This is a genomic window from Streptomyces sp. NPDC058620 (assembly GCF_042717135.1).
GTDB lineage: Bacteria > Actinomycetota > Actinomycetes > Streptomycetales > Streptomycetaceae > Streptomyces.
This window is the reverse complement of record NZ_JBHXQO010000008.1, coordinates 1-55078: the sequence shown is the minus strand read 5'-3', so window position 1 is coordinate 55078 and position 55078 is coordinate 1. Positions and strand designations below refer to the sequence as shown.

The window sequence follows — 55078 nt, the reverse complement described above, 5'->3', positions numbered from 1 at the left end:
CGTGCTCACCGTAGATCCCGAACCGCTCGGCGGTCGGCGCGGCGAGCACCGGGTCCTTGGCGGCGAGGGCCCACCAGTCGGCCCAGTCGAGGACACCCGCAGCCTTGGCGCGGTCCATCCCGGCATGGCGGTGGGCACGCTCGGCCGCGTTGATACGCGGGGTCTCGCCGTCGATCATCCGGTCCGCGTTCATGAACAGCCCCCCGTCCCGCACGAGTTGGCCGATGCGCCCGTACAGTGCGGCCAGCGGCTCGCTGTGCAGCCAGTGCAGCGCGGTGGCGGTCAGGACGGCATCGTAGGCATCGAAGGGGAGCCGCTCCGCCCAGGAGGGGTCCTTGAGGTCGGCGGTGACGAAGGTGACCCGGTCGTCGCCCTCGAAGGTGCCGCGGGCGATCGCGAGCAAGGCCGGGTCGAGGTCGACACCCGTACTGGTCGCCTTCGGGAACCGCTTGAGGAGCCGGTCCGTGATACTTCCCGTACCGCACGCCAGGTCGAGCACGCGCGGTTCGGGCCCCACCACGGCCTCGACCATGTCCAGCATCACCCGGAACCGCTCCTCGCGGTCCGGCATGTACCACTCCTGCTGCCGGTCCCAGCTCGCCTGCCACGCCGGCCAGTCAGCACCGGTCACTGTGTCCGTCACCCGAACCTCCACGTCCTACCCGTAATACCCAATTGCGACGACCACCTATTACACTGGTCGACGCATCGACCTTAGACCGACGCCGTAAGGACTACAAGTGGAACTGGCCTATTACTCGGACTACGCCGTGCGCCTGGTCAACACCGAGGAGCCGGCCCGCAACAAGGACGCCCTCACCTCGGTCGACTCCGTCCGCGAGCTCTTCGGCGCCAACGCGCAGGCCGCGCGGCGGGCCACGGACGCGGACGTGACGCGGTTCCGGTCGGTACGGGCGAGGCTGCGCGCGGTCTTCGAGGCGGCCGACGGCGGCGACGAGACCCTCGCGGTCGACCTGCTCAACTCACTGCTGCTGGAATTCCCGGTGAGCCCGCAGATCTCCGGCCACGACACCCGGGACGAGGACGGCAAGCCGGACTGGCACATGCACCTGGCGGACCACCCCTCGAACGCGACGGCCGGTTACGCCGCGATCGCGGTGATGGGCCTCGCCTTCCACCTCACCTCGCACGGAGTGGACCGGCTCGGCCTGTGCGAGGCCGCGCCCTGCCGCAACGCCTACCTCGACACCTCGACCAACCGCTCACGGCGCTACTGCTCGGACCGCTGCGCCACCCGGGCCAACGTGGCCGCCTACCGGGCCCGCAAGCGCCTGGAGACCGAGCGGTCGGCGGATACGGGCCTCAGCGCGGACGCCGCCCAGCCCAGCACGCCGAACACCGACCTCTGATCCTTCTTCAGCGGCCGGTAACGGGCCCGCACCCGGGCCAGCACCAGTTCCTCGGGCACCGTCCCGTAGTCCGTGCTGTCCCCGCCCGCGAACGTGTTGTCACCGAGCACCCACCAGCCGGCCCCGCGGCGCTCGGCGGCACGCTTCACGACCAGCAGATCCTGCTGGAAGGGATGCCGCAGGATCACCACGTCCCCCGGGCGCACGGGCGCCCCGAACTGCACCAGCAGCCAGTCCCCGTGGTAGAGCGTGGGCACCATCGAAGGCCCCGTCACCTCCACCACCTGAAACCGCACCCGCGCCGCCCTTCCTCGCCCCGGCCCCTGTGTCAGCCCCGGCATCTCCCTGGCACCTCCCGGTCCGTCCTCCAGTACACGCCACCCACGCGCTCCGTACATTCGGCCACTGGTCCCATCCTCACCCCGGACTTTTGGCCTAAGCCCATGGGGGCACCCGCAAAAACCCGGGTCCCACGGAGTAATGTCCCACCTGAGAAGACGATCACGAGGAAGGACAGCTCCATGCTTTCCCGCCTGTTTGCCCCCAAGGTGAAGGTCAGCGCACACTGCGACCTGCCCTGCGGTGTGTACGACCCGGCCCAGGCCCGCATCGAGGCGGAGTCCGTCAAGGCCGTCCAGGAGAAGTACCAGGCCAACGAGGACGCGGACTTCCGCACGCGCGCCGTTCTGATCAAGGAACAGCGTGCCGAGCTCGCGAAGCACCACGTCTCGGTGCTCTGGAGCGACTACTTCAAGCCCCCGCACTTCGAGAAGTACCCGGAGCTGCACCAGCTGGTCAACGACACCCTGAAGGCGCTCTCCGCGGCCAAGGGCTCGAACGACCCGGCGACGGGCCAGAAGGCTCTGGACCTGATTGCCCAGATCGACGCCATCTTCAAGGAGACCAAGAAGGCTTGATCACCGGTCAGGCGGCCCGCCCCGCGGTTTCGCGGGGCGAATCGCCTGCTGTGTCCGCACCCGGTCCGCAGGCCGCCGAGAACGGCGACCATGGCGGACCGGGTGCGGTCGTTTCCGGGCATCCCTCAAGGCCCTCGCCGTGCACCTCACCGCGTCCACGACGGCGGCGCTCACGCTCGCCCACCGGCGTCTGGCGCGCACGCTGCGGGACGCCCCCGGGACGTGGCGCACCGGCAGCACGCCCCGGGGTCCCTCAGCTGCCCGCCGGCAAGTGCCGGTAACTGTCCGGGTTCTCGTCCAGATAGGTGGCGAAGCTCTTGGCGGGGTGGCCGGTGAGGACCGGTACGGCGTCCGAGACGGTGTCCATCTCACCCGCCGCGATCGCCTCGTACGAGGTCACCCAGCCTGCCACTTCCCAGTCCTCGGCGCCGTACGAGGCACGGGAGGCGTACGCCTCCTCCGTGGTCTCGGGGACGTAGCGGACGGGGCGGCCGGTGCGGCGGGCGAGTTCCTCGGCCGCCTCTGCGAGCGTGAACGCCTCCGGCCCCGTGAGGTCGTACGTGGCGTCGTCATGCGTGGTGCCCTCGTCGAGCAGGACGGCCGCGGCGGCGTCCGCGATGTCCTCGTGCGCTACCGCGGCCACCCGGCCGTCGCCGCCCGGCCCCCGCAGAACACCGTCCGCGCCCGTCATCGCCGGAAGCGCGGCGAGATACCAGCTGTCGCGCAGGAAGGTGCGGCGCACATCGGCCACCCGGATGTGCGCCTCGGTGTGCCAGTGGTCGCGCGCGAAGGTGAACGTCGCGTCGGGGGCCGCGCCGAGGAACGACACGTACACGATCCTCTCCACGCCCACGGCCACCGCCGCGTCCACGGCCGTGGTGTGCTCGCGCACCCGGTCCCGGCTCTCGTGCGCGGAGACGAGGAAGAGCGTGTGCGCGCCGTCGAGGGCGCGGCGCATCGCCTCGCCGTCACCGTACGAGGCGGGCGGGGCCGCGTCGGCGCCGGGCAGGTCGGGCAGCTTGGACGGGTCGCGGCCGAGGAGCCGTACGGGGACGCCGGTCCGGACGAGCCGCCGGGCGACCCGTCCGCCGACCGCGCCGCTCGCACCGGTCACCGCGATGAGGGGGCCGTTCACTGGAGGTCGTTGTCCTTTCGTTGCCACGGGAGCACGTCCACGACCGCGTCCACCGGGACCGGCCCGTAGATGTGCGGGAACTCCTCGCCGCCTGGTGCCATCACCTCGTACCGCACGGGCGCCGTGAGCCGGCCGGTGTCGATGACCAGCACCACCAGGCCCTCGTCGTCGTCCCCGTACAGCATCTTGGCCACGCCGGGGAGCTGGTGGGGCAACGAGCAGTGGATGAAGCCCTCCTCGTGGAGGGTCCGGCCGCGGGTGGACATCTCGTACGTCCCGGTTTCGCGGGCCGCCTCCCAGAGAGGGGCTTCGGTGAGGTGCAGCAGGTGCTGAGACGGTGAGGCCATCGGACCACGCTAACGGCCCGCCCCCGCCCGGGCCGCGACGCGGCCTGCGCGCCGCGGCGAATGCCGCCCCGTCGGCCCCTCGGCGGGCCCGTCCGTTCAGCCGGCCAGCAGCTTCGCCTCCAGCTGCGGGTCCAGACCGACCTGGGGACGGTCCGGCCGCTGCGGTGCCACGCCGCCCCGCTCGACGAGCCACGTCCAGGTGTCGGCGACCGTCTCGCCCACCGGCCGGCAGCGCAGTCCTGCCGCGTGCGCCTTGGTGACGTCGCCCTGGTGCAGGGTGTCGTACAGCTCCCCGGCGGGCAGCCAGACCGGCAGGTCGCTCCAGGGCTCGACGCCCGCCGCGAGCAGCGTGTCCGGGTCGGTCCAGCGCAGACCGGCGTCGGAGCCGGTGACCCTCACACAGGCGTCGAGCAGCTCCCCCATGGTGGTGTGACCGGGGTGACTGACGGTGTTGTACGCCCCGTGGCGCCCGTCGGCCGCGGCGTCCAGGAGCCACCTCGCCAGGTCGCGGGCGTCGATGTACTGGAGGCCGGCGTCCCGCGGGCCCGGTGCGATCACCGGACCGCCGCGGGCGATCCGTCCCAGCCACCAGGGCAGCCGGCCGATGTTCTCCCCCGGGCCGATGATGAGACCCGCCCGGCCAAGAAGGACGCGGTCGTCGCCGAAGGCGTCGAGTGCGGCCAGTTCGCCGCCGCGCTTGGCCAGGGCGTACGAGACGTCCCCGCCGGCGTCGGGCGAGGCACCCTCCACCAGGGGGCCGTCCTCCGCCAGACCGGCCGGCGTGGGGTAGTCGTACACCGAACGGCTGGACACGTACGTGTAGTGCCCCGCCCGGCCGGAGAGCAGCCGGGCGGCGTCCCGGACGGCCGAGGGCGCGCCGCTCCAGGTGTCGACGACCAGGTCCCAGCTCCCCTCGGCCAGGGCGGCGAGGCCGCCCTCGGCGGTGCGGTCGCCGGTCAGGGCGGTGGTCCCGGGGGGCGGCGCGTGGTGGCCCCGGTGGAACACCGTGACCTCCCAGCCCCGGGCCTGCGCGTCTTCGGTGACGGCACGTCCGACGAATTCCGTCCCACCCAGCATCAAGATCTTCATACGGGCGACTGTGCATGGGGGGTGGCCGGTTGGGAACGGCTCCTCGCTACGGGCAGAATCCGCCTCCCGTACGGCGGTGTGTGCTGTACGGAACCGGAGAACGCCCGGGCCGGCGTGCTCGGGCCGCGGCGGGGGGCGCTCGGCGGGCGCGGCGGCCGGCAGCGTGTCAGGGCGTGCGGGCGAGCGGGCTGCGGTGGCGCACCAGCCACTGGTGGTAGGAGGCCGCCCCCAGGGCCGCCTCGCGGTATGCCGCCTCCAGTTCCCCGTACACCACGGCCGTGTCGGTCCCCGGCCGGGAGACCAGGAGCAGTCGTACGGCGAGGGGGTCGTCGCGCAGCGGGCGGATCGCCATGTCCTCGCGCGGGCCGGAGGTGGGCTGGCAGGGGGCGACCACCTCGCCGAGGACGACCAGGGAGGCCGCGGTGAGGTAGTCGCCGTGCAGGACGGGCGGGTCGAGCCCGGCGGCACCGAGGACCCTGCGTACGCCGTCCCACTCGCCGTCCACCGTGGGGTCGACCATCCACCGGTCGGTGGCCAGGTCACCGAGGTCCACCACGGGGCAGGCGGCCGCCGGGTGGTCCCGGGCCAGCGAGATGAACTGCGGTTCCCGGTCCAGGAGTACGCGCTGGCGCAGACCGTCGGGGATGGCGAGCGGGGAGCCCTCCACCTCATGGACGAAGGCGACGTCGAGGCGGCCCGCCTCGACGCTGCGGAGCAGGGCGTGGGCCGACACGTCGACGCGCAGCGAGATGTCGGTCCCGGGCAGTCCGACCCGGAGTCTGCGCAGCCAGCCGCCGATGACCCGGCTCGCGGTGGCGCCGATGCGCAGGAGCGGGCCGCCGTCCCTGGCCGCCTCGGCCTCCGCCAGGGCCTCGCTGACGAGTTCACTCATGCCGTCGACGAGGGGGCGGGCCCGGCTGAGGACGGACGCGCCCAGCAGGGTGGGCCGGCAGCCGGTACGTTCGCGGCGGAACAGTTCGGCGCCCAGGGCATTCTCGATCCGCCGCAACTGAGTCGTCAGCGAGGGCTGGCTGACGCCGAGCTGCCGGGCCGCGCGGTGCAGGCTACCCGTGTCCGCGATGGCGCAGAGCGCCCTGAGGTGCCTCACCTCAAGCTCCATGCTGCGAGGGTAGGGCGGCCGTACCGGCTCGCACCAGACGTCCCAACCGCACCAAAGGGCGGCAATTCAGCGGCTGTTGGGGCAGCCGCCGTGTGGTGGTCGCGTGCGGCCCGTATTCCGGCGATAGGGCGGCGCTATCGCCCGTTGGCATCATCCGCGGCGGCCCCGCGCGCCCCCACACTCTCTCCGTACCGCACCCGTACCGAGTCCGCACACCGGACAGGTTCGCCCTCCTGGCCGGCCTGAAGGTGCGTCGGACGCCGATCAGCGGACGGGTTCATCGGACAGCTAGGAGAGCCCCCCATGAGACATCTCCGTACCTCCTTCGTGTCGGCTGCCGTCGGCCTCGGCCTCGGCCTCGTCGCCGCTCTGGGCACGACCGCGACCGCCGCCGACCCAGCATCCGCCACCTCCCCCACCACCTCGTCGACGGCGTCGCAGGGCTATGCCGCCTACGCCGGATCGAGTGAGAACGCCGCCGCGAACCGGGCGTTCCACCAGGCCGTCATGAAGTCCGTCGCCGAGAAGCGGGCGGCCAACCCCGGCGCCGCCGCCGTCACGGTCGTCTACAACGCCGCCAACGCGCCGACCTTCCGCAGCCAGATAGCCAGCAGCACCCGCATCTGGAACGGCTCGGTCTCCAACGTCAGGCTCCAGGAGGGCTCGAACGCCGACTTCACGTACTACGAGGGCAATGACTCCCGCGGTTCGTACGCGAGCACCGACGGGCACGGCCGCGGCTACATCTTCCTGGACTACCGGCAGAACCAGCAGTACAACTCGACGCGCGTCACGTCCCACGAGACCGGGCACGTGCTCGGCCTCCCGGACCACTACACCGGGCCGTGCAGCGAGCTGATGTCCGGCGGCGGTCCCGGCACGTCCTGCACCAACGCCTACCCGAACGCGGCGGAGCGCTCGCGGGTGAACTACCTCTGGCAGAACGGCTTCGCGGCCGCCCTGGCCCGCGCCACTTCCTGACGGACTGCCCCGCAGTCCTGACGCGAGGGGCCGCTCCCGATCGGGAGTGGCCCCTTGTCGGGCAGCGGGTCCGGCGCTGTCGCCGCGGGCGGCGGGGGTGGCGGAGGCCGGTGCCTCTCGTGCGGGTCAGGCGTGTTCCAGGGGGAACGCACCCCGGTGCCCGGTGCCCGCGCCTTCCGCCGGCCGCGCCTCGAACTCCTGGCAGCTCCATATCTCCTGGACGAAACCGGTGCGCCGGTCCCACAGTTCGGCGACGTCGCCGCCGTCAGCGGCGCCCCGGTATGCCTCCTTGGCGCCGCGGAAGCAGGCAAGGGCGCCGGAGAGCCCGCGGACCGGAACCGGGAAGTAGTCGGAGAACGCGCAGGCGATACAGGTCTGCAGACGGATCCCCTCCGGGAGGATGCGCTGGATGGTGGCCAGAGCCGCCGCGAAGTCACCTGCCGCGCGGGCCGATTCGTACACGGCGCCGTCCAGGTGCAGTGCGAGCGCCAGATCCGGGTCGGAGCGGCGCAACGACAGCAGGCAGCTGAGCGTCGCCTGGCGGACCGTGCCGGCCACGCGAACCGGGAGCGGGAGGTCCCACTCCAGTACGCAGTCGTCGAGTACCCCGTCCACCAGGGTGAACTCCGCACCTTCCGGCGGGACGCCGGCCACGGGGCCCAGACCGTCGAAGCTCTCGCCCTCGAAGTCGACACCTCTGATCCGGATGCGGAGTTGCTGTCCGTCCGTGGTGAGAATGACGGCATCGGCACCGTGACGGTCCCGGTACCAGCCTGCCCACGACTCATCTGTCATGAGCAGGGACTGTAGCCCGTGTCCTTGGACGCCTCGGTGGCACCCTCCGGTTCCTCCCCGGCCGCACCTGTCCGCGGTCCGGCCGGACCGCCGTCAGGAGGACCGGGGTTCACGCCACATGGGCCACATCGAAGGCCCATGTGGCAGATCGACCGTCCGGCCCGTGAACGTGAACCCCAGCCGCTCGTAGAGCCCGCGGCTCCGCTCGCTGCTCGCCTCCAGATACGCCGGTACCCCCTCGCGGTCGCACCGCTGAAGGACCTCGTCGATCAGGGCGGCCCCGAGGCCCTCCCCCTGGCGCTCGGGAGACACCCCGATCATGAGCAGATACTCGTGGGCGCGGTCGTGCGGATGGACGGTGCCCGTCAGCCTCCCCACCAGTTCGGCCCGTTCGTTGTCCGGGTCGGCGGTCTCCCTCATCAGCGCGGGGGTGGGGTCCTCCTCCTCGGGCGCCCCCGCGGGCACCGGAAGCCACAGGGCCGTGGCTGTACCGTCCTCCAGCAGGTCGATGCGGCCCTCGTCGAGCGTGACGTCGACGAAGACGCCGAGGAACCTGCCGTGCACCGCACGGCGGTGCTCCTCGTCCGGGAAGACCCAGCTGCTCACCGGGTCGTTGTGGAACGCCTCCTCCAGAATCGCCACCACCTGGTCCCGGTCCCGCTCGTCCGCCTGCCGTATGCGTACACCCATGCCCGGCTCCCGCCCAGTTCCGTCCGACCTCAACCGTCCTGCGGAATCCTAGAGTTGGGCGGGGCGGCCGGTCACGGGAGGTCAGTGGCTCCGGCGGGTGACGAACTCCGCGAGAGCCAGCAGGTCCCCCGCCGACGCCAGATCGGGGACGGCCCGGGAGAGATGGTGCACCGCCCGCGCCATCCTGTCCCCCGCACAGATCTGCGCCCAGTCCCGCCCCCCGGCCCGGTCCACCGCGTCGGCGGCCCGGCTCACCTCACCCGGGGTCGTCATGGGTCCCCGGTAGAGCGCGGCCAGCTCGGCGGCGGCCGGGGTACCGGAGGTGAGCGCGGCCACCACCGGCAGGGACTTCTTGTGGGCGGCCAGGTCCGCGCCGACCGGCTTCCCCGTACGCGCCGTATCGCCCCAGATGCCGATCAGATCGTCGATGAGCTGGAAGGCGAGACCCGCCTCGCGGCCGAAGCCGTCCATGGCCCCCACCGCCCGCTCGTCCGCTCCCGCGTACAGGGCGCCGAGAGCACAGGCGCACCCGAGCAGGGCACCGGTCTTGGCCGTCGCCATGGTGAGGCACTCGTCCAGCGAGATGTCGTCCGGTCCGCGCTCCTCGAAGGCGCAGTCGGCCTGCTGGCCGGCACAGAGCTCGATGACGCAGGTGGAGAGCCGTGCCGACGCTCTCGCGGCGGACGGGTGCGGGTCGTCGGCGAGCAGTCGCTGGGCGAGGGCGAGCATGGCGTCACCCGTGATCACGGCGTCCGGGACACCGAAGACCGCCCAGGCCGTGGGCCGGTGCCGCCGGGTGGCGTCCTCGTCGATCACGTCGTCGTGGAGCAGGGTGAAGTTGTGCGCCAGCTCCACGGCGACAGCGGCCCTCACCGCTCGGTCCGGGTCCCCTCCCACCGCGCGGGCGGCGGCGAGGACGAGCGCGGGCCTGATGGCCTTGCCCGCCTGCCCCGAGGCGGGGCTGCCGTCCGCGTTCTCCCAGCCGAAGTGGTACATCGCGACCCGCCGTATCCCTCCGGGCAACGACTCCACGGCTGAGCGCAGATGCGGATCGACGGCGCTCCGGGTGCGCTCCAGGAGAACTGCGGCCTCGTGGCCTTCCGTCGCGGCGTCCGTACTCGTCATGGTCACGGTCTCTCCTCTTGAGGTCGCCCATCGGGCTCCACCGGGGTGCCCGGCCGCCGCCGCGGCCGGCCACCCCGGTGGATGTGTGCGGTGTGACGGGGCGGAGGGCCCGGACGCCCCCGTCCGGGCCCTCCGAAGGATCACCGCCAGCGGCTGACCTCTACGTTCTCCAGCACGCCGAGGGCGTCCGGCACGAGGATGGCCGCGGAGTAGTAGGCCGTCACCAGGTACGAGATGATCGCCTGCTCGTCGATGCCCATGAAGCGGACCGACAGGCTCGGCTCGATCTCGTCCGGGATGCCGCTCTGCTGGAGTCCGACGACGCCCTGGTCGGCCTCACCGGTCCTCATGCAGATGATCGACGTGGTGCGGGCGTCGGTGACGGGGATCTTGTTGCACGGGAAGATCGGCACCCCGCGCCAGGCGGGCACGTGGTGACCGCCGACCTCCACGCTCTCCGGCACCAGGCCGCGCTTGTTGCATTCGCGCCCGAAGGCGGCGATGGCCCGCGGATGGGCGAGGAAGAGCTTCGAACCCCGCCGGCGGGACAGCAACTCGTCCATGTCGTCGGGGCCGGGAGCCCCGTCGTGCGGCTGGATGCGCTGGCCGTAGTCGCAGTTGTTGAGCAGTCCGAACTCCCGGTTGTTGATGAGCTCGTGCTCCTGGCGCTCGCGCAGCGCCTCGACCGTAAGCCGCAACTGCTGCTCGGTCTGGTTCATCGGCTGGTTGTAGAGGTCGGCGACCCGGCTGTGGACCTTCAGCACGGTCTGCGCGACGCTCAGTTCGTACTCACGCGGCGCCGACTCGTAGTCGACGAACGTGTGCGGGACGACGGACTCCCCGACATGGCCGGCGGAGAGATCGATCGCCGCCTCGCCGTAGTTGTTGGTGCGCTGGTGCGGGATGGAGAGCAGCCCCGCCAGGTGATCGCGCAGCGAGTCCGCGCGGGCCGCGAGGTTGAGCACGTCCGAACGCCGCAGGGTGAGCAAGGTGCAGGCGGTGACCGCGCGGGCCGTGTACTCCCAGTTGGCGTCGCCGTCGATCAGGGAATGGTCACCGAAATACGCACCGTCCGCGAGGACTCCGAGCACCGTCTCGTCCCCGTAGAGCCCGGTGCCGATCTTCTCGACCTTGCCGTGCGCGAGCAGGAAGACCCGGTCCGCCGCGTCCCCGGACGCCGCCAGCACCTCCCCCGGCTCGACATCACGCTGTTCGCAGCGCCGTGCCAGCTCGGCCAGTACCTCCTCGTCGCCGAAGTCCCGCAGCGCGGGCAGTTCGCCGAGCTCGGCGGGGATCACACCGACCCGGTCGCCGGTCTGCACGAAGGTCACACGGCCGTCGCCGACCGAGTAGCTCAGCCTGCGGTTCACCCTGTATGTGCCGCCCTGGACCTGCACCCACGGCAGCATGCGCAGCAGCCACCGAGAGGTGATCTCCTGCATCTGCGGCGCGGACTTGGTAGTCGTTGCGAGGTTCCGCGCGGCCGCCGTGCCCAGACTCTGCTGCGGCGGAACCTGCGTGTCGCGAACCTCTTCACCAACGGACATCTGACGGTCCTCTCGATAAGGGCTGACCTGTGCGAAAAAGCCTTTCAGCAAGGGGAGTCGACGCGCCATTACACAAAAGAGTGCGACTAATCCACCTTTCGGTGGGGCAGGTTGCGTACCGTCGCCGCGCGTACCTCTTAATTTGCATCTCAGATGCAGATTATCTAGCGTGAGCCTCATGCGGCTGACGAGATTCACCGATGTGGCCCTGCGCGTACTCATGCGCCTGGCCGTCGCGGAGAACGAGGACCCTCCGACCACCCGGGAGGTGGCGGACACCATGCGGGTCCCCTACACCCACGCCACCAAGGTGGTCGCCAGGCTCCAGCACCTCGGCCTCGTCGACGCGCGGCGCGGCAGGGGCGGCGGCCTCACCCTCACGGAAGCCGGGAGCAGGGCGTCGATCGGCGCGGTCGTACGGGAGCTGGAAGGTGCCGACGACGTCGTCGAGTGCGAGGGCAGCGCCCCCTGCCCGCTCCGCTCGGCCTGCGTCCTGCGTGGCGCCCTTCGCCGGGCTCAGGAGGCGTTCTACGCCTCGCTCGACCCACTCACCGTGACCGAACTCGTCGCCTCGCCCACCGGCCCGCTGCTGATCGGCATCAGCAGCGGTCCCGCCCCGGACTGACGGCCGCCCTCCCTCCCCGCTCCACACCCCGACACCCAGGAGTTCACCGATGCTCTCCGCGACCTCGACCGCCACCGTCCGCGCCACACTGCCCGCTGTCGGAGCGGCCGTCGGAGACATCGCGGACCTCTTCTACCGGAAGCTGTTCGACGCCCACCCCGAGCTGCTCCGTGACCTCTTCAACCGGGGCAACCAGGCGTCCGGTGCGCAGCGACAGGCGCTCGCCGGTTCGATCGCCGCCTTCGCCACCCACCTGGTCGAGCACCCGGACACCCGCCCGGACGTGATGCTGAACCGCATCGCCCACAAGCACGCCTCGCTCGGCGTGACGGCGGCGCAGTACAAGGTCGTGCACACCCACCTCTTCGCCGCCATCGCCGAGGTGCTCGGCGACGCGGTCACCCCGGAGGTCGCCGCCGCATGGGACGAGGTCTACTGGCTGATGGCCAACGCCCTGGTCGCCATCGAGGAACGGTTGTACGCCCAGCAGGGTGTCGTGGCCGGTGACGTCTGGCGCGAGTGGGAGGTGACCGGCCGGACCGAGGAGACCGAGGACGTCGTCACCCTCCGGATCGGCCCCGCCGACGGCGCTCCGGCACCCGCCTTCCGTCCCGGTCAGTACGTCTCCGTACAGGTGGAACTCCCCGACGGCGCCCGCCAGATACGCCAGTACAGCCTGTCGTGCGCCCCGGGTTCACCGCTGCGCTCGATCACCGTCAAGCGGGTGCGGGGCGCCGGCTCCCCCGACGGCGAGGTCTCCCGGTACCTGCACGCCCACACGCGCCCCGGTGACCGGCTGCGCGTCTCCGCCCCCTACGGGGACCTGGTGCTCGACGCCGTCGACGCCCCACTTCTCCTCGCCTCCGCCGGCATCGGCTGCACCCCGATGCTGTCGATGCTGGACCACCTGGCGGCCACCGGTCACCGCTCGCCCGTCACCGTCGTGCACGGCGACCGGTCCCCAGCCGACCACGCCCTGCGGTCCGAGCACGCCGCCCTCACCGGCCGGCTCCCCGACGCCGCCGCGCACTTCTGGTACGAGAACCCCGAGCCCGGCCACCCCGCCGACCGGACAGGACTGGTCGACCTGACCGGCCTCCGGATACCCTCCGGCGCCCACGCCTACCTCTGCGGGCCGCTGCCGTTCATGCGCACGGTCCGCGCCCAGCTGCTCGCCAAAGGGCTCCCCGCGGCGGACATCCACTACGAGGTGTTCGGCCCCGACCTGTGGCTCGCCCAGGACTGAGCACGGGCAGGGCCGGTCCGGCAGGGTGATCGCGGATTTTGTCCGGATCAGCTCGCACACTGTCCGAACGGATGGTCCGATGGGCCCGGTTCGGGTACAAGCGCTGTACGACGCTCTCCCCCCATGCACACAAGGAGTCGGCCATGTCCTCTCCCATGTCCGCGAGCAGTTTCCTCGACGCCCTCAAGGACGAGGGGCTCACCGTCGTCCAGGTCGGCGACTGGCGTACCCACAACCGCAACCACAAGGGCCCCTGGGGGCCGGTGCACGGCGTGATGATCCATCACACCGTGACCAGGGGCACCGCCCGCACCGTCGAACTCTGCCGTGACGGCCACTCGACCCTCCCGGGCCCGCTCTGCCACGGTGTGATCGCCAAGGACGGCCGGGTCCACCTGGTCGGGTACGGCCGTACCAACCACGCCGGGCTCGGCGACGACGAGGTGCTGCGGGCGGTCATCGCAGAGAAACGTCTCCCCTCGGACAACGAGGCCAACACCGACGGGAACCGGTACTTCTACGGATTCGAGTGCGAGAACCTCGGCGACGGGAAGGACCCCTGGCCCGCCGTCCAGCTCGAAGCCATCGAGCGGGCGGCGGCAGCCGTGTGCCGCTACCACCACTGGGGAGCCCCGTCGGTGATCGGTCACCGGGAGTGGCAGCCCGGCAAGGTCGACCCGCGCGGATTCTCGATGACCTCCATGCGGGCCCGTATCCACGAACGCCTGAAGTGATCCGCTGCGGGACAATGCGTGTGTGCACCATGAAACATCCGGTACGCCCCGGCTGCGGCCCGCCCTCCCCTCGCCGCTCCAGCCCGCCGAGGACGAGCGCTTCGAGCGCCGGGGCGTACGGCTGCTGCTCAAGCGCGACGATCTGATCCACCCGGACCTGCCGGGCAACAAATGGCGGAAACTCTCTCTGAACCTCGCCTCCGCCGAGGGTCGCACCGTGCTGACCTTCGGGGGCGCCTACTCCAACCATCTGCGCGCCACGGCCGCCGCCGGGCGGCTGCTCGGCTTCCCCACTGTCGGAGTCGTGCGCGGCGACGAGCTGGCGCACCGGCCGCTCAACCCCTCGCTCGCGCAGTGCGCGGCCGACGGCATGCGACTGCACTTCGTGGACCGCGCCACGTACCGCTCGAAGACCGATCCTGACGTCCTGAGCGGGCTGCTGAGCCTCTTCGGGGAGTGCAACGTCATCCCGGAGGGTGGCAGCAACGCGCTGGCCGCACAGGGCTGCACAGCGCTCGGGCGCGAGCTGCGCGGTCTGGCCGACGTGGCCGCGGTCGCCTGCGGGACCGGCGGGACCCTCGCCGGCCTCGCCGCCGGGCTCGGGCCGGGCCGGCTTGCCCTGGGCGTCCCGGCCCTTCGCGGCGGTTTCCTCGGGGACGCGGTACGGGAGTTGCAGCAGGAGGCGTTCGGCGGCCCGGCAGGGTGGTGGTCTCTGGACGAGCGGTTCCACTTCGGCGGCTACGCCCGTACGCCCCCGGAGCTGCACGCCTTCGCCGACGACTTCGAGGACCGGCACGGGCTGCGCGTCGAGCGGCTCTACGTGGCCAAGCTCCTGTACGCGCTGACCACGCTCACCGAGGAGGGCGCGTTCGCCCCGGGGACGCGCCTCGCAGCCGTCGTCACCGGTACGCCCTTCCAGCCCGCCCTTCAGCCTGAGGTACCGACGGGCGACTGCGCCACGTAGCCGGCGAGAGTGCCGCGGGTGCGCCGGAGGCTGTCGATGCGCTCGTCCATGGCCGTCATCTCCCCCTGGAGGATGCCCCGCAGGTCGGCACACCAGTCGAACTCCGGCACCTCCTGCGCCTCACCCCGGACGCAGGGCAGCACCGAACGGATCACGTCCGTGGACAGGCCCGCGTCCAGCAGGGCGCGCACGCGCCGCACGGTGACGACCGCGTCCTCGTCGTAGTCCCGGTAGCCGTTAGGCGCGCGTCCGGCGTCCAGGAGGCCCTGCGCCTCGTAGTACCGCAGCAACCGCGCCTTGACCCCGGTACGCCGGGACAACTCCCCGATCAGCATGGTGCCCCGCCTGTCGTATCCGGCCTTCGCCGCTTGACCTTCGCATCGATGTCAAGCCTTAACGTCGCCCCACCGAGCGGGCATTCCGCACAGGAGCCCCACCGATACTGGCTGATGCTGGAGTGATGCACGATGTCCTTCGTCGTTCAACGTAACGGCCTGGCGGCGACCGCCGAGGAGCTGGCGCCCCTCGCCTTCGCGGGCTACGCCCACTTCACCGCACTACAGGTCAGGGACGGCCGGGTCCGGGGCCTCGACCTCCACCTGGAGCGCCTGCGGTCCGCCTCCCTGGAGATGTTCGGGCGGGCACTGCCCGACGACCGGGTCCGTTCCTGCCTGCGGACGGCGTTGCGGGCCGGCCCGGCCGATCTCTCGCTGACGGCCACGGTGTACTCCCCGGCAGGCGAGTTCACCGTGGCCGGCCCCGAGGTGGAGCCTGAGCTGCTGGTCCGTACGGGACCGGCCGCGACCGGCCCCGAGGGCCCGCTGTCGCTGGCGGCGGTCGAGCACGAACGGGAGCTCCCGGCCGTGAAGCACGTCGGCGAGGTGGCCAAGACGTACCGCCTCCGCCAGGCCGTCGGGCAGGGATTCGACGACGCCGTCTTCGTCGACCGGCGGGGCCGGCTGAGCGAGGCCACGATCTGGAACCTGGCCTTCTGGGACGGCCGGAGCGTGGTGTGGCCGTCCGCCGAGATGCTCACGGGCACGACGATGGGCATCATCCGCCGCCGGCTGGACGACCTCGGTGTCCCCCAGCGCACCGAGGAGATTTCCCTCGGCGACCTGCCCGGGCTGGCCGGAGCCGTCGTCATGAACTCCTGGACCCCGGGCGTCCCGGTACGCCGCATCGGCTCGGCCGCCCTGCCGGACGCGCCCCTCTTCCTGAAGCAGCTGCACCGGGCCTACGAGACGGAGCCTCCCGTGCCGCTGTGACGGTCGCGGCAGAGCGCGCCCGGCGAGAGGCCCTGGCGACAGGCCCTAGGCGTCGTCCGTCTCGCGGTAGGCCGCCGCCTCCTCCAGGTCGAGCCGGCGCAGCAGTGTCCGCATCATCTCGTCGTCGATGCGCCGCTCGTCCCGCAGCCGGACGAAGACCTCGCGCTCGGCGTCGATCATCTCGCGTGCGAGCCGCCGGTAGGTGTCGTCCGCCGACTCCCCGGTGACCGGGTTGGCCGCACCGAGCCGCTCCCAGACGGCGTTGCGGCGGCGCTCCAGGACCGTCCGCAGCCGGTCGGCGAGCGGCTCGGGCAGACAGTTGCTCCGGTCGGCGAGCAGCTCCTCCAGGCGGGCCTCCGCGGCTGTGGACGCCTGGCTCTGGGCCTGGGCCTCGGCGAGCGTCTCCGCGCGCAGGTCCCGCCCCGGGAGCTTCAGTACGCGGACCAGGAGCGGCAGGGTCAGGCCCTGGACCACCAGGGTGCCGATGACGGTCGTGAAGGTCAGGAACAGCACCAGGTTGCGGGCCGGGAAGTCCTCCCCGTCGTCCATGGCCATCGGGATCGAGAAGGCGATGGCGAGCGAGACGACGCCTCGCATCCCGGCCCAGCCGACGATCAGGGGCGCGGTCCAGTTGGTCCCGGGCTCCCGCTCCCTGATGCGTCTGAACAGCCATCGCGGCAGATAGGTCGCCGGATAGACCCAGACGAACCGCACCACCACGACCGCGACGAACACGGCGAACGCGTACCAGAGCGCCTCTCCCACGCTGTACGTTCCGAGGCCCTCCAGCACGAAGGGCAGTTGCAGCCCGATGAGGGCGAAGACGGCGGACTCCAGGACGAAGGCGACCATCTTCCAGACCGCCGCCTCCTGGAGCCGCGTGGCGAAGTCGACCTGCCAGGAGCGGTGTCCCAGGTACAGCGCGACGACGACCACCGCGAGCACTCCGGATGCGTGCACCCGTTCCGCGGCCGCGTAGGCCACGAAGGGGATCAGCAGGGACAGGGTGTTCTGGAGGAGTGCTTCCTTCAGATGCGTACGGAGCCAGTGCAGCGGCACCATCAGCAGCAGACCGACAGCCACACCGCCGACCGCGGCCAGCAGGAACTCACCGATCCCGGCGCCCCAGCTGACGCCTTCGCCGACCGCCGCCGCGAGGGCGACCTTGAAGGCGGTGATCGCGGTGGCGTCGTTCACCAGGGACTCGCCCTGGAGGATCGTGGTCACCCTGGGGGGCAGCCCCACCCTCCGCGCGATCGCCGCGGCCGTGACGGCGTCCGGCGGAGCGATCACCGCTCCCAGCACCAGGGCGGCGGTCAGCGGCAGACCGGGCACCAGCAGATAGGCCAGCCACCCGACCGCCAGCGTCGCGAAGAGCACGTACCCGACCGACAGCAGGGCGATCGGCCGGATGTTGGCCCGCAGGTCGAGGTACGAGCTGTCCACGGCCGCCGTGTAGAGCAGCGGCGGCAGGAGCAGCGGCAGCACGATGTGCGCGTCGAGGGTGTACGTCGGTACACCGGGCAGGTACGAGGCCAGCAGCCCCACGGTGACCAGCAGCAGCGGGGCGGGCACCGGGGTCCGGCGCGCGGCCCCCGCTACCGCCGCACTGGCCGCGACCAGTGCCACCAGCGGCAATGCGTCCATCTCACGGTCCTCACATCCGTCGTAACCTGCACATCATGAGTGAGTGCCCGCATCTTCAGGAACTTCCGCACCCCGAGCCCGCCCCGCTCAGTGAGACCTGCACGGATGCCGGGCGGTCGGCAGCCACCCCGTGCAACTGCGTCTCTGCCTCGACTGCGGGCATATCGGATGCTGCGATTCCTCGCCCCTGCGGCACGGAACGGCGCACTTCAAGGAGACCGGTCATCCGGTGATGCGGAGCTTCGAAGCGGGCGAGAGCTGGCGTTGGTGCTTCGAGGACGGTTCGATCGTCTGACGTCTGGGTACGTCAAACCGGCGCCGGTTCTTCGTAATTGGCCGACGCAGACCCCTAGCCACTGTGCGTACTCATGGGCTTACCATGAGTGACGGCCATCGGGTGGGGTCTTGGCGACACGGCATCATGGATCGCGATAGCGTCGCCGAACCAAGAACCGACGACGGACCGCATGGCTTCGGGCCACCCTCCCGGAGCCTCGAAAGAGTTTGTGCCACCTTGGAGGTGAGGGTGTCCCAGATCGCAGGCGAGCCCGGGAATCAGGACTTCGTAGAAGTCCGGCTGCCCGCTGCGGGTGCCTACCTGTCGGTGCTGCGAACGGCCACGGCCGGTCTCGCAGCGCGTTTGGACTTCACTCTCGACGAGATCGAGGATCTTCGCATCGCGGTCGACGAGGCCTGCGCGATCCTGCTTCAGCAGGCCGTGCCGGGCTCCGTCCTCAGCTGCGTGTTCCGGCTCATCGACGACTCGCTCGAGGTGACGGTGTCGGCCCCGACGACGGACGGCCGCGCACCGGAGCGCGACACCTTCGCCTGGACGGTGCTTTCGGCGCTGGCCGGAAAGGTCGACTCCACGGTCGCGGATGACCGTACGGTCACCATCAGCCTCTACAAACAGCGCGGCGCGGGACCCGGGCCGGCGTGAGCGACGGGAACGGGGACGGACCTGTGCGGGACGAGACGATCCGCCCCGGGGTGGTGCGCGCGACAGGCATCCCGGAGCAACAGGCCAAGCCGCATCCGGTGGACGGGGCGGACGGGACGCAAGGCCGTACGGCCGCGGTGGAGCAGTCGCAGGCAGAGCGGACGGTCCAGATGAGCGAGCACGGGCATCACGATCCACGCGACCGCAGCGCGGCGCGGGCACTCTTCATCGAGCTGCGGGAACTGCCCGACGGCTCTCCCGAGAAGGCGGAGCTGCGCAACCGGCTGGTGCGGATGCACCTGCCGCTCGTGGAGCACCTGGCCCGCCGGTTCCGCAACCGCGGCGAGCCGCTGGACGACCTGACCCAGGTCGCCACGATCGGCCTGATCAAGTCGGTGGACCGGTTCGATCCGGACCGCGGCGTGGAGTTCTCGACGTACGCGACCCCCACGGTGGTCGGTGAGATCAAGCGCCACTTCCGTGACAAGGGCTGGGCCGTACGGGTGCCGCGGCGTCTCCAGGAGCTCCGGCTCTCGCTGACCACGGCCACCGCCGAGCTCTCCCAGCAGCACGGCCGCTCTCCGACGGTGCACGAGCTGGCGGAGCGGCTGGGCATCTCCGAGGAAGAGGTCCTGGAGGGCCTGGAATCGGCCAATGCCTACAGCACGCTGTCGCTGGACGTCCCGGACACGGACGACGAGTCCCCCGCGGTGGCGGACACGCTGGGCTCCGAGGACGAGGCGCTGGAGGGCGTCGAGTACCGCGAGTCGCTGAAGCCTCTGCTGGAGGACCTGCCGCCGCGCGAGAAGCGCATCCTGCTGCTGCGCTTCTTCGGGAACATGACCCAGTCGCAGATCGCGCAGGAGGTCGGCATCTCGCAGATGCACGTCTCGCGACTGCTGGCCCGCACGCTCGCGCAGCTGCGCGAACGCCTTCTCGTAGAGGAGTAGATCCCGGGGTTCAGGCGTCGGGGGTCGTACGCGGCCCCCGGATGCCCAGCGCCCGCGTGGTCGCCGGGTCGAGCAGGAGCACCAGCGCCGTCACGGCGACGGCCGCGAGGGCGATACCGGCCGGGATGAGCGCGCCCTGAGCCCTGAGCAGGGTCCAGGCGACCGGCAGGGCCATCAGCTGGGTGATGAGCGCGGGCCCGCGGCTCCAGCTGCGCCGCAGCAGCAGTCCGCGGGCGGCGAACAGCGGAATCAGGCCAAGTGCGATGAGGGTGAGTCCACCCATCTCCGCCTGCTGCGGGCTGTCGGGCCGGCCGAGCAGGCCCATGACCACCATGTAGATCCCGCCGACGACGAGCGCCGCCCCTTCGAGGGCGTTGAGTCCGGCCACCGCGGCGATCCTGCCCGGCTTCTCCTGCCCGGCCGACGGCGAGGAAGAGGGCGTGTTCTCCTGAATGCTCACGCTATGCAGGTTGGCATCCTTCCCGGCCTGAAGTGAAGCCGGGGTGCTGGGACGCTGTCGGCCTTCACGGCCCGTCACCGAGCGTGAGCACAGGGGTGCGGGACTTCTGGCCGGTACCTCGCGGTAGGTAGTCTTGCGGACATGCGCGCACTCCTCGTGGTCAACCCAGCTGCCACCACTACCAGTGCGCGGACCCGTGACGTGCTGATTCACGCTCTGGCGAGCGAGATGAAGATCGAAGCAGTGACCACGGAGTACCGCGGGCACGCCCGTGACCTCGGCCGACGGGCGGCGGATTCCGACGACATCGATCTGGTGGTCGCCCTCGGTGGCGACGGCACGGTCAACGAGGTCGTGAACGGGCTGCTGCACAAGGGGCCCGATGTGGACAGCCTGCCGCGCCTGGCCGTCGTCCCCGGCGGCTCCACCAACGTCTTCGCGCGCGCCCTGGGACTGCCCAACGACGCCGTGGAGGCCACCGGCGCCATTCTGGACGCCCTAGAACAGCGCAGTGAGCGCACGGTCGGCCTGGGCCTCGCGGCCGGCACACCGGGCACGGAGGACGAGTCCGTTCCGGGGCGTTGGTTCACTTTCTGTGCCGGTCTCGGATTCGACGCCGGCGTGATCGGTCGAGTCGAACAGAAGCGCGAACTGGGCAAGCGTTCGACACACGCGCTGTACGTGCGCCAGGTGGTCCGCCAGTTCCTGGAGGAACCCCACCGACGGCACGGCCTGATCACGCTCAGCGTGCCCGGGCAGAACCCCGTCACGGACCTCGCGCTGTCCATAATCTGCAACACCGCCCCCTGGACCTACCTGGGGAATCGCCCGATGTACGCCTCTCCGAAGGCGTCCTTCGACACCGGCCTCGACGTCCTCGGACTGAAGCGTCTCTCCACCCCTGCGGTCGCCCGTTACGCGACCCAGCTGCTCACTTCGAGCCCGGAGAAGGGCCCTCACGGCAAGCACGCCGTTTCACTTCATGACCTCACCGACTTCACCTTGCATTCAAAGGCCCCACTGCCCTTCCAGATGGACGGCGACCACCTGGGACTGCGTACGAGCGTGACGTTCACAGGCGTACGCCGTGCACTGCGTGTGATTGTGTGAGTGGAAGGGCCCAAAGTCCTTTAACTCGAACGTTTGGGCTGGCCCCCACCCCATGGAAGTACGGCTGTGACCTAGCCGACACCGAGGAATCAAAAAAAACTTTCCAGAAGGGGTTGTATCCGCCGCCGAGGTTTGCGAATCTCTACATGGCGATCGGGACGGCCCGCAACACCGGCCTCCACTGAGAGCCAGAACCCCTCCTCACTGACAAGACCACAACCAGTTCACCTGGGAGTCGGCCCTGTGTCTGCGGGGGGATTCGTGAAAGCGTTCACATTCACAAGCAACGAGCTTGAAATACCAAGGAGAGGTAGCAGCCATGGACTGGCGTCACAACGCCGTTTGTCGTGAGGAAGACCCGGAGCTGTTCTTCCCCATCGGCAACACCGGTCCTGCGCTGCTGCAGATCGAGGAAGCCAAGGCCGTCTGCCGTCGCTGCCCCGTCATGGAGCAGTGCCTGCAGTGGGCGCTCGAGTCCGGCCAGGACTCCGGCGTCTGGGGTGGCCTCAGCGAGGACGAGCGCCGCGCGATGAAGCGCCGTGCCGCTCGCAACCGGGCGCGTAACGCCAGCGCCTGACCGACGCCCCCCGCTACGAGCCTCAGCCCGGCGGCGCGTACAGAGCGTACGCACAGCCCCGCCTTCGAGTCGCAGCGCGCAGTACCCCGTAGCGCATCGCAACGTACAGAGTGAGCAGTGGGCCCGGACCGTCACCACGGTCCGGGCCCACTGCTGTGCGCACTGCCGGAATGCCGCCCGACCGGTCGGACGGTCCGGCCGAACTTCCGTTGTTCGTCTACTTGTCCGAACCCACCGGGATGTCCAGGATCACCTGGGTGCCCTGCTCCGGCCCCGGGACCATGTCGAAGTTGCCGCCCAACTCGCCCTCCACCAGGGTCCGGACGATCTGCAGCCCCAAGTTCCCGGCCCGCTTCGGATCGAATCCCTCGGGCAGTCCGCGGCCGTCGTCCGACACGGTGATCAGAAGTCGCGCGTCGGACGGCGATCCGCCCCGTACCGCCGAGACCTCCACCGTGCCGCGCTCGGCCACGGTGAACGCGTGCTCCAGGGCGTTCTGCAGCACCTCGGTGAGCACCATCGAGAGCGGAGTGGCCACTTCCGCATCGAGGATCCCGAAGCGGCCGGTGCGGCGGCAGGTGACCTTGCCCGGGGAGATCTCCGCGACCATCGCGATGACGCGGTCCGCGATCTCGTCGAACTCGACCCGCTCGTCCAGGTTCTGAGACAGCGTCTCATGCACGATCGCGATCGAACCGACGCGCCGGACCGCCTCGTTGAGCGCCTCTCGGCCCTGTTCGGAATCCATCCGTCGGGACTGGAGGCGCAACAGGGCGGCCACCGTCTGGAGGTTGTTCTTCACCCGGTGGTGGATCTCCCGGATGGTGGCGTCCTTGGTGATCAACTCGCGCTCGCGGCGGCGCAGTTCGGTGACGTCCCGCAGTAGGACCAGTGAACCGATACGGACACCCTTGGGCTTGAGCGGGATGGCCCTCAGCTGGATCACGCCGCTGGCGCACTCGACCTCGAACTCACGGGGCGCGTACCCGCTGGCCACCTTGACCAGGGCCTCGTCCACCGGCCCCCGGGAGGGGGCGAGCTCGGCCGTGGTGGTGCCCAGGTGGTGGCCGACGAGGTCGGAGGCGAGGCCGAGGCGGTGGTAGGCGGAGAGACCGTTGGGGCTGGCGTACTGGACGATTCCGTCGGCGTCGAGCCTGATCAGCCCGTCCCCGACGCGCGGCGACGCGTCCATGTCGACCTGCTGGCCGGGGAACGGGAAGGACCCGGCGGCGATCATCTGGGCCAGGTCGGACGCGGACTGGAGGTAGGTGAGCTCCAGCCTGGAGGGCGTACGGACGGTGAGGAGGTTGGTGTTGCGGGCGATCACCCCGAGGACGCGGCCCTCACGGCGTACGGGGATGGACTCGACCCGTACCGGCACCTCCTCGCGCCACTCCGGGTCGCCCTCGCGCACGATCCGGCCCTCGTCCAGCGCGGCGTCCAGCAGCGGACGCCGGCCGCGCGGCACCAGATGGCCGACCATGTCGTCCTGGTAGGAGGTGGGGCCTGTGTTGGGCCGCATCTGCGCGACGGACACGTACCGGGTCCCGTCGCGGGTCGGGACCCACAGGACGAGGTCGGCGAAGGACAGGTCGGAGAGCAGTTGCCACTCCGAGACCAGCAGGTGGAGCCATTCGAGGTCGGTATCGCTCAGGGCTGTGTGCTGGCGGACGAGGTCGTTCATGGAGGGCACGTGTGCGAGCGTACCCGTGGATACTCTGAGTATCCGAACCGATCGGCCCGCAGCCCCGTGAGAGAGGGCAGGCGGGAAGTTCCGCCGGAATAGCTGTGCGCACGGATGGACAGGGGCGATTGGTCTAGTCCACAATGCACAGGAAAGACCTCCGTTCTCCCCGCACAGGAGAACGGATCGAGGCACCCGGCACTCTCTGCCCTGACTGCGCCGGTGCCTCCTCGGCCGGAGGAACCGCACACCACCGGCCTGGTAACTCCGGGCTGCGGTGCCGGACGGGCTGAGGGTCCCGTCCCGGCGCCGCGGCCCGCGGGTGTTTTCGGGGGCGTACGGTCCCGCGGGTGATTCCGGGACGCACGGCGCCACGATCCCCCCGCACCGCCGGTCAGTGGGTCTCGGTGACCTTGGCCAGGGCGCGGGGCGCGTCCGGGTCCTGACCACGGGCGATCGTCACCTCGTAGGCCAGCATCTGGAGCGGGAGGATCTCCAGGATCGGCTGCAGTTCCTCCGGGACCCCGGCCGTCGGCAGGGCGAAGCCCGTCGAAGCGGCCTCCACCTGGGCCTTCGGGCCGACCACGAAGAGATCGGCCCCACGCCCCCTCAGCCGGTCCAGGACCGGCTGGAGCGCGTCACCGCCCCTGCCGTCGGTGACGACGGCGATCACCGGGGAGATGTTGTCGACCATGGCGAGCGGGCCGTGCAGCAGGTCGGCGCCCGAGTAGGAGAGAGCGGGGATGTAGCTGGTCTCCATCAGCTTCAGGGCGGCTTCCTTCGCGGTGGGGTAGCCGTAGCCGCGCGAGGTGATGACCATGCGCTCGGCGAAGCGGTAGCGCGAGGCCAGGGACTTGACCTCGTCCTTCCGGGCCAGGATCTGTTCGGCCAGACCGGGCAGGGGCTCGGCCGCGGCCGGGCCGTCGCCCGCGGTCAGGCCGTCCACGAAGAGATAGAGCGCCAGCAGCGAGGCGGTGTACGTCTTGGTCGCGGGCAGCGCCTTCTCGGGGCCCGCGAGGATGTCGATGCTGTATTCGGACACGGCGGCGAGCGGGGAGTCCGGGTTGTTCGTCACCGCGAGGGTGATCGCCCCGGCGGCGCGGGCGGCCTTCGTGGAGGCGACCAGGTCGGGCGAGCCGCCCGACTGGCTGACGGTGATCACCAGGACGTCCGTGAGGTCCGGCCGGGCGCCGTAGGCCGTCGTGGTGGACATCGAGGCCAGGCCGCACGGCAGGCCGAGCCGGATCTCCAGCAGGTACTTGGCGTAGAGCGCCGCGTTGTCCGAGGAACCACGGGCCGTCAGCAGGACGAACCGGGGCTTCTTCGCCGCGATCTCGGCGGCCACCTCACGGATGCCGGGGGCACCCCGCTGGAGGATGCGACGCAGCATGGCCGGCTGCTCGGCCATCTCGCCGGACATGATCCGGCCCGGCTGCTCGCCCTGGTCCTGCTGCACGGCCGAAGAGGTGGCGGACATATGGGGGCCTCCCATGCGGTGGGTGCGTGCGGGCTCGCGCCCGCCGGCTCGCACACAAGTCGACCACGGCCCGGCGGCCGGCCGCCAGCGGGACGAACGGGCGGACCGGTGTGTGAGCAGGTCCCCTCCGGGCTGCCCGATTCTGCTAGATTGGGGACTTGATTGGTCTATACCACATGACTCCACCTTTCAGATCGGCAGGCACCAGCGTGGAAGTTGTCATCGTCCCGGACGCCGCGGCAGGCGGCGAGCTCATCGCGGAGGCCATCGGCGCCCTGCTGAGCCGCAAGCCCGACGCCCTGCTCGGCGTTGCCACCGGATCGACCCCGCTGCCCATCTACCAGGCGCTGGCCGCCAAGGTGCGCTCAGGGGCCGTGGACGCCTCGCGCGCCCGCATCTGCCAGCTCGACGAGTACGTCGGGCTGCGGCCCGGCCACCCCGAGTCGTACCGCTCGGTGGTGCTGCGCGAGGTCGTGGAGCCGCTCGGGCTGTCCGAGGCGTCCTTCATGGGGCCCGACGGTTCCGCCGAGGACGTCCAGGCCGCCTGCGAGGCGTACGACAGGGCGCTGGCCGAGGCGGGCGGGGTGGACCTCCAACTGCTCGGTATCGGCACCGACGGGCACATCGGGTTCAACGAGCCGTGCTCCTCGCTGGCGTCCCGCACGCGGATCAAGACGCTGACCGAGCAGACGCGGGTCGACAACGCGCGGTTCTTCGACGACGACATCGACCAGGTGCCGCACCACGTGATCACGCAGGGCATCGGCACGATCCTGGAGTCCCGGCACCCGATCCTGCTCGCCACGGGCGAGGGCAAGGCGGAGGCGGTCGCCCAGACGGTGGAGGGGCCGGTCGCCTCGATCGTGCCGGCGTCGGCGCTCCAGTTGCATCCGCATGCGACGGTGGTGGTCGATGAGGCGGCGGCGTCGAAGCTGAAGCTCGGGGACTACTTCCGCGCCACGTACGCGGCGAAGCCCGCGTGGCAGGGTATTTAGTCGTTCAGCGCTTGCGGGGGCCGGGCACCGAGGGGTGTGCCGGCCCTTCCGCCTGTGCGTCGCCCGTCCGGCGAACGGCTTGCCCCGATCGCCGGACGGGTTCGGACTCGGGCCGGTGACCCGGAAATGGGCTCAGCCCCGGCCGGCCTTGGCGGCCGGGCGGGGCTGAGGTCGGGGTGCGGGCGGGTCAGGTTGCGGTGAGTGCTTCCGCCGCGGCCACGCCGCATACCCGGGCCGCCCCGTGGGTGGCGATGTACAGGGCCCCTCTGGGCTCCGCCTGCGGGAGGCCCATCTCGACCACGACCGTGTCGGGACGCGCCGCCAGCAGGGCGTCGAGCGCCTCCGCCATCCACACGTGCCGGTGGAGGTCTCGGACGACCGCGACGATGCGCCGCTCCCCCGCCGCCCGCAGTGTGTCGGCGGCCGGTGCCGCGCTCTCGGCGCTGTACGTGTCGGTGCCGGTGCCGGGCAGGACCCGGGCCAGTTCGGCGGCGACGCCCCACGGGGTCTCGTCGCCGACCGCGATGTTCGCGACCGGGGTGAACGCGGCGACGTACGCCGGGCCCGTCAGCGGTGCGCCGGTGCCGGTGACCCGTACCGCGCGGCGGGCCGCGACGAGGCCGATGTCGTTGCCGACTCCGGTGCCGGGCGCGGCCCCCTCCCGCGCTGCCGCACCCGGCTCCGAGACAGCCCCCCTGGCTCCCCGCGTCCAGGACGCGAGGGCCCGTACCCGGGCGGCGGCGTCCGCCAGCCGCTCCTCGGACAGGTCTCCGTCGCGTACCGCGGACACCAGGGCGTCGCGCAGCCGCAGCACGGTGCCCTCGTCGACCAGCCCGCCGCCGACGCAGATCGCGTCAGCGCCCGCGGCGATCGCGAGGACCGAGCCGCGCTCGATCCCGTACGTCGCGGAGATGGCCTGCATCTCCATGCCGTCGGTGACGATGAGGCCGTCGTAGCCCAGCTCCTCGCGCAGCAGACCGGTCAGGATCTGCGGGCTCAGCGTCGCCGGGCGGTTCGGGTCGAGTGCGGGAAGCAGGATGTGCGCGCTCATCACCGATTTGGAACCCGCGGCGATGGCCGCGCGGAAGGGCACCAGCTCACGGGCGTGCAGGGTGTCCAGGGACACGTCGATGGCCGGCAGCGCGTGGTGCGAGTCGACCGCCGTGTCGCCGTGGCCGGGGAAGTGCTTCGTGCAGGCGGCGACACCGGATGCCTGGAGCCCCTCGACGTACGCGGCGGTGTGCCGGGCCACGAGCTGGGGGTCGGCGCCGAAGGACCGTACGCCGATGACCGGGTTGGCCGGGTTGGAGTTGACGTCCGCGGACGGCGCCCAGTTGAGGTTGACTCCGCATTCGGCGAGCCGGCGGCCGAGTTCCTGGGCGACGGCCCGGGTGAGCGTCACGTCGTCGACCGAGCCGAGGGCGAAGTTGCCCGGGAACGAGGACCCGTGACGGACCTCCAGCCGGGTGACGTCGCCGCCCTCCTCGTCGATCGCGACGAGGACGTCCTCGCGCTCGGCCCGCAGCTGGGCGGTGAGCGCCGCCAGTTGCCCCGGCGATTCGATGTTGCGTCCGAACAGCCCGACGGAGGCCAGGCCCTCGCCGACTCTGCGCAGCAGCCAGTCGGGGGCGGTCGTGCCGGTGAATCCGGGCTGGAGCACGGCGAGCGCGTCGCGCGTGAGGGTGTCCGTGGTGGTTACGAGGGTGGTCATGGGGCCTTATCCCTTCACGGCGCCTGAGGTGAGACCCGTGGCCATCTTCCCCTGGATGATCATGAAGAAGATGACGACCGGAATGGAGATGAGCGTCGAGGCGGCCATCAGGGCGCCGTAGTCCGTACCGCGTTCCGTGGTGAAGGTCATCAGCCACACGTTGAGCGTGTACTTGGAGTTGTCGTTGATCAGGATGTACGCGAAGAGGTACTCGTTCCACGCGTTGACCAGCGCGAAGATCGACGCGGCGGCGAGTCCCGGGGCGAGCAGCGGGAAGATGACGCGACGGAAGGCTCCCATGCGGGTACAGCCGTCCACCATCGCGGATTCCTCCAGCTCCACCGGGATGTTGATGACGAAACCGCGGATCATGATGGTCGCGAAAGGCAGCGTGGACACCAGGTAGACGACGATGAGTCCCCAGTACTCGTCGATGCCGCCCATGGCGTTGAGCTGGAGGTAGATCGGGATCAGCATCGCGGTCGGGGGCAGCATCTGGACGAGGATCATCACCATCATCAGCGCCTTCCGCCCGAAGAAGCGGAAGCGTCCGATGGCGAGGGCCGCGAGCGTCGCGATGATCATCCCGCCGACCACCGCGGTGACCGAGACGATCAGGCTCGACTGGATCGCGGTGGCGAAGTTGTCCTGCTTCACCGCGCGCGCGAAGTTGTCGAAGGTGAGCGAGGAGGGCCAGAGCGTCTGGTCGTAGGACCGGATCTCGTGGTTGGGGCGCAGCGAACTGATGATCAGCCAGTAGACCGGGAAGGCCATGAGCGCTGCCGTGACCAGGGCCAGGATGTTGTAGCCGAGGCGGTTCTTCCTGCGGTCGGGCCGCAGGACCTGGGCAGGTGTGTTCGGGGCTGTGGAGGTGCTCATTCGACCTCTCCCGTCTTGATCAGCTGGCGCAGGTAGTACACGGCGACACCGGAGAGCATCAGGACGGTGATCAAGGCGATCGCACTGCCCTGGCTGAAGGAAGTGGACTCGAACGCCTTGGAGAAGGAGTAGAGGCCGAGGGTCTCGTACTCGGGCTCGGGCTTGTTGCCGCGCAGCAGCCAGATCTGCCCGAAGACGTTGAAGTCCCAGATGACCGACAGGGTCGCGACCATGGTGAAGACGGGCTTGATGACCGGCCAGGTCACGTAGCGGTAGACGCCGAACGCGGTGGCTCCGTCGAGGGAGGCCGCCTCCTCCAGTTCCTTGGGGACCTGGGTGAGGGCCGCGTACATCGTGATCACGACGAACGGGATGGCACCCCACACGACCAGCAGCGTGATGATGCCGAAGCCCTGCCAGGGGTCGAGGAACCAGTTGTGGCCGAGCCACTTGTCCTCGTCGCCCGTGAGGTCGGCGAGAAGCGTGTTGATCAGGCCGTAGTCGGAGTCGGCGAGCCAGCGGAAGACCGAGGCGGCGACCATCAGCGGCATCGACCAGGCGGCGATGAGCGCGACGGTCAGGGTGAGCCGGACCCAGGTGGACAGGCGCAGCATCATCAGGGCGATCAGCAGGCCGATGCCCATGGTCAGCACCACGCAGACCGTCATGAAGACGACCGTGCGGCCGGTGACCTGCCAGAACTCGGGGTCGCCGAGGATGTTGGTGAACTGCTCGAAGCCGACCCACGGCGTCTCGCCGTTGCCCCACAGGGCCGCCCGGCCCATGTCCTGGAAGGACATGATCACGGTCTTGATCAGCGGATAGACGTACACCGCGGCGATCGCGAGGATCGCCGGCAGGATCAGGAAGTACGGAAGGAGTTCGCCCTTCTTCCGCTGCCTCCTGGCGCGCGGCATGGCGTCGTTCGCGGGGGACGACGGCCCGGTCTCTTCCGGACCACGTGGTACGGGTACCGGAGGCGGCCCGGCGGCCTTGGTGTCGGCGGCAGTCACGTGGCTGACCTTCCATCGGGATTCCGGGGGCTGCACCCGGAGATCACGGCATACGTCTACGAAAGGAAGCGGGGGCCCGGTGCGTGCCGGGCCCCCGCCTGGAGAGCCGAAGGCCCTGTCGCGTTACTTGTTGATCAGCGCGTTGATCTCGTCGTCGGCCTTCTTGGCCGCGTCGGCCACCGAGGTGCCCTTGAGGATCGCCAGGAGCATGTTCTCCAGGACCTCGTCCTTCTCGATGGACGTCCAGCCCGGCGCGATCGGCGTGAACCAGGCGTCCGGCACCGCGTTGGCGACGGCTGCCGTCTCGGGCTTGGCCTTCAGCGGCTCGAGCTGCTTCTCGTTGTTCGGGAGGATGTTCTTGGAGGCGAGCACCTCCTGCGACTTCTCGCTGGTGAAGAGCGAGACCCACTCCGCACCGAGGTCCGTGACCTTCGACTTCGCGGTGATCGCGAGGTCGGAGCCGCCGATGAAGGACGGCAGCGCCTTGCCCTCGGGGCCCGGCATACCGGCCGGCGCGATCTTGCCCTCGAGCTTCGGGTTGCCGTTGTTGGCGCCGTCGGTGACGGAGCCTGCCTCCCAGCCGTTGCCGTAGATCAGGGCCGCCTTCTCGTTGGCCATGACGTTGGCGTGGTCCTGCTCGTCCTTGGTGATGTCGGCCTTGTTGTACTTCTTCACCAGGTTGATGAAGTGCTCGATGCCCTTCTGGGACTCGGCGGAGGAGAGGTTGCCCTTCCACTCCTTCGCACCCTCGTCGTACTCGGCGATGGAGCCGCCGTACGCCGCGACGTAGGACATGGCCGCGTACCAGTAACGGCCCGGCAGGTAGAGGGACGAGAAGCGCTTGTCCTTCTTGGCGTACTCGGCGGAGACCTTGTCGAGGGCGGTGAGCAGCTCGGCCTCGGTCTGCGGAAGCGCGTCGCTGCCCGTGCCGGCCTTGAACATGTCCTTGTTGTAGATCGCCACACGCGCACCGGCGTAGTAGGGCACGCAGAACTGCTTGCCCTCGAAGGTGCAGGTGTCCTTCAGACCCTTGATCCAGGTATCCGAGTTGTCGTACTTCTTCGGGTCGATCTCGGCGAGGGCGCCGTTCAGGATGTACTGCATCGTCTCGGTGTTGCCGAGTTCGACGACATCCGGGAACTTGTCGCCGCCGAGGGCGGTGTCGAGCTTCTTGGCCTTGTCCGCCCACTGCTGGTACTGGACGTTGACCTTGACCTTCGGGTACTTCTTCTTGAACTGCGCGTTGACGTCCTTGACCAGTTCCGGCCAGGTGCTCTGCGCGTCGACCATCAGCCAGACGGTCAGTTCCTCGGAGCGGTCCTTCGGGTCCTTCGAAGCGTTGCCGCCGTCCCCACCACACGCCGCAATACCGGACATCATCGCCGCGACGCCGACCGCCGCTATGAGCTTGCGCTTCATGCCACACCCTCCTCAGGGATACCAGCAACCCCCCGCCCACCGCGGAAACGTACGACGAGTACTGCCTGTGGGGCTGGGACTTGGTCTTTAATGGTTTAGACCAGTACCGGGAGCTTGGCCTAGACCTTTAGGGGTGTCAAGGGTGTATAAGAAGTGCACTCGCGTCCGTTATCGGACCGACACCTAGGAGAGGGCGACGACCCGTGACCGGACCGTGCCACCATGTGAGCCGCGATAGACGGAGGAGCCGGTGACGGCAGCAACGCAGCAGGCGGGAAGGCGGGCCATGGGTGCCGACGGGGGCAGTACGGAGAACGAGACCGGTGCGGGTACGCGTACGGCACGCGTACCGAAGTACTACCGGCTCAAGCGCCATCTGCTCGACATGACCGACACCTTGCCGCCCGGCACCCCAGTACCCCCCGAGCGGACCCTGGCCGCCGAGTTCGACACCTCGCGCACCACGGTGCGCCAGGCGCTCCAGGAACTGGTCGTCGAGGGCCGGTTGGAGCGCATCCAGGGCAAGGGAACCTTCGTCGCCAAACCGAAGGTCTCCCAGGCGCTCCAGCTGACCTCGTACACCGAGGACATGCGGGCCCAGGGGCTGGAACCCACTTCCCAGCTACTGGACATCGGATACATCACGGCCGACGACGCGCTCGCCGGCCTGCTCGACATCACCGCGGGCGGCCGGGTGCTGCGGATCGAGCGGCTGCGCCTCGCCAGCGGTGAGCCGATGGCGATCGAGACCACCCACCTTTCGGCCAAACGCTTTCCCGCGCTGCGCCGTTCACTGGTGAAGTACACCTCGCTCTACACCGCGCTCGCCGAGGTGTACGACGTCCGGCTGGCCGAGGCCGAGGAGACGATCGAGACCTCGCTCGCCACCCCGCGCGAGGCCGGACTGCTGGGTACGGACGTCGGCCTGCCGATGCTGATGCTGTCCCGGCATTCGATCGACGGACACGGCGAACCGGTGGAGTGGGTGCGCTCGGTGTACCGCGGCGACCGCTACAAGTTCGTGGCCCGCCTGAAGCGGCCCACCGACTGAGCCACCGCTCCACCCGTCGCGACCACCTCGTCCGTCGCGACCGCACGACGAACGGCCCCCGTGGAATCACCTCTCCCACGGGGGCCGTTCGCTGTGCACGAGAAGGCGAGGGGCGTGAACCGGACCATGGCTTCGCTCGTGAGTCTCACCGAGACATCACCGTTGCACTACCGCAATGCGGACAGGGGGTGACGCTGGACGGACCCCTCGCCTAGATTTCGTGCGCATTACACCGGTGACCAGCGAGGGGACGGAGCACCACATGCCCGAAAACACCGCCGAAAAACGACCAACGATCACACCCGTGCGGGTGGTTATCGCCCTCTGTCTCATCGCGCCGTTCGTGGCGATGCTCTGGGTGAGCTCGTACGCGAAGGTCGATCCGACCTTTATCGGCATCCCGTTCTTCTACTGGTACCAGATGCTCTGGGTCGTCATCTCGACCGCGCTGACGATGATCGCTTACACGCTGTGGCAGCGTGACCAGCGCGCCCGCAAGGGAGGTGCGTCAGCATGAAGGACGGCGTCAACGGCGTAGCACTCGCCGTGTTCATCTTCTTCTTCGTGGCCGTCACGGTCATCGGCTTCATGGCCGCCCGCTGGCGGAAGGCCGAGAACGAGAACAGCCTGGACGAATGGGGGCTGGGCGGACGGTCGTTCGGCACCTGGGTCACCTGGTTCCTGCTCGGCGGCGACCTCTACACGGCGTACACCTTCGTCGCCGTCCCCGCGGCGATCTACGCGGCGGGAGCGGCAGGCTTCTTCGCCGTCCCCTACACGATCCTCGTCTACCCGCTGATCTTCACGTTCCTGCCGCGTCTGTGGTCGGTGTCGCACAAGCACGGGTACGTCACCACCTCGGACTTCGTCCGGGGCCGCTTCGGCTCGAAGGGGCTCTCACTGGCGGTCGCCCTCACCGGCATCCTCGCCACGATGCCGTACATCGCGCTCCAGCTCGTCGGCATCCAGGCGGTGCTGGACGTGATGGGCGTCGGCGGTGGCGAGACGACGCACTGGTTCATCAGGGACCTGCCGCTGCTGATCGCGTTCGCGGTGCTCGCCGCGTACACCTACTCCTCGGGCCTGCGGGCGCCCGCGCTGATCGCGTTCGTCAAGGACGGGCTGATCTACCTGGTCATCGCCGTGGCGATCATCTACATCCCGATCAAGCTGGGCGGCTTCGACGACATCTTCGCCAAGGCGAGCGAGGCGTTCTCCCAGACCAACGAGGCGACCGGCAAGCCGCGCGGTGCGCTCGTCCCGGGTGAGATGGGCCAGTGGGGCTACGCCACCCTGGCGCTGGGTTCGGCGCTCGCGCTCTTCATGTATCCGCACTCGATCACGGCGACGCTCTCCAGCCGCAGCCGCGACGTGATCCGCCGCAACACCACGATCCTGCCGCTGTACTCGCTGATGCTGGGCCTGCTGGCGCTGCTCGGCTTCATGGCCATCGCGGCCGGGGTCAAGGTCGACAACGGACAGCTGGCGATCCCTCAGCTGTTCGAGAACATGTTCCCCGACTGGTTCGCGGGCGTCGCCTTCGCCGCGATCGGCATCGGCGCGCTGGTCCCGGCGGCCATCATGTCGATCGCCGCGGCGAACCTCTTCACCCGGAACATCTACAAGGACTTCCTGAAGCCCGACGCGACCCCGGCGCAGGAGACCAAGGTCTCCAAGCTGGTCTCGCTCCTGGTGAAGGTGGGTGCGCTCGCCTTCGTCCTCACGATGGACAAGACGGTCGCGATCAACTTCCAGCTGCTCGGCGGGATCTGGATCCTCCAGACGATGCCTGCGCTGGTCGGCGGTCTCTTCACCCGGTGGTTCCACCGCTGGGCCCTGATCGCCGGCTGGGCGGTCGGCATGCTGTACGGGACGGTCGCCGCGTACGGCGTGGCCAGCCCGACGCAGAAGCACTTCGGCGGCTCCTCGAAGGAGATCCCGGGCATCGGCGAGATCGGTTACATCGGTCTCACCGCGTTCGTCCTGAACGTGGTGGTCGTGGTCGTCCTCACCTTCGTCCTCAACGCGCTGAAGGCACCGGCCGGGATCGACGAGACCTCCCCGTCCGACTACACGGCGGACGCGGGCGACCCGGGCGTCAAGACGGTGCTCCCGCCCGCCACGGTGGGTGCGCCGGGCGGCCACTGACTATGACGGCACCCTGACAGCACTCCGGCCGGGCTCCGGACACACGACACAACATGTGGGGGCTGCCTCGACGGGCAGCCCCCACATGTATGCTCATGCTCGCTGTCGCCGCAGGGGAATCCGGTGCGAATCCGGAACTGTCCCGCAACGGTGTGATCGGTGTGCTTTTGCACATCCGAAGTCCGAAGACCTGTCGGCAGCGCGCCCGGCTCGACCGAACCGGGCGCAGAGACGTCCGGGCCTCGCGGATGGGCCGGTGGACGCCGCACGCAGTGCTGCCGCCTCCGGGCCCCACGCTGCCCGGCTGCCCCCGTTCCCCGCCGGCCCCGAGCCGAGCGAGGGAGAGCACCGCGGTGACCATCGCGCCAGCCGATCCGGTTTCAGCAGCAGAGTCCGCCGAGAAGAACCGGTCCGCCGGGACCGCAACGTCCACGGACGCCCCGGGGACCGCACTGCTGCGGACCCTCACCGACCTCACGGCGGATCTGCCCGACACCGACCCCGGCCGTGTCGCCGCCGCCGCGCTGCGCGGCCGCAATGCCCAGTCGGACGAGGCGGAGCTGCGCTCGCTGGCCACCGAGGCCGCCGCGGGCCTCATCTCCGAGGACCCCGCCTACTCCCGGCTCGCCGCCCGCCTCCTCACCCGCACCATCGCGGACGAGGCGTCAGGCCAGGGCGCGGTCTCCTTCTCCGCCTCCGTCGCCGTCGGCCACCGCGAGGGCCTGATCGCGGACCGCACCGCCCAGTTCGTCCGGGTCCACGCCTCCCGGCTCGACGCCCTGGTCGGCGCCTCGCTCGTGGGCGGCGCCGACGACCGGTTCGGCTACTTCGGACTGCGGACCCTCTACAGCCGCTATCTGCTGCGCCACCCGCTGACCCGCGAGGTGATCGAGACCCCGCAGCACTTCATGCTGCGCGTCGCGTCCGGTCTCGCGGAGGACGACACCCCGGAGGCGCTGGACGAGGTCGCCGCGCTGTACGGCCTGATGAGCCGGCTCGACTATCTCCCCTCCTCCCCCACGCTCTTCAACTCCGGCACGCGGCACCCGCAGATGTCCTCCTGCTATCTGCTGGACTCGCCGCTGGACGAGCTCGACTCGATCTACGACCGCTACCACCAGGTGGCCCGGCTCTCCAAGCACGCGGGCGGCATCGGCCTCTCGTACTCCCGTATCCGCGCCCGCGGTTCACTGATCCGCGGCACCAACGGGCACTCCAACGGGATCGTGCCGTTCCTCAAGACGCTGGACGCCTCGGTCGCCGCCGTCAACCAGGGCGGCCGCCGCAAGGGCGCCGCGGCCGTCTACCTGGAGACCTGGCACGCGGACATCGAGGAGTTCCTGGAGCTGCGCGACAACACGGGCGAGGACCAGCGGCGTACGCACAACCTCAACCTGGCGCACTGGATTCCGGACGAGTTCATGCGCCGCGTCGACGCGGACGGCCAGTGGTCGCTGTTCTCGCCCGCCGACGTGCCCGAGCTGGTCGACCTGTGGGGCGACGACTTCGACACGGCGTACCGCGCCGCCGAGGCGGCGGGGCTGGCCCGCAAGACGATGCCGGCACGGGACCTGTACGGCCGCATGATGCGTACGCTCGCGCAGACCGGTCAGGGCTGGATGACGTTCAAGGACGCCTCCAACCGCACGGCCAACCAGACCGCCGAGCCGGGCCGCGTGGTCCACTCCTCGAACCTGTGCACCGAGATCCTCGAAGTCACGGACGACGGCGAGACGGCCGTCTGCAACCTCGGTTCGGTCAACCTAGGCGCGTTCGTGGCCGACGGCGACATCGACTGGGAGCGCCTGGACTCCACGGTCCGCACCGCCGTGACCTTCCTCGACCGGGTCGTCGACATCAACTTCTACCCGACCGAACAGGCCGGCCGGTCCAACGCGCGCTGGCGTCCGGTGGGCCTGGGCGCGATGGGCCTCCAGGACGTCTTCTTCCAGCTGCGCCTGCCGTTCGACTCCCCCGAGGCGCGGGCGCTGTCCACGAAGATCTCCGAGCGGATCATGCTCGCCGCGTACGAGGCGTCCTGCGATCTCGCCGAGCGCTCCGGCCCCCTCCCCGCCTGGTCGCAGACCCGCACCGCCCGCGGTGTGCTGCACCCCGACCACTACGGCACCGAGCTGAACTGGCCGGAGCGCTGGGACGCCCTGCGCGCCCGGATCGCGACGACCGGAATGCGCAACTCGCTGCTGCTGGCCATCGCCCCGACGGCGACGATCGCCTCGATCGCCGGGGTGTACGAGTGCATCGAGCCGCAGGTCTCCAACCTCTTCAAGCGCGAGACGCTCAGCGGTGAGTTCCTCCAGGTCAACGCCTACCTGGTCGACGAGCTGAAGAAGCTCGGCGTGTGGGACGCGCGGACCCGGGAGGCGCTGCGCGAGGCGAGCGGTTCCGTGCAGGGCTTCGCCTGGATCCCCGAGGAGGTACGGGCGCTGTACCGCACGGCGTGGGAGATCCCGCAGCGCGGCCTGATCGACATGGCCGCGGCGCGTACGCCGTTCCTCGACCAGAGCCAGTCGCTGAACCTGTTCCTGGAGACGCCGACGATCGGCAAGCTCTCCTCGATGTACGCGTACGCCTGGAAGCAGGGGCTGAAGACGACGTACTACCTGCGCTCGCGCCCGGCGACCCGGATCGCCCGCGCGGCGTCGGCCGCCCCCGTCCCCGTACAGGCGGCCGCCCCCGACGCGGACGCGATCGCCTGCTCCCTCGAAAACCCCGAGTCCTGCGAGGCCTGCCAGTAATGAGCTCCACCGAGACCAAGAACCTGCTCGACCCGGGCTTCGAACTGACCCTGCGGCCCATGCGCTACCCGGACTTCTACGAGCGCTACCGCGACGCGATCAAGAACACCTGGACGGTGGAGGAGGTCGACCTCCACTCCGACGTCGCCGATCTGGCGAAGCTGTCGCCCGGCGAGCAGCACATGATCGGGCGGCTCGTCGCGTTCTTCGCGACGGGGGACTCGATCGTCTCCAACAACCTCGTACTGACGCTGTACAAGCACATCAACTCGCCCGAGGCGCGGCTGTATCTGTCCCGGCAGCTCTTCGAGGAGGCCGTTCACGTCCAGTTCTATCTGACGCTGCTCGACACCTACCTGCCCGACCCGGACGACCGCGCGGCGGCGTTCGACGCGGTCGAGGAGATTCCCTCGATCCGGGAGAAGGCGCAGTTCTGCTTCAAGTGGATCAACGAGGTCGAGAAGCTCGACCGGCTGGAGACGAAGGCCGACCGCCGTCGTTTCCTGCTGAACCTGATCTGCTTCGCGGCGTGCATCGAGGGGCTGTTCTTCTACGGCGCCTTCGCGTACGTGTACTGGTTCCGCTCCCGAGGTCTGCTCCACGGCCTCGCCACGGGGACCAACTGGGTCTTCCGTGACGAGACCATGCACATGAACTTCGCGTTCGAGGTCGTGGACACGGTCCGCAAGGAGGAGCCGGATCTCTTCGACGACGCCCTCCAGCAGCAGGTCACCGACATGCTGAGGGAGGCTGTCGAGGCGGAGCTGCAGTTCGGCCGCGACCTCTGCGGCGAGGGCCTGCCGGGAATGAACACCGAGTCGATGCGCCAGTACCTGGAGTGTGTAGCCGACCAGCGCCTCACCCGCCTCGGTTTCGCCCCGCTGTACGGCTCCGAGAACCCGTTCTCGTTCATGGAGCTCCAGGGCGTCCAGGAGCTGACGAACTTCTTCGAGCGCAGGCCGTCCGCGTACCAGGTGGCCGTGGAGGGCTCCGTCGGCTTCGACGACGACTTCTAGACCCGGGCCCAGGAGCCGATGGAGGGGCGCCGTGTGGCCGCGACCGGCCGTGCGGCGCCTTCGGCCTGCGGCGGTTCGGCTCCCTGGTTCCGTTCCGGCGCCCGCAGCTCGCGGTCGATGCGCCGTTCGCGGGCGAGGCCGACCAGTGCGGGCAGCAGGACGAGGACGAAAAGAGCGGCTATGCCCGTGTAGTTCATGAATGTGTTCATGCCTCTACTGTCGTCCCTCCGGACAGAATCCGGCAGTGGCAGGACTGTCACACACCATCGAATTACTGCCACACTGTCGCCATGTCCAAGCTGAACAACGTCGCCGTCCTCCTGCTCGACGAGGTACACCCCTTCGAACTCGGCGTGCTGTGCGAGGTCTTCGGGCTCGACCGCAGCGAAGCGGGCCTGCCCGTACACGACTTCGCGGTGGTCTCCGCGGAGGGGCCGGTCCTGCGGACCCACGCCGGATTCACGATCAGCACCCCGTACGGCCTCGACCGGCTGGACGAGGCCGACCTCATCGCCGTCCCCGCGGGCAGCCATTTCGCGGACCGGACTTATCCCGAGGAGGCTCTCGACTCCCTGCGCCGGGCCGTGGACCGCGGCGCCCGCGTGCTGAGCGTCTGCTCCGGCGCGTACGTGCTCGGCGCGGCCGGACTGCTGGACGGGCGCCGCTGCACCACCCACTGGCGCCACGCGGCCGAACTGGCCCGCCGTTTCCCCCTGGCCGTCGTCGAGCCCGACGTGCTGTATGTGGACGACGGCCCGGTCATCAGCTCCGCGGGCACGGCAGCGGGCATCGACGCCTCGCTCCACCTCGTGCGGCAGGCGCACGGGCAGGAGGTCGCCAACGCGGTCGCCCGCCGTATGGTCGTGCCGCCGCACCGCGACGGCGGGCAGGCGCAGTACATCGAGCGCCCGCTGCCCCGGGCCGCGTGCGACACGGTCGGCGAGACGCTCGCCTGGATGGAACGCAATCTCGACCAGGAGCTGACCGTCGAGCAGCTCGCCGGTCTGGCCCACATGTCGCCGCGCACCTTCGCACGCCGCTTCCAGCAGGAGACGGGGACCACGCCGTACCGCTGGCTGCTGCGCCAACGGGTGCTCCTGGCCCAGCGCTTGCTGGAGAGCTCCGACGAGACCATGGACACGATCGCCGCCCGGACCGGCTTCGGTACCGCGGCGGCGCTCCGCCACCAGTTCGTGCGCTCGCTCGACACCACTCCGCACGCCTACCGCCGGACCTTCCGCGGCCCGGCCGCGGTGCCCGAGGTGGCCTGAGACTCCCAGGACGCACGATGCCCCGCCCGGATTCCTCCCGGGCGGGGCTCCTGTGCGACCGGTCGTGACGCGGCTCAGATTCCGCAGCTCGACGCCGACCAGAAGCGGCTGGGCCCCTGGTTGACGTGGACGTGGTCACCGTGACCGGCGTAGCCCGGGCCGAGAATCCCGTTGAAGCCGTGGTTACGGGCCTGCTTGGCGAGGGTGCACAGCGAGTGCGGCCCCGAGCCGAGGTCGACGGCGTCACCGTACAGATGGCGGCTGTTCGAGGCTCCGCCGACCGCGGAGTTGCAGGAGTAGGACCGGAAGCCGCTGGTCACACGGATGGAGGCGTCACCGAGCGCGTGCCGGAGCGCCTCCAGCTTCCACATCGAGCTCAGGGCATTGGCCCTGGCCGTGCCCGCGGCGACCGCTCCGCCCGCCCAGGTGCTGTTGCAGTTGTTGAGCTCGGGGTACGTGAAGTGGATCGGGGTGCAGTCGTCGTCCTGGAGCGCGTACAGCTTGGACTGGGTGGCGGGACCGGCGACGCCGTCCGCGGCGAGGCCGTAGGCGGCCTGGAACCGCTGGACCGCCGCGGTGGTGGCCGGGCCGTACGAACCGTCGATGGCGAGGACGGCGTTGTATCCGGGGTATCCGGCCACCCGGATCTGGAGCTGGGTGACATCGTTGCCGGTGGCGCCCTGGGAAAGTGTCCTGGTCCAGGTGAAGCAGCCGTCGGCCTGTGCGGGGCCGGCGGTCAGTACGGCTCCGCCTATTGCGAAAGCCATGGCCATGACAATGCTGAGCATGGCGTGTGCGGTGCGTCTGAGCATGGGGAGCTCCCTACCACGGTGAGGTGTTGGGGGTGAGACTGTCGGACGAGTCGACGCGCGTCAACTATGCCTGGAGAAACAGTGGTTGACCGTCACCCCACCCGGTACACGGACGGGGCCCCGCCGCCGGCCGTACCGGCGACAGGGCCCCGTCCACGGAGCGTGAGCGGTCAGTCGTTGGGGACGACCTCGTAGCGCGGCGTGCCCTCGGCCATCTGCCGCAGCGCGTCCTTGCGGTCCCGCTTCGAGAGCCGGTCGATGTACAGGTAGCCGTACAGGTGGTCCGTCTCGTGCTGGAGGCAGCGTGCGAAGTAGCCGTTGCCCCGCACCCTGACCGGGTTGCCCTTCGCGTCCTGCCCGCGCACCACCGCGTAATCGGGGCGGGCGAGCGCGGCGTACGCCGTCGGCACGGAGAGGCAGCCCTCGTTGGAGTCGTCCAGGACGCGCTCCTGGGGCGGCAGCTCCTCGAGCACCGGGTTGCAGATCGCACCGACGTGCCGCACACCGTCGTCGTCCATGCAGTCGTAGACGAAGACCTTGAGGTCCACGCCGATCTGGTTGGCGGCCAGGCCCACGCCCTCCGCCGTCCGCTGGCTGGCGAACATGTCGTCGATCAGCCGGGCCAGCTCGTCGTCGAACGCGGTGACGTCCTTGCACTCCTTGTGGAGCACCGGGTTGCCCACGACCGTGACCGGCCGCGAGGTACCGCGCTCGCGGTACGCCGCCTCACGTGCCTCGCAGTCCTCGGTGTCGACGAGGAAACCCTCGTCGTCGACGCTGATCTGCTCGTCCGTCTCCTGCTGCGCCATGTCCGCCGTACGCCTTCCTGCAAACCTGAAACCCGTGAACCCCGGGATAACCGGCACCGGAATTCGGTGCCCGTACAGCCTACGGGCACCGCTCAGCAGACTTCTTCGAGATCCCGCCACTCACGGCTGTCCGGGCTGTCCGCGACCCAGCCGTCCAGCAGCCCGCGCACCAGCCCCGCCGGTGCCGCGAGACCGCATTCGCGCTCCGGCACCCAGAGGTCACCGGCCGTGCGGTGGCCCAGCGGACCCGGGTGGCCCGGCTCGCTGTGGTCGTGCGGATCGAGGTGCTCGCCGTCGCCCTCGTCGCTCTCCATCCTGCTCTCCGAGCAGGCCCGGCAGAGCAGCCGTACGGATGACGACCAGTCCTCGGCGGCGAACCCGGCGTCGGACGCGAGCTGCTCCAGTGCGTCCCGGTCCGCCTCGGTCGCCGCTTCCAGGAGCACGACCCAGGTGGGTACGGGAGAGGGCGCCCACAGCTCGATCTCGTCGAAGACCGGATACGAGGGCCCGGCGGCGGTGACCCGCTCGCCGTGCGGCACCCCGTCGTGCAGGACGACCTCGCCCCACCGCCGGCCGGAGGAGGGCAGCGGGATCGACAGCACCTCCATGCGTGCCGGATCCAGCCTGCGGCCCCAGACCACCTCGGACTCGCCCTCGGGCGACAGCCGTACCGCCGCGCTGCCCAGCTCCATGCCGAGCGGCTCGCTGGTGGCCGCCGCGCTGTGCTGCCCGTTGCCCGGGACCTTGAGCCCGTACGCCTGCCACGCCCTGCGCGCCAGCGGCCAGTCCTGGAGCGCGGTGGCCGCGATCCCGACGTTCCACCAGTCCGGCGCCCCGGACTCCCGGTCCAGGAGCGCCACGGCCCGCAGACCCGCGGCCCTCGCCTGCTCCCAGTCGTGCCTGAACTTGTGCAGCAGCGCCAGATTGAACCAGGACTCGGAGAGCCAGGGTTCCAGGTCAACCGCGCGTGTCAGCAGCGCCCCCGCGTCCTCGTACCGGCCGTCGCCGATCAGCGTGAACGCGCGGTCCGTGGCCTGCCGCCAAGAGGCGGAGGGCCGATGCCGTACCTTCCCGAAGATCCTCACGATTCCCGCCTGTCCCGACTGGACACCCTCGTTTTCCGCTCTACTTTCGCATCCAACCATGCCCGGCCGGACGCCCGCTCATTACCCATGGGTTACCCAGGCCGGACCTGGGTCAGACCGCCCCGTGCCAGGACGCCGGCCAGCGCTTCCACGACCTGGGGCTGGTAGTCGTGGCCGGTGCCCAGCCTGAGCTGTTCCAGAGCTCCGAGCGGCCCGATGGCGCTTTCCCCGCACAGGTCGTCGTATGCGTTGACCGCCCGGACGATCCTGGCGGACAGCGGCTGCTCGCGGTAGGGGTCGGCCTGCTGCTCCACCACCACCGCGACCGCGGTGTCCACTCCCGTCTGGCGGACCACCGCCCCGCCCAGGAGCGCGATCCGGCGCTGGTCGGCGGGCGGCAGGGTGGCGGTGGCCCCCTCGGCCACCGGGTCCACGAGCGAGAGCTGACCGATGTCGTGCATCAGCGCCGCGTACTCAAGGACGGTCAGTTCCCGCCCGGACAGGCCCAGCTCCCGTCCCACGGCGGTGGAGAGCTCGGCGACCCGGCGGGCGTGCCCGTGCGGGGTGTATCCGGCGATCTCCGTGGAGCGGGCCAGGGAGGCGATGGTCTGCCGGTAGGTCGTACGGACGGCGGCGAACCGGCGGTAGGAGACCTGGGTGAGCAGCAGCGGCACGCACAGGACGGGCAGCGCCCACAGCCCCGCGACGGCGACCCCGATCGCCATCACGGCGCCGGTCGCGCAGACCGCGGAGCCGATGCCGATGAGGGCCCGCAGCTCGTCGCGGAGCAGCGGGCCGTACGGATAGCGGGTGCGGGAGTGCAGCAGCAGCGCGGCGAGCACGGCGTCGCACAGGGCGGTCAGGGCCAGCAGCAGAAGCAGGAAGAGGACGAAGTACGGGCCGTCGCCGAACCAGCGTCCGGACTGACCCGAGTTGTAGAGAGGCTGGAAGCACACGGCGGCGAACCCGACGGTCAGGATGCGGCGGGCCGCCAGATCGGGGCCGGGTCCGTTGCCGCGCGCCACATGGGGCACGGCGGCGAGGAGCTGCGCGGCGACGACGACGGCGACCACCTGGAAGGCCCCGTGAGTGGTGGGTTCCCCGCCGCTGCGTCCCAGGAGGGCGTACGCGAGGGCTCCGGCGGCGCCGAGGGGTGCGGGCTCCCGCTCACCCGGCACGGCCCCCCAGCGCGCCAGCTCGCCGGTCACCACGAGGGCGGCGAAGCAGAGGGCGTGCCCCGGCTCGGCGATGCCGTACCAGAGGGTGTGGGCGAACGCGGCGACGGTGAGGACGAGCGCGGCCCCGCGGACGGCCAGGGCGGCGGGGCGGCCGGCCGGCCGCACCCGGACCCGGCTCACCCGGGACGCTCCGCGGACACATCCGTCCCGTCCCCCCGGTCCGCCGCTTCACGACCATCCGCGGCCCTCTCACGCCCGTCCGGCGATGGTGCCGGGGACGGCCGCCGGACGTCCCCGGCGCCCTCCTCCCGAGCCCCCGGCACCGGCATCCGCTCCCGCACCGCCACCTCGTCCGCCGTGACGGCGGTGGCGGCGCCCGACCAGCCGTGCCGCGCGAGCCCCCGCGCCAGCGCCCCCACCATCTGCGGATCGAACTGGCTGCCCGCGCACCGTTCGAGCTCCGCGACGGCGGCCGGGACGGGCCGCCCACGCCGGTAGGAGCGGGTGGAGGTCATCGCGTCGAAGGCGTCGGCGACGGCGACGACCCGGGCGAACTCGGGGATCTGCCGCCCGCTGAGGCCGTACGGATAGCCGCTGCCGTCGAGCCGCTCGTGATGGTGCAGGATCGCCGCCCGTGCCTCGTCCAGGAAGCCGATGCCCCGGACGATCTCGTGCCCGTACTCCGGATGCAGTTCGATGACCCGGCGCTCCTCCGGTGTCAGCGGGCCGTCCTTGCGCAGGACCCGGGTGGGGACGCCCAGCTTGCCGACGTCGTGCAGGATTCCGGCGAACCGGAGGGCTTCGAGCCGGCTCTCCTGCATGCCGAGCTCGCGGGCGATCAGCACGGATGCCTTGCCCACCCGCTCGCTGTGCCCGCGGGTGTACTTGTCCTTGATGTCGACGGCCTGCACCAGCGCCCTGATCGTCGCGCGGTGCGCGGCGTGCTCGCGGTGGTACTGGGCGAAGACCCAGCAGGAGATGTACATCGGCAGCAGCACGAAGAGCGCCGACAGCGGGCCGTACGAGCTGCGCCACAGGACGGCCATCATCAGCCCGGCGAGCGCGTGCACCAGGTGCGGCCCCAGCGAGTGCGGCAGCAGGCCGCGCCAGGCGTGCCGGGCGGGCTGCCGCTCGGCCGTGACGAGGATGCAGCCGTCCAGCACGGTCAGGACGAGGCTGAAGGCGAGGGCGGCGGCGCAGGCGGGCAGCAGGGCGTACGGAAAATCCGGGACACCCTGGTCCCCGCTTCCGCCGCCGAGCGCCCCGGGCCCGCCGAGCACCGTGTGGGCGCACGAGGCGGCCCACACGGTGACCGAGAGCTGTGCGGCCCGCCATACGCGGCGGGCGGCGAAGGGAGGCTGCTCCACCCGGCCGGCGAGCGACCCCAAAATCGCCACGAGGGCGGCGGCGGCCGGCGGCAGCAGGAACGCGGCGGCGAGCAGCAGCGGAAAGAACGATCCCGCGCTGATCGGTACGGAGCTGCCGAAGAAGGGGCAGCGGCCGGGAAGTTCACAGACGAGGTAGAGCGTGGTGAGGAGGGCGAGGGTGCCCCACGGGGTGGCGGCTCCCGGGGTCCACGCGGGTAAGGAACACAGGACGGCACAGATCACCGCGCCCAGGATGCAGACGCGTGCCGCCCGCGGTGTGCTCCTCACCCGTACCGCCCGCCCCCCGCGTGGTCAATGGAGGCGCCAGGCTAGCGAGTTGGGCGCGCGGCCGAGCCCCGATGAGTCCGATTAGCGCATTCGGGTGATGGGCGGGGGCCCGGGCGGTACGCCGAAGGGCACGCCGCGCAACGGCGTGCCCTTCGCAAACGGCGGTGGTGCGCGGTTACTCCGCGGCGGGTGTCGGCATGCCCGCGGTGTCCATCGAGAGGTCCTGCTCGGGAACCGCCTGACCCGAGCGGATCAGGTCGATCCGGCCCATCACCTTGGAGCGCAGATCGGTCGGGACGTCGTCCTGACCGCAGCAGCGCTTCACCAGCTTCTTCACGGCCTGCTCCAGGCCGTACTTCTCCAGGCACGGGGAGCACTCCTCGAAGTGCACCTCGAACTTCGTGCAGTCGCCCTCGGGCATCTCATGGTCGAGGAACTCGTAGAGATGATCGAGAACCTCTGAGCAATCCGTCTCGTGCGGCTCTCCGCAGCTCATGAGGCCGAGCCTTTCCGATCGTCCGACTCACCGGCACCGGCGGGGACGAGCCCGCGCTCACGGGCGTAGTCCTCCAGCATGCCGCGCAGTTGCCGGCGGCCGCGGTGCAGTCGGGACATCACCGTACCGATGGGAGTCCCCATGATGTCCGCGATCTCCTTGTAGGCAAAGCCCTCTACGTCTGCGAGGTAGACCGCGATGCGGAACTCTTCGGGGATCGCCTGGAGCGCGGCCTTCACGTCGGAGTCCGGCAGATGGTCGAGAGCCTGGGACTCCGCGGAGCGCAGACCTGTCGACATGTGCGACTCGGCGCGCGCCAGCTGCCAGTCCTCGATCTCCTCGGCAGCGCTGCGCTGGGGCTCGCGCTGCTTCTTGCGATACGAGTTGATGAACGTGTTGGTAAGGATGCGGTACATCCACGCCTTGAGGTTCGTACCCTCACGGAACTGGTGGAAGGAGCCGTACGCCTTGGCATACGTCTCCTGGACCAGATCCTCGGCATCGGCCGGGTTCCGCGTCATACGCAGCGCGGCCGAGTACATCTGGTCGAGAAACCCGAGAGCGTCCCGCTCGAACCGCGCGTTGCGCTCGGCGGTCGTCTCCTCTGCGCGGCCGTCGTCGGTCCCTGTGTCGGTCCCAGTGACCGGACCCACCTCCTCCAACGATGTGGCGGAGCCGAAACCGGACCCGCTCGAATCGGAGAATAGTCGACCTTGCTTCGAGGCGGGCTGTCGATCCGATCCGCTCAGCGCCCGCTCGGGAGCGGTCTTGGCCGCATGCAGCACCGTCCACTCCAGGTCAGCAGTGTTCGAGCGGCGCGGGCAGATGGTCGAACCCATGCGACGGACTCCCTCTCCACAGACGACGTTGTTGTACCGACGTCCCGAACAACAGCGGCCCCCCACGCATCATTCCCGGGGGCGTGGGTCACACCAGGGAGGCCAGCCACCGGGCCGCCGCACCGGTGATGACGGACATCACCTGATCCTCGCTCAGGCCCGACCGCTTCGGTACGGCGAAGCCGTGGTCCCCGTACTCCACCTCGGCGAGCTCGTACTCCCCCGGCGGGAATTCGGCGGGCCGCCCGAACGGGTCGTTGCCGCCCTGCACGACGAGAGTGGGCACGCCCGCGCCGAGCAGCTCGTCCGCCCGCGACTTCTCCGGCCTGCCCGGCGGATGCAGCGGGAAGCTGAGCGCGAGGACGGCTCGGGCGCCGAGCCCGGACGCCGTGCGGCAGGCGACCCTGGCACCGGCGCTGCGCCCGCCGGCGACGACGGGCAGCCCCGGCGCGGTCAGCGCGGGCCACAGCCCCCGCCATCCGGTGTCCAGCGTCTTCGGGGCGGGCGCGAGCTTCTTGCCGGCCACGCGCCACGGCTGCTCCACCAGGGCGACGCCCACCCCCTCGCCGGGCAGCGCGGCGGCGAGGGCCTTCAGGTCACGGGCCTCGATGCCACCGCCCGCGCCGTGGCCGAGGGCGAGCACCAGGCGGGCCTCGGACGGAAGCGTCCAGGTGATCCGGGCGGGCCCGGCGTCCGTGTCGACCGTTTGCACTTTCTCTGCACGACTCACAGGGCCATCAAATCAAGCCGGAGCCCTCAGAACAGCGTCGCCACCTCCGGCGCGGCCAGCTCCTCCAGCAGTTCCGGCCCGTTGTTGCGGACGTTGCTGACCTCTGTGGCCACCGGGTAGGCCCGCATCAGCCCGCCGGGCGGCGGGGTGAGCAGCCCCTTCAGTTCCTCGACCTCGGTGCGCGCGGGGTCGAGCCAGGCGTCCCACCGGTCCGGGGTGAGCATCAGCGGCATCCGGGGGTGGATGTCGGCGAGGGCGGCGGGCCCCTCGGCGGGGGCGACGGCGAGCGGGGACGTCTCCGCCTCGGTCGTGATCACCGAACAGGTCACCCACCACGCCTGGGGGTGGTCGTCGGGAAGGGTCCGGTCGCGCCAGAACTCGTACAGTCCGGCCATCGCGAAGACCGATCCGTCGGCGGGCGTCACGAAGTACGGCTGCTTGCGGGGCCGCTTCTTCCTGCCCTTCTCCTCCAGTTGGCGTTCCTCGGTGCCGGTGACCCACTCGTAGTAGCCGTCGGCGGGCAGGATGCAGCGCTGCGAGGCGAAGGGGCGGCGGAAGGACGGCTTCTCGTGCACCGTCTCGGCGCGGGCGTTGATCATGCGGGCGGCGCCCTCCCGCGACTTCGCCCAGGAAGGCACGAGTCCCCACTTCAGGGCACGGAGCTGGCGAACCGGACGTTGATCGTCCGCGTCCTTCACAGGACGTTCCAGTACGGCGTAGACCTCCTTGGTCGGCGCCACGTTCCAGTCGGGCTCCAGGGCCTCGGCCGGCTCCCACTTCTCGATTCCGAAGAGCCCGGTCAGATCCTCGGGCCGCCGACTCGCTGCATACCGTCCGCACATAAGTGCCAGACTGCCACGACCTCCCGTCACGAACGCAAGGAGCCGCCCGGCCAATGAACAGCACCGATCTGGGCGATCTGTGGGATCGCGTCTTCGGTACCCAGCCGCTGCCCGAACAGTGGCTGGTCGTCGTGACCGCCACCGTCGCGCTCGTAGCCGTCGTACCGAATCTCATATGGCGGCTCTCACGGAACGCGATCACCATCGCGCACGAGGGCGGCCACGGGCTGGTCGCCCTCGTCACCGGACGCCGGCTCTCCGGAATCCGGCTGCACTCGGACACCAGCGGACTGACCGTGAGCCGCGGCAAGCCGACCGGCATCGGCATGATCCTCACGGCCGCCGCGGGGTACACGGCGCCGCCGCTCCTCGGCCTCGGCGGGGCATGGCTGCTGGTCAACGGCAGGATCACGCTCCTGCTGTGGCTGGCCACGGCGCTGCTCGCGGTCATGCTGGTGATGATCCGCAACGTGTACGGGGCGCTGACGGTGATCCTCACCGGATCGACCTTCCTGCTGGTGTCCTGGCTGGCCTCGGCCGCGTGGCAGTCGCTCTTCGCGTACACCGCCGTCTGGTTCCTGCTGCTGGGCGGCGTCCGTCCCGCGTTCGAGCTGCAGTCCAAACGGCGGCACGGCGGTGCGCCGGATTCCGACGCGGACCAGCTGGCGCGGCTCACGGACGCACCGGCCGCGCTCTGGCTGTTCCTCTTCCACGCGGTGTCCCTCTGCTCGCTGATCGGCGGAGGGCGCTGGCTGCTCGGTCTGTGACGGCCGACAGCGCCGCACGGCCCCTATCACCCTCACGTTACGCCCCGGTTTCCGCCTATTTGATCAAGATCCGGGTTTGCGAGGAGCCACTAAAGTGAGGGCCATGACCGAAAGTTCCGTGCGCCCCGCCCTCTGGCCCGCCCCCCACGCGAGCGGAGCCGTCGACGCGACCGTCACCGTGCCCGGATCGAAATCGGTCACCAACCGGGCGCTCGTCCTGGCCGCCCTCTCCTCCGAGCCCGGCTGGCTGCGGCGCCCGCTGCGCTCCCGCGACACCCTGCTGATGGCCCAGGCACTGCGCACGATGGGCGTCGGCATCGAGGAGGGCATCGGCCCCGACGGCTCGGGCGAGGCATGGCGGGTCATCCCCGCCGGCCTGCACGGCCCGGCCACGGTCGACGTCGGCAACGCCGGAACGGTCATGCGCTTCCTCCCGCCCGTCGCGACCCTCGCCGACGGCCCCGTCCGCTTCGACGGCGACGCCCGCTCCTACGAGCGCCCCCTGAACGGCGTGATCGACGCCCTGCGCACCCTGGGCGCCAGGATCGACGACGAGGCGCGCGGCGCGCTGCCGCTGACCGTCCACGGCGCCGGTGCGCTGGAGGGCGGTTCGGTGGAGATCGACGCCTCCTCGTCCTCCCAGTTCGTCTCGGCGCTGCTGCTGTCGGCCCCCCGCTTCAATCAGGGCGTCGAGGTACGGCACACGGGCTCGACACTCCCCTCCATGCCGCACATCCGGATGACCGTGGACATGCTGCGGGCCATCGGCGCGCAGGTGGACGAGCCGGAGACGGGCGGCGAGCCCAATGTGTGGCGGGTCTCCCACTCGGCGCTGCTCGGCCGCGATCTGACCGTCGAACCCGACCTCTCCAACGCCCAGCCGTTCCTGGCCGCCGCGCTGGTCACCGGGGGCCGGGTCACCGTCCCCGACTGGCCGCTGCGCACCACCCAGCCAGGTGACGCGCTGCGCGAGATCTTCACCACGATGGGTGGCAGCTGCGAGCTGACCGAACACGGGCTCACCTTCACCGGCTCGGGCCGCGTCCACGGCCTCGACGTGGATCTGAGCGAGGTCGGCGAGCTGACTCCGGGCATCGCCGCCGTCGCGGCCCTCGCCGACTCCCCCTCCACCCTGCGCGGCGTGGCCCATCTGCGGCTCCACGAGACGGACCGGCTGGCGGCGCTCACCAAGGAGATCAACGAGCTCGGCGGCGACGTCACCGAGACCGCCGACGGCCTGCACATCCGGCCGCGCCCGCTGCACGGCGGTACCTTCCATACGTACGACGACCACCGGATGGCCACGGCCGGGTCGATCATCGGCCTCGCCGTACCGGGTGTGGAGATCGAGAACGTGGGCACCACCGCGAAGACGCTGCCGGACTTCCCCGAGATGTGGACCGCGATGCTCGGGTCCACCGGAACGGCCGGGGCCTGACGACATGCGCCGCTACGGCAAGAACCCCGACGAGGACGACATCCGCGTCCGCCCGAACCCCAAGGGCAACCGGCCACGAACCCACACACGGCCGAAACACGAAGAGGCCCAGGACGGCATGGTCCTCACCGTCGACCGGGGCCGGCTCACCTGCCTGGTGGACGGTCGTACGGTGATGGCGATGAAGGCCCGCGAGCTGGGCCGCAAGGCCGCGGTGGTCGGCGACACCGTCTCCATCGTGGGTGACCTCTCCGGCGACAAGGACACCCTGGCCCGCATCGTCCGCATCGGCTCACGCCGCTCGGTACTGCGACGCACGGCCGACGACGACGATCCGTACGAGCGCGTGGTCGTCGCCAACGCGGACCAACTGGCAATCGTCACCGCCCTCGCCGATCCGGAACCGCGCCCGCGCATGATCGACCGCTGCCTCGTCGCGGCGTACGACGGCGGGCTCACCCCGCTCCTCGTCCTCACGAAGTCGGACCTGGCCCCGCCGGACGCGCTGCTGGCCGCGTACACGCCGCTGGGCGTCCCGTACATCGTGACCAACCGTGAGGAGCTGGAGAGCGGTGACGCGGCCGAGCGCGTGCGCGAGCAGCTGAACGACCGGATCACCGCCTTCGTCGGGCACTCCGGGGTCGGCAAGACGACCCTGGTCAACGCCCTGGTACCGAAGGACAGAAGGCGTACGACCGGTGTCGTCAACGCGGTCACGGGCCGTGGCAGGCACACCACCACGTCGGCGCTCGCGCTCCCTCTTCCGGACGCGCGCGGATGGGTGATCGACACCCCCGGAGTGCGCTCCTTCGGACTGCACCACGTCGACCCGTCCCGGGTCATCCTGGCCTTCCCCGACCTGGAGCCCGGCACCGAGAAGTGCCCGCGCGGCTGCACGCACGACGATCAGCAACCGGAATGCGCGCTCGGCGCCTGGGTGGCCGATGGCCATGCCGACCCCGCGCGGCTCGACTCGCTGCGGCGGCTGCTCGCCACCCGGGAACGGCGCGAGGGCGACTGACGGATTCACGCGACTCGCGCACGTTTGCGAGCTCCCATGACTGGTAAGTGCATAATCGCGTTCTAGCGAGACGAAGCAGTCACTACGTGGGAGGGAACCCGGCGATGGCGTGGCTGCTGGTCGTGGTCGCAGGAATCCTGGAGACCGGCTTCGCGGTGTGTCTGAAACTCTCGCACGGGTTCACCCGGCTCTGGCCGACGATCGCGTTCTGCGTGTTCGCGCTCGGCAGCTTCGGCCTGCTGACGCTCGCACTGAAGAAGCTGGACGTGGGCCCGGCCTACGCGGTGTGGACCGGAATCGGCGCGGCGGGTACGGCGATCTACGGGATGGTCTTCCTCGACGACGTGGTGTCCACGCTCAAGCTGGTCTCCATCTCGCTGGTGATCATCGGTGTGATCGGCCTCCAGCTCTCCGGCTCCGCTCAGTGACCGGCCCCCGGGTACCTCCCGGGGTGCCGCGCCACCACCTCGCGCACCAGCGGCGCCATGTCCGCCGCGGCGTCGGCCGACGGCACGGCGGCGTAGGAGAGCGCCGGCCTGAGCGCGCGCCGGATGAGGGCGCGGGCCAGTCCGTCCTTGCTGCCGAATTCGTACAGCCCTCGCGCCGACCCGTGGTCCCGGGGCCGTGTAGCCCCGGTGGGTGGCTGTGGATACTGTGACGACATGCCCGATTACCACGATGATCTGCGTCTCGCCCATGTACTCGCGGATGCCGCCGACGCGGCGACGATGGACCGGTTCAAGGCTCTCGATCTGAAGGTCGAGACGAAGCCGGACATGACTCCGGTGAGCGAGGCCGACAAACACGCCGAGGAGCTGATCCGCGGTCATCTGCACCGGGCCCGCCCGCGCGACGCGATCCTCGGCGAGGAGTACGGCATCGAGGGCACGGGCCCGCGGCGCTGGGTCATCGACCCGATCGACGGCACCAAGAACTACGTACGCGGCGTGCCGGTCTGGGCGACGCTGATCTCGCTGATGGAGGCCGGGGAGAACGGCTTCCAGCCCGTCGTCGGCGTGGTGTCGGCCCCCGCGCTGAACCGCCGCTGGTGGGCGGCGAAGGGCGCCGGCGCGTACTCCGGCCGCAGCCTGACGTCCGCGACCCGGCTCCAGGTCTCGAAGGTGGAGCGGATCGCCGACTCCTCGTTCGCGTACTCCTCGCTGACGGGCTGGGAGGAACAGGGCCGCCTCGACGGCTTCATGGACCTCACCCGGGCCTGCTGGCGGACGCGGGGGTACGGGGACTTCTGGCCGTACATGATGGTCGCCGAGGGTTCGGTGGACATCTGCGCGGAGCCGGAGCTCTCCCTCTGGGACATGGCCGCGAACGCGATCATCGTCCAGGAGGCGGGCGGGAGGTTCACCAGCCTGGACGGGGTCTCCGGCCCCGGCGGCGGCAACGCGGCGGCCTCCAACGGACTGCTCCACCACGAGCTGTTGGGCTACCTCAACCAGCGCTACTAGGCACCGCCCGCGCCCCGGCCGCCGCACCGCCGGGGCGTGCGAGGCCACCGTGCCGCGCTCTCGCACGCCCCCTCGGTCTTCCCGCCCACCCCTTGTTGACTCCGCCCAAGGATGCAACTCTGAGAGTCCCCCCACTTGTGAACTTGTGAATCGGCTCACAGAGTCGGCTCACGAAGGAGGTGGCTCCTTTCATGCTCGTCCGTGACGCCATGAGCACGATGGTCCTGACCATCGGCCCGACCCACACACTCCGCCAAGCGGCCCGCCTGATGTCGGCGCGCCGCGTCGGAGCAGCCGTCGTCCACGATCCGGACACCTGCGGGCTCGGCATCATCACCGAGCGCGACATCCTCGACGCGATCGGCTCGGGACAGAACCCCGACCTGGAGACCGCGTCCACCCACACCACCACCGACGTGGTCTTCGCCGCCCCCACCTGGACCCTCGAAGAGGCCGCGGAGGCCATGACGCACGGTGGCTTCCGGCATCTGATCGTTTTGGACGACGACGGTCCGGTCGGGGTCGTCTCGGTGCGCGACATCATCCGCTGCTGGGCACCGGCGAGGCGCCACCCCGCGGAGCTGGTGATCTGAGCCCACACCCCGTACGGACGAGGGGCGGGCCGGACCCCCGAAGGGAATCCGGCCCGCCGTCGACGACAAGCGTCCTTACTGGCCGCGCAGGGCCTGGACCGCGGCCTCCAGCCGCTTGCCGAAGTCACCGTCCGCCTGACGGAAGTTGTTGATCGCACGCTCGGCGATGTCGTCGCGCGAGACCTTGGCGATGAACCCGGCGAGGTTGTCGATCAGCCGGACCTTCTCGTCCTCCGAGTACAGCCGGTAGAGGTTTCCGGCCTGCACGAAGTCGTCGTCCTCCGCGTGCACCGGGGCCTCGTGGTTGCCGGTGGCGCCGGTGACCGGGACCGGCTGCCACAGGGGCCTGTCCGTCTGGAAGGGGCCGCCGAAGCTGTTCGGCTCGTAGTTCTTCGCGCCCTTGTGGCGGCCGTCGTACAGATGCCCGTCACGGCTGTTGGTGCGCGCCTCGGTGGCGTGCGGACGGTTCACCGGCAGGTGGTCGGCGTTGATGCCGACGCGGTAGCGGTGGGCGTCGCCGTACGCGAACAGACGGCCCTGGAGCATCTTGTCCGGGGAGGGACCGATGCCCGGCACGAAGTGCGCGGGGCTGAAGACGGACTGCTCGGTCTCCGCGAAGATGTTCTCGGGGTTGCGGTTGAGCTCCAGCTTCCCGATCTCGACCGGCGGGTAGTCCGCGTGCGGCCACACCTTGGTGAGGTCGAACGGGTTGAAGCGGTACGTGGCCGCGTCGGCCGCCGGCATGATCTGGACCTGCACCGTCCACGACGGGAAGTCACCGCGCTCGATGGCCTCGCGCAGGTCGCGCTGGTGGGAGTCGGGGTCCTCACCGGCGAGCGCGTTGGCCTCGGCCTGCGTCAGGTTCTTGATGCCCTGGTCGGTCTTGAAGTGGTACTTGACCCAGAAGACCTCACCGGCCTCGTTGTTCCACTGGTACGTGTGCGAGCCGTACCCGTTCATGTGGCGCAGCGTGGCCGGGATGCCCCGGTCGCCGAAGAGCCAGGTCACCTGGTGCGTCGACTCGGGCGACAGACCCCAGAAGTCCCAGACGTTGTCCGCCTCCTGGGAACCGGTGTACGGGTCGCGCTTCTGGGTGTGGATGAAGTCGGGGAACTTGATGGCGTCCTTGATGAAGAACACCGGGGTGTTGTTGCCGACGAGGTCGTAGTTTCCCTCCTCGGTGTAGAACTTCAGCGCGAAACCACGGGGGTCCCGCACCGCGTCGGCGGAGCCGAGGTTGCCCGCGACGGTGGAGAAGCGCAGGAAGGTCTCGGTCTGCTTGCCGACCTCCGAGAGGAACCTGGCGCGCGTCCACTGCGAGACGTCACGGGTCAGCGTGAACGTGCCGTAGGCGCCGGCGCCACGGGCGTGCACGATGCGCTCCGGGATGCGCTCGCGGTTGAAGTGCGCGAGCTTCTCCAGCAGCGCCTGGTCCTGGACGAGGACGGGCCCGCCGACTCCCGCGGTCTCGCTGTTCTGGTTGTCGGCTACCGGCGCGCCGGCCTCCGTAGTGAGCGGTCCCTGCGTCACGTGCGCCTCCTGCGTCATGTCCTGCACAGCATCGTCTCCCGCACAGCCTGTCCCTGGCGTATGCCGGTCTCGATCCTACAATGGACAATGTCTAAGTCAAGTGGGCATCCAAAGTCGAACCCATTCGGGATGTGGCTCCCCCACTGTTAGGCTGAGCCTCATGAGTGACCTCCTGGAACGACTCCGCGGACGCGGCTGGCGCATGACGGCGCAGCGGCGTGTCGTGGCCGAGGTTCTCGACGGCGACCACGTCCACCTGACGGCGGACGAGGTCCACGCGAGGGCCGTCGCGAGACTGCCCGAGATCTCCCGGGCGACCGTGTACAACACGCTGGGCGAGATGGTGTCGCTCGGTGAGGTCATCGAGGTCTCCACCGACCGCCGGGCCAAGCGGTACGACCCCAACGCCCACCGCCCGCACCACCACCTGGTCTGCGCGCGCTGCGGCGCCATTCGTGACGTACACCCGTCGGGCAATCCGCTCGCCGACCTGCCGGACGCCGAGCGCTTCGGCTTCACGGTCTCGGACGTCGAGGTCACCTACCGCGGCGTCTGCCCGAACTGCGTCGCGGCGGCCTGAGCACGTCCGGCAGCCGGGCGGCCTGAGCACTTCCCCCAGCCGGGCGGCTCCAGAACGACGAGACGACGAAGGGCGGGGGGGGGGGGGGGCCGCGGGCCCGCCCGAGCCGTCAGAGGGGCCCCCCGCGGTGCGGGCGGCCACCGCCGCCCCCCCGGCCGCCACCGACGGCCGGGCCAAGGACTG

Annotated in this window: 57 protein-coding genes, 1 pseudogene and 1 riboswitch (1 of these 59 cut by a window edge); of the genes and pseudogenes, 27 read left to right on the top strand and 31 right to left on the bottom strand. The window is 70.3% G+C overall.

Annotated elements, in window-relative coordinates:
* A protein-coding gene (locus ACFWSK_RS11165) for a class I SAM-dependent methyltransferase (RefSeq protein WP_383783603.1) crosses the window boundary here: on the bottom strand, positions 1–643 show its 5' portion. It extends 119 nt beyond the left edge of the window; the window shows 643 of its 762 coding nt (coding positions 1–643); it begins with the start codon at positions 641–643; its stop codon lies beyond the left edge, outside the window.
* 97 nt (positions 644–740) lie between these two features.
* Here ACFWSK_RS11165 and ACFWSK_RS11160 point away from each other — a divergent pair, with 97 nt between their 5' ends.
* Positions 741–1370 carry a CGNR zinc finger domain-containing protein gene (locus ACFWSK_RS11160; protein WP_383783602.1) on the top strand — a complete coding sequence of 210 codons (630 nt, stop codon included), beginning with the start codon at positions 741–743 and terminating at the stop codon, positions 1368–1370.
* Here the strand turns inward: ACFWSK_RS11160 and sodX are convergent.
* The gene (gene sodX, locus ACFWSK_RS11155; protein ID WP_383783601.1) at positions 1274–1711 is read right to left on the bottom strand and encodes a nickel-type superoxide dismutase maturation protease; all 438 of its coding nucleotides are present in this window, start codon (positions 1709–1711) and stop codon (positions 1274–1276) included. The genes ACFWSK_RS11160 and sodX overlap by 97 nt on opposite strands.
* Before the next feature lie 180 nt (positions 1712–1891).
* Here sodX and sodN point away from each other — a divergent pair, with 180 nt between their 5' ends.
* The gene (sodN, locus tag ACFWSK_RS11150; RefSeq protein WP_383783600.1) at positions 1892–2287 is read left to right on the top strand and encodes a superoxide dismutase, Ni; all 396 of its coding nucleotides are present in this window, start codon (positions 1892–1894) and stop codon (positions 2285–2287) included.
* A gap of 253 nt (positions 2288–2540) precedes the next feature.
* Here the strand turns inward: sodN and ACFWSK_RS11145 are convergent, their stop codons facing one another.
* The 4 genes from ACFWSK_RS11145 to ACFWSK_RS11130 form a co-directional block, all read right to left on the bottom strand.
* Entirely contained in the window at positions 2541–3422 is an 882-nt protein-coding gene (locus ACFWSK_RS11145) for an NAD(P)H-binding protein (RefSeq protein ID WP_383783599.1), read from the bottom strand.
* Entirely contained in the window at positions 3419–3769 is a 351-nt protein-coding gene (locus tag ACFWSK_RS11140; protein WP_383783598.1) for a DUF952 domain-containing protein, read from the bottom strand. The genes ACFWSK_RS11145 and ACFWSK_RS11140 overlap by 4 nt, the downstream gene beginning before the upstream one ends.
* A 96-nt stretch (positions 3770–3865) precedes the next feature.
* Positions 3866–4846, bottom strand: a complete 981-nt coding sequence (locus ACFWSK_RS11135; RefSeq protein ID WP_383783729.1) for an NAD-dependent epimerase/dehydratase family protein — start codon at positions 4844–4846, stop codon at positions 3866–3868.
* 178 nt (positions 4847–5024) lie between these two features.
* Positions 5025–5978 carry a LysR family transcriptional regulator gene (locus ACFWSK_RS11130; protein ID WP_383783597.1) on the bottom strand — a complete coding sequence of 318 codons (954 nt, stop codon included), beginning with the start codon at positions 5976–5978 and terminating at the stop codon, positions 5025–5027.
* A 303-nt stretch (positions 5979–6281) separates the two neighbouring features.
* Between ACFWSK_RS11130 and snpA the strand changes: the two genes are divergently transcribed.
* Complete coding sequence (snpA, locus tag ACFWSK_RS11125; protein WP_383783596.1) at positions 6282–6959, top strand: snapalysin; 678 nt, start codon at positions 6282–6284, stop codon at positions 6957–6959.
* A gap of 126 nt (positions 6960–7085) precedes the next feature.
* Here snpA and ACFWSK_RS11120 read toward each other — a convergent pair whose 3' ends face one another.
* The 4 genes from ACFWSK_RS11120 to ACFWSK_RS11105 form a co-directional block, all read right to left on the bottom strand.
* Positions 7086–7754, bottom strand: coding sequence for a DUF6304 family protein (locus ACFWSK_RS11120; RefSeq protein ID WP_383783595.1), 669 nt, complete (start codon positions 7752–7754; stop codon positions 7086–7088).
* Between the two features lie 93 nt (positions 7755–7847).
* Complete coding sequence (locus ACFWSK_RS11115) at positions 7848–8444, bottom strand: GNAT family N-acetyltransferase (RefSeq protein WP_383783594.1); 597 nt, start codon at positions 8442–8444, stop codon at positions 7848–7850.
* 81 nt (positions 8445–8525) lie between these two features.
* Positions 8526–9569 carry a family 2 encapsulin nanocompartment cargo protein polyprenyl transferase gene (locus ACFWSK_RS11110; protein ID WP_383783593.1) on the bottom strand — a complete coding sequence of 348 codons (1044 nt, stop codon included), beginning with the start codon at positions 9567–9569 and terminating at the stop codon, positions 8526–8528.
* 140 nt (positions 9570–9709) lie between these two features.
* Entirely contained in the window at positions 9710–11116 is a 1407-nt protein-coding gene (locus ACFWSK_RS11105) for a family 2B encapsulin nanocompartment shell protein (RefSeq protein WP_383783592.1), read from the bottom strand.
* Between the two features lie 178 nt (positions 11117–11294).
* Here ACFWSK_RS11105 and ACFWSK_RS11100 point away from each other — a divergent pair, with 178 nt between their 5' ends.
* From ACFWSK_RS11100 to ACFWSK_RS11085, 4 genes are all read left to right on the top strand, one after another.
* A complete protein-coding gene (locus ACFWSK_RS11100; RefSeq protein ID WP_383783591.1) occupies positions 11295–11741 on the top strand; it encodes an RrF2 family transcriptional regulator in 447 nt (148 codons plus the stop codon).
* 49 nt (positions 11742–11790) lie between these two features.
* A complete protein-coding gene (locus tag ACFWSK_RS11095; protein ID WP_383783590.1) occupies positions 11791–12987 on the top strand; it encodes a globin domain-containing protein in 1197 nt (398 codons plus the stop codon).
* A gap of 143 nt (positions 12988–13130) precedes the next feature.
* Positions 13131–13721 carry an N-acetylmuramoyl-L-alanine amidase gene (locus ACFWSK_RS11090; RefSeq protein ID WP_383783589.1) on the top strand — a complete coding sequence of 197 codons (591 nt, stop codon included), beginning with the start codon at positions 13131–13133 and terminating at the stop codon, positions 13719–13721.
* A gap of 22 nt (positions 13722–13743) precedes the next feature.
* Positions 13744–14685: a 1-aminocyclopropane-1-carboxylate deaminase/D-cysteine desulfhydrase gene (locus tag ACFWSK_RS11085; RefSeq protein ID WP_383783588.1), complete on the top strand. Its 942-nt coding sequence runs from the start codon at positions 13744–13746 to the stop codon at positions 14683–14685.
* On the opposite strand, the gene ACFWSK_RS11080 is transcribed toward ACFWSK_RS11085, so the two are convergent.
* Positions 14649–15020, bottom strand: a complete 372-nt coding sequence (locus tag ACFWSK_RS11080; protein ID WP_383783587.1) for a MerR family transcriptional regulator — start codon at positions 15018–15020, stop codon at positions 14649–14651. The genes ACFWSK_RS11085 and ACFWSK_RS11080 overlap by 37 nt on opposite strands.
* 132 nt (positions 15021–15152) lie before the next feature.
* Here ACFWSK_RS11080 and ACFWSK_RS11075 point away from each other — a divergent pair, with 132 nt between their 5' ends.
* On the top strand, positions 15153–15953 hold the full coding sequence (locus ACFWSK_RS11075) for an aminotransferase class IV family protein (protein WP_383783586.1): 801 nt from the start codon (positions 15153–15155) through the stop codon (positions 15951–15953).
* A gap of 45 nt (positions 15954–15998) precedes the next feature.
* Here ACFWSK_RS11075 and ACFWSK_RS11070 read toward each other — a convergent pair whose 3' ends face one another.
* Positions 15999–17600 carry a Na+/H+ antiporter gene (locus ACFWSK_RS11070; RefSeq protein WP_383783585.1) on the bottom strand — a complete coding sequence of 534 codons (1602 nt, stop codon included), beginning with the start codon at positions 17598–17600 and terminating at the stop codon, positions 15999–16001.
* Between the two features lie 35 nt (positions 17601–17635).
* Here ACFWSK_RS11070 and ACFWSK_RS11065 point away from each other — a divergent pair.
* From ACFWSK_RS11065 to ACFWSK_RS11055, 3 genes and pseudogenes are all read left to right on the top strand, one after another.
* Positions 17636–17895, top strand: a pseudogene (locus ACFWSK_RS11065) (UBP-type zinc finger domain-containing protein).
* Positions 17896–18126: 231 nt separating this feature from the next.
* The gene (locus ACFWSK_RS11060; RefSeq protein ID WP_173315837.1) at positions 18127–18540 is read left to right on the top strand and encodes an anti-sigma regulatory factor; all 414 of its coding nucleotides are present in this window, start codon (positions 18127–18129) and stop codon (positions 18538–18540) included.
* Positions 18537–19490 (top strand): RNA polymerase sigma factor SigF, encoded by a 954-nt coding sequence (locus ACFWSK_RS11055; protein ID WP_383783584.1) that lies wholly within the window; start codon positions 18537–18539, stop codon positions 19488–19490. The genes ACFWSK_RS11060 and ACFWSK_RS11055 overlap by 4 nt, the downstream gene beginning before the upstream one ends.
* A gap of 10 nt (positions 19491–19500) precedes the next feature.
* On the opposite strand, the gene ACFWSK_RS11050 is transcribed toward ACFWSK_RS11055, so the two are convergent.
* Positions 19501–19878, bottom strand: a complete 378-nt coding sequence (locus ACFWSK_RS11050) for a hypothetical protein (RefSeq protein ID WP_383783728.1) — start codon at positions 19876–19878, stop codon at positions 19501–19503.
* A gap of 213 nt (positions 19879–20091) precedes the next feature.
* Here ACFWSK_RS11050 and ACFWSK_RS11045 point away from each other — a divergent pair, with 213 nt between their 5' ends.
* Together ACFWSK_RS11045 and ACFWSK_RS11040 are read left to right on the top strand one after the other, a co-directional pair.
* On the top strand, positions 20092–21060 hold the full coding sequence (locus ACFWSK_RS11045) for a diacylglycerol/lipid kinase family protein (RefSeq protein ID WP_383783583.1): 969 nt from the start codon (positions 20092–20094) through the stop codon (positions 21058–21060).
* A 319-nt stretch (positions 21061–21379) separates the two neighbouring features.
* Positions 21380–21637: a WhiB family transcriptional regulator gene (locus tag ACFWSK_RS11040; protein ID WP_003953983.1), complete on the top strand. Its 258-nt coding sequence runs from the start codon at positions 21380–21382 to the stop codon at positions 21635–21637.
* Between the two features lie 217 nt (positions 21638–21854).
* Here the strand turns inward: ACFWSK_RS11040 and ACFWSK_RS11035 are convergent, their stop codons facing one another.
* Both ACFWSK_RS11035 and ACFWSK_RS11030 read right to left on the bottom strand, forming a co-directional pair.
* Positions 21855–23321, bottom strand: a complete 1467-nt coding sequence (locus tag ACFWSK_RS11035; protein ID WP_383783727.1) for a sensor histidine kinase — start codon at positions 23319–23321, stop codon at positions 21855–21857.
* A gap of 394 nt (positions 23322–23715) precedes the next feature.
* Complete coding sequence (locus ACFWSK_RS11030; RefSeq protein WP_383783582.1) at positions 23716–24798, bottom strand: SIS domain-containing protein; 1083 nt, start codon at positions 24796–24798, stop codon at positions 23716–23718.
* A gap of 209 nt (positions 24799–25007) precedes the next feature.
* Between ACFWSK_RS11030 and nagB the strand changes: the two genes are divergently transcribed.
* Entirely contained in the window at positions 25008–25793 is a 786-nt protein-coding gene (gene nagB / locus ACFWSK_RS11025; protein WP_383783581.1) for a glucosamine-6-phosphate deaminase, read from the top strand.
* Between the two features lie 187 nt (positions 25794–25980).
* Here nagB and ACFWSK_RS11020 read toward each other — a convergent pair whose 3' ends face one another.
* From ACFWSK_RS11020 to ACFWSK_RS11005, 4 genes are all read right to left on the bottom strand, one after another.
* A complete protein-coding gene (locus ACFWSK_RS11020; protein WP_383783580.1) occupies positions 25981–27504 on the bottom strand; it encodes a glycoside hydrolase family 3 protein in 1524 nt (507 codons plus the stop codon).
* 6 nt (positions 27505–27510) lie between these two features.
* Positions 27511–28383, bottom strand: a complete 873-nt coding sequence (locus ACFWSK_RS11015) for a carbohydrate ABC transporter permease (protein WP_383783579.1) — start codon at positions 28381–28383, stop codon at positions 27511–27513.
* Positions 28380–29396, bottom strand: a complete 1017-nt coding sequence (locus ACFWSK_RS11010; protein WP_383783578.1) for a carbohydrate ABC transporter permease — start codon at positions 29394–29396, stop codon at positions 28380–28382. The genes ACFWSK_RS11015 and ACFWSK_RS11010 overlap by 4 nt, the downstream gene beginning before the upstream one ends.
* A gap of 123 nt (positions 29397–29519) precedes the next feature.
* Complete coding sequence (locus tag ACFWSK_RS11005) at positions 29520–30815, bottom strand: sugar ABC transporter substrate-binding protein (protein WP_383783577.1); 1296 nt, start codon at positions 30813–30815, stop codon at positions 29520–29522.
* 286 nt (positions 30816–31101) lie between these two features.
* On the opposite strand from ACFWSK_RS11005, the gene ACFWSK_RS11000 reads away from it, so the two are divergent.
* From ACFWSK_RS11000 to ACFWSK_RS10980, 5 genes are all read left to right on the top strand, one after another.
* A complete protein-coding gene (locus tag ACFWSK_RS11000; RefSeq protein ID WP_383783726.1) occupies positions 31102–31866 on the top strand; it encodes a GntR family transcriptional regulator in 765 nt (254 codons plus the stop codon).
* 262 nt (positions 31867–32128) lie between these two features.
* Positions 32129–32383, top strand: a complete 255-nt coding sequence (locus ACFWSK_RS10995; protein ID WP_383783576.1) for a DUF3311 domain-containing protein — start codon at positions 32129–32131, stop codon at positions 32381–32383.
* Positions 32380–34014 carry a monocarboxylate uptake permease MctP gene (gene mctP, locus ACFWSK_RS10990; RefSeq protein WP_383783575.1) on the top strand — a complete coding sequence of 545 codons (1635 nt, stop codon included), beginning with the start codon at positions 32380–32382 and terminating at the stop codon, positions 34012–34014. Before ACFWSK_RS10995 ends, mctP begins: the two co-directional genes overlap by 4 nt.
* A 76-nt stretch (positions 34015–34090) precedes the next feature.
* Positions 34091–34227, top strand: a riboswitch (cobalamin riboswitch).
* Positions 34228–34367: 140 nt separating this feature from the next.
* A complete protein-coding gene (locus tag ACFWSK_RS10985) occupies positions 34368–36770 on the top strand; it encodes a ribonucleoside-diphosphate reductase subunit alpha (protein ID WP_383783574.1) in 2403 nt (800 codons plus the stop codon).
* The gene (locus ACFWSK_RS10980; RefSeq protein WP_383783573.1) at positions 36770–37786 is read left to right on the top strand and encodes a ribonucleotide-diphosphate reductase subunit beta; all 1017 of its coding nucleotides are present in this window, start codon (positions 36770–36772) and stop codon (positions 37784–37786) included. Before ACFWSK_RS10985 ends, ACFWSK_RS10980 begins: the two co-directional genes overlap by 1 nt.
* On the opposite strand, the gene ACFWSK_RS10975 is transcribed toward ACFWSK_RS10980, so the two are convergent.
* On the bottom strand, positions 37783–37995 hold the full coding sequence (locus ACFWSK_RS10975; RefSeq protein ID WP_383783572.1) for a hypothetical protein: 213 nt from the start codon (positions 37993–37995) through the stop codon (positions 37783–37785). The two genes, ACFWSK_RS10980 and ACFWSK_RS10975, sit on opposite strands and share 4 nt — an antisense overlap.
* Positions 37996–38076: 81 nt before the next feature.
* Between ACFWSK_RS10975 and ACFWSK_RS10970 the strand changes: the two genes are divergently transcribed.
* Entirely contained in the window at positions 38077–39057 is a 981-nt protein-coding gene (locus ACFWSK_RS10970; protein ID WP_383783571.1) for a GlxA family transcriptional regulator, read from the top strand.
* A gap of 74 nt (positions 39058–39131) precedes the next feature.
* Here ACFWSK_RS10970 and ACFWSK_RS10965 read toward each other — a convergent pair whose 3' ends face one another.
* The 9 genes from ACFWSK_RS10965 to ACFWSK_RS10925 all read right to left on the bottom strand — a co-directional run bounded on the left by ACFWSK_RS10965 (position 39132) and on the right by ACFWSK_RS10925 (position 47503).
* Positions 39132–39869, bottom strand: coding sequence for a D-Ala-D-Ala carboxypeptidase family metallohydrolase (locus ACFWSK_RS10965; RefSeq protein WP_383783570.1), 738 nt, complete (start codon positions 39867–39869; stop codon positions 39132–39134).
* 170 nt (positions 39870–40039) lie between these two features.
* Entirely contained in the window at positions 40040–40678 is a 639-nt protein-coding gene (def, locus tag ACFWSK_RS10960; protein WP_383783569.1) for a peptide deformylase, read from the bottom strand.
* A 92-nt stretch (positions 40679–40770) separates the two neighbouring features.
* Positions 40771–41763 (bottom strand): tetratricopeptide repeat protein, encoded by a 993-nt coding sequence (locus ACFWSK_RS10955; protein ID WP_382727628.1) that lies wholly within the window; start codon positions 41761–41763, stop codon positions 40771–40773.
* Positions 41764–41855: 92 nt separating this feature from the next.
* The gene (locus ACFWSK_RS10950; RefSeq protein WP_383783568.1) at positions 41856–43121 is read right to left on the bottom strand and encodes an HD-GYP domain-containing protein; all 1266 of its coding nucleotides are present in this window, start codon (positions 43119–43121) and stop codon (positions 41856–41858) included.
* The gene (locus tag ACFWSK_RS10945) at positions 43118–44596 is read right to left on the bottom strand and encodes an HD-GYP domain-containing protein (protein ID WP_383783567.1); all 1479 of its coding nucleotides are present in this window, start codon (positions 44594–44596) and stop codon (positions 43118–43120) included. The genes ACFWSK_RS10950 and ACFWSK_RS10945 overlap by 4 nt, the downstream gene beginning before the upstream one ends.
* 175 nt (positions 44597–44771) lie before the next feature.
* A complete protein-coding gene (gene rsrA / locus ACFWSK_RS10940) occupies positions 44772–45092 on the bottom strand; it encodes a mycothiol system anti-sigma-R factor (RefSeq protein ID WP_383783566.1) in 321 nt (106 codons plus the stop codon).
* Complete coding sequence (locus tag ACFWSK_RS10935) at positions 45089–45745, bottom strand: sigma-70 family RNA polymerase sigma factor (RefSeq protein ID WP_195826154.1); 657 nt, start codon at positions 45743–45745, stop codon at positions 45089–45091. Before ACFWSK_RS10935 ends, rsrA begins: the two co-directional genes overlap by 4 nt.
* A 274-nt stretch (positions 45746–46019) precedes the next feature.
* Positions 46020–46661, bottom strand: coding sequence for an alpha/beta family hydrolase (locus tag ACFWSK_RS10930; protein WP_383783565.1), 642 nt, complete (start codon positions 46659–46661; stop codon positions 46020–46022).
* Between the two features lie 26 nt (positions 46662–46687).
* Positions 46688–47503 (bottom strand): SOS response-associated peptidase, encoded by an 816-nt coding sequence (locus ACFWSK_RS10925; protein WP_383783564.1) that lies wholly within the window; start codon positions 47501–47503, stop codon positions 46688–46690.
* 53 nt (positions 47504–47556) lie between these two features.
* On the opposite strand from ACFWSK_RS10925, the gene ACFWSK_RS10920 reads away from it, so the two are divergent.
* The 4 genes from ACFWSK_RS10920 (at position 47557) to ACFWSK_RS10905 (ending at position 51157) form a co-directional block, all read left to right on the top strand.
* Positions 47557–48270, top strand: coding sequence for a M50 family metallopeptidase (locus ACFWSK_RS10920; protein WP_383783563.1), 714 nt, complete (start codon positions 47557–47559; stop codon positions 48268–48270).
* 103 nt (positions 48271–48373) lie between these two features.
* Positions 48374–49708 (top strand): 3-phosphoshikimate 1-carboxyvinyltransferase, encoded by a 1335-nt coding sequence (gene aroA / locus ACFWSK_RS10915; RefSeq protein WP_383783562.1) that lies wholly within the window; start codon positions 48374–48376, stop codon positions 49706–49708.
* A 4-nt stretch (positions 49709–49712) separates the two neighbouring features.
* Positions 49713–50729, top strand: a complete 1017-nt coding sequence (gene rsgA / locus ACFWSK_RS10910; protein ID WP_383783561.1) for a ribosome small subunit-dependent GTPase A — start codon at positions 49713–49715, stop codon at positions 50727–50729.
* A 104-nt stretch (positions 50730–50833) separates the two neighbouring features.
* The gene (locus tag ACFWSK_RS10905) at positions 50834–51157 is read left to right on the top strand and encodes a DMT family transporter (protein WP_383783560.1); all 324 of its coding nucleotides are present in this window, start codon (positions 50834–50836) and stop codon (positions 51155–51157) included.
* Here the strand turns inward: ACFWSK_RS10905 and ACFWSK_RS10900 are convergent.
* Complete coding sequence (locus ACFWSK_RS10900) at positions 51151–51393, bottom strand: hypothetical protein (protein WP_383783559.1); 243 nt, start codon at positions 51391–51393, stop codon at positions 51151–51153. The two genes, ACFWSK_RS10905 and ACFWSK_RS10900, sit on opposite strands and share 7 nt — an antisense overlap.
* Between ACFWSK_RS10900 and hisN the strand changes: the two genes are divergently transcribed.
* Together hisN and ACFWSK_RS10890 are read left to right on the top strand one after the other, a co-directional pair.
* The gene (hisN, locus tag ACFWSK_RS10895) at positions 51392–52192 is read left to right on the top strand and encodes a histidinol-phosphatase (protein ID WP_383783558.1); all 801 of its coding nucleotides are present in this window, start codon (positions 51392–51394) and stop codon (positions 52190–52192) included. The two genes, ACFWSK_RS10900 and hisN, sit on opposite strands and share 2 nt — an antisense overlap.
* A 191-nt stretch (positions 52193–52383) precedes the next feature.
* Entirely contained in the window at positions 52384–52785 is a 402-nt protein-coding gene (locus ACFWSK_RS10890; protein ID WP_383783557.1) for a cyclic nucleotide-binding/CBS domain-containing protein, read from the top strand.
* Positions 52786–52860: 75 nt separating this feature from the next.
* On the opposite strand, the gene ACFWSK_RS10885 is transcribed toward ACFWSK_RS10890, so the two are convergent.
* Entirely contained in the window at positions 52861–54333 is a 1473-nt protein-coding gene (locus tag ACFWSK_RS10885; RefSeq protein ID WP_383783725.1) for a catalase, read from the bottom strand.
* Between the two features lie 142 nt (positions 54334–54475).
* On the opposite strand from ACFWSK_RS10885, the gene ACFWSK_RS10880 reads away from it, so the two are divergent.
* A complete protein-coding gene (locus ACFWSK_RS10880; protein WP_383783556.1) occupies positions 54476–54895 on the top strand; it encodes a Fur family transcriptional regulator in 420 nt (139 codons plus the stop codon).
* The last annotated feature ends 183 nt before the right edge of the window (positions 54896–55078 follow it).

Coding starts and splice junctions, on each gene's coding strand:
- ACFWSK_RS10995 (WP_383783576.1), top strand. CDS start 32,129: ATGCCCGAAAACACCGCCGAAAAACGACCAACGATCACACCCGTGCGG.
- ACFWSK_RS10980 (WP_383783573.1), top strand. CDS start 36,770: ATGAGCTCCACCGAGACCAAGAACCTGCTCGACCCGGGCTTCGAACTG.
- ACFWSK_RS11140 (WP_383783598.1), bottom strand. CDS start 3,769: ATGGCCTCACCGTCTCAGCACCTGCTGCACCTCACCGAAGCCCCTCTC.
- ACFWSK_RS10975 (WP_383783572.1), bottom strand. CDS start 37,995: ATGAACACATTCATGAACTACACGGGCATAGCCGCTCTTTTCGTCCTC.
- ACFWSK_RS10880 (WP_383783556.1), top strand. CDS start 54,476: ATGAGTGACCTCCTGGAACGACTCCGCGGACGCGGCTGGCGCATGACG.
- rsrA (WP_383783566.1), bottom strand. CDS start 45,092: ATGAGCTGCGGAGAGCCGCACGAGACGGATTGCTCAGAGGTTCTCGAT.
- ACFWSK_RS11095 (WP_383783590.1), top strand. CDS start 11,791: ATGCTCTCCGCGACCTCGACCGCCACCGTCCGCGCCACACTGCCCGCT.
- ACFWSK_RS10885 (WP_383783725.1), bottom strand. CDS start 54,333: ATGACGCAGGAGGCGCACGTGACGCAGGGACCGCTCACTACGGAGGCC.
- rsgA (WP_383783561.1), top strand. CDS start 49,713: ATGCGCCGCTACGGCAAGAACCCCGACGAGGACGACATCCGCGTCCGC.
- ACFWSK_RS11040 (WP_003953983.1), top strand. CDS start 21,380: ATGGACTGGCGTCACAACGCCGTTTGTCGTGAGGAAGACCCGGAGCTG.
- ACFWSK_RS11100 (WP_383783591.1), top strand. CDS start 11,295: ATGCGGCTGACGAGATTCACCGATGTGGCCCTGCGCGTACTCATGCGC.
- ACFWSK_RS11035 (WP_383783727.1), bottom strand. CDS start 23,321: ATGAACGACCTCGTCCGCCAGCACACAGCCCTGAGCGATACCGACCTC.
- ACFWSK_RS10970 (WP_383783571.1), top strand. CDS start 38,077: ATGTCCAAGCTGAACAACGTCGCCGTCCTCCTGCTCGACGAGGTACAC.
- ACFWSK_RS11030 (WP_383783582.1), bottom strand. CDS start 24,798: ATGTCCGCCACCTCTTCGGCCGTGCAGCAGGACCAGGGCGAGCAGCCG.
- ACFWSK_RS11005 (WP_383783577.1), bottom strand. CDS start 30,815: ATGAAGCGCAAGCTCATAGCGGCGGTCGGCGTCGCGGCGATGATGTCC.
- hisN (WP_383783558.1), top strand. CDS start 51,392: ATGCCCGATTACCACGATGATCTGCGTCTCGCCCATGTACTCGCGGAT.
- ACFWSK_RS11090 (WP_383783589.1), top strand. CDS start 13,131: ATGTCCTCTCCCATGTCCGCGAGCAGTTTCCTCGACGCCCTCAAGGAC.
- ACFWSK_RS11080 (WP_383783587.1), bottom strand. CDS start 15,020: ATGCTGATCGGGGAGTTGTCCCGGCGTACCGGGGTCAAGGCGCGGTTG.
- ACFWSK_RS11105 (WP_383783592.1), bottom strand. CDS start 11,116: ATGTCCGTTGGTGAAGAGGTTCGCGACACGCAGGTTCCGCCGCAGCAG.
- sodN (WP_383783600.1), top strand. CDS start 1,892: ATGCTTTCCCGCCTGTTTGCCCCCAAGGTGAAGGTCAGCGCACACTGC.
- ACFWSK_RS11110 (WP_383783593.1), bottom strand. CDS start 9,569: ATGACGAGTACGGACGCCGCGACGGAAGGCCACGAGGCCGCAGTTCTC.
- ACFWSK_RS11075 (WP_383783586.1), top strand. CDS start 15,153: ATGTCCTTCGTCGTTCAACGTAACGGCCTGGCGGCGACCGCCGAGGAG.
- ACFWSK_RS11130 (WP_383783597.1), bottom strand. CDS start 5,978: ATGGAGCTTGAGGTGAGGCACCTCAGGGCGCTCTGCGCCATCGCGGAC.
- ACFWSK_RS10925 (WP_383783564.1), bottom strand. CDS start 47,503: ATGTGCGGACGGTATGCAGCGAGTCGGCGGCCCGAGGATCTGACCGGG.
- ACFWSK_RS11000 (WP_383783726.1), top strand. CDS start 31,102: ATGGGTGCCGACGGGGGCAGTACGGAGAACGAGACCGGTGCGGGTACG.
- def (WP_383783569.1), bottom strand. CDS start 40,678: ATGGCGCAGCAGGAGACGGACGAGCAGATCAGCGTCGACGACGAGGGT.
- ACFWSK_RS10965 (WP_383783570.1), bottom strand. CDS start 39,869: ATGCTCAGACGCACCGCACACGCCATGCTCAGCATTGTCATGGCCATG.
- ACFWSK_RS10900 (WP_383783559.1), bottom strand. CDS start 51,393: ATGTCGTCACAGTATCCACAGCCACCCACCGGGGCTACACGGCCCCGG.
- ACFWSK_RS11045 (WP_383783583.1), top strand. CDS start 20,092: ATGCGCGCACTCCTCGTGGTCAACCCAGCTGCCACCACTACCAGTGCG.
- ACFWSK_RS10905 (WP_383783560.1), top strand. CDS start 50,834: ATGGCGTGGCTGCTGGTCGTGGTCGCAGGAATCCTGGAGACCGGCTTC.
- ACFWSK_RS11015 (WP_383783579.1), bottom strand. CDS start 28,383: ATGAGCACCTCCACAGCCCCGAACACACCTGCCCAGGTCCTGCGGCCC.
- snpA (WP_383783596.1), top strand. CDS start 6,282: ATGAGACATCTCCGTACCTCCTTCGTGTCGGCTGCCGTCGGCCTCGGC.
- sodX (WP_383783601.1), bottom strand. CDS start 1,711: ATGCCGGGGCTGACACAGGGGCCGGGGCGAGGAAGGGCGGCGCGGGTG.
- ACFWSK_RS11120 (WP_383783595.1), bottom strand. CDS start 7,754: ATGACAGATGAGTCGTGGGCAGGCTGGTACCGGGACCGTCACGGTGCC.
- ACFWSK_RS11020 (WP_383783580.1), bottom strand. CDS start 27,504: ATGACCACCCTCGTAACCACCACGGACACCCTCACGCGCGACGCGCTC.
- ACFWSK_RS11115 (WP_383783594.1), bottom strand. CDS start 8,444: ATGGGTGTACGCATACGGCAGGCGGACGAGCGGGACCGGGACCAGGTG.
- mctP (WP_383783575.1), top strand. CDS start 32,380: ATGAAGGACGGCGTCAACGGCGTAGCACTCGCCGTGTTCATCTTCTTC.
- ACFWSK_RS11070 (WP_383783585.1), bottom strand. CDS start 17,600: ATGGACGCATTGCCGCTGGTGGCACTGGTCGCGGCCAGTGCGGCGGTA.
- ACFWSK_RS10890 (WP_383783557.1), top strand. CDS start 52,384: ATGCTCGTCCGTGACGCCATGAGCACGATGGTCCTGACCATCGGCCCG.
- ACFWSK_RS11135 (WP_383783729.1), bottom strand. CDS start 4,846: ATGCTGGGTGGGACGGAATTCGTCGGACGTGCCGTCACCGAAGACGCG.
- aroA (WP_383783562.1), top strand. CDS start 48,374: ATGACCGAAAGTTCCGTGCGCCCCGCCCTCTGGCCCGCCCCCCACGCG.
- ACFWSK_RS10920 (WP_383783563.1), top strand. CDS start 47,557: ATGAACAGCACCGATCTGGGCGATCTGTGGGATCGCGTCTTCGGTACC.